Raw genomic sequence first — 57,671 nt, forward strand, 5'->3', positions numbered from 1 at the left:
TCCGCATAGTCAGCACCCCAACCGCCAAAGACCACATCAAAGTCACCAGCATTCGAACGATCTAAACGAACACTAAATGGTACATTCGTCATTGAAGCATCCACACCTTCTAATGTCTCATTCCAAACACCTTGTACATATTCCGCTGCTTTTTTCACAGAATCGGTATCATCAGATAATAGTTCAAAGCTTAATGAATCAATGCCTAATTCTTGTTTTGCTTTTTCCCAATATTCTTTGGCTTTCTCTACATCATATTCCGTATTATTTGTTGTTTCTTCCACGAAATCTTTACCTGTATCTGGATTAAATGACATATTTTGTGGAATTAATCCCGTCGATGCTTCTGAACCATCGCCTAATACTTGTTTGACTAACGCTTCACGATCAATCGCGTATGACAAAGCTTTACGTAAGTTTTCGTTGTTAAATGGTGAATCTTCTTCTCTTTGGTTCATTTCAATGTAGCTTGTACGAGATTCTTTTAATGTCACAAATTCTGGACTATTCGTGTTTTGTTGTGCTAATTCACCTGTTAAAATGACATCATCTAATTGTCCATCTTGGAATAAATTCAGACCCGTTGATGACTCTTTTACAACAGAAACATTAATTGTTTCCAATTTAACATTTTCTGCATCCCAATATTCTGGATTTTTTTCGTAAGACCATTCTGTATCTATCCCTGGACCATCAAATTCACCCAAAGTAAATGGACCATTGTAAACAGCAGTATCACTCTTCTTCGCGTATTCTTCACCAAACTCAGTGACGGTCGCTTCATGTTGTGGGAAGAATGATGGGAAGGCTAATAGATAATCAAAATAAGGTGTCGCTACAGCTAATTTGATTTCTACTTCGTACTCACCTACTGCTTTGATACCTAAATCTGTCGCAGGCTTTTTACCATTAATAATGTCTGTCGCATTTTCGACTACTTCATAAAGATACGCATATTGAGACCCTGTTTTTGGATCAACAGTACGTTGCCAACCATAGACAAAATCCGCAGCTGTTACAGCATCCCCATTCGACCATTTTGCATCTTCTCTTAATTTTAATTTATACGTTAAACCATCTTCACTTACTTCTGCTAATTCAGCAGCTGCTGCTGGTTGTGGTTTATTTTCATTATCTAAGCGATACAATCCTTCATACACGTTGTTCAAGGCTGTAAAACTAATTGTATCTGTGGCAATAGACAAATCTGCAGTCGGCATTTCTTGCAATACAGCTAAATTAAATACTTGTTCTGTTTCACCTGATTTTGCCGTTTCATCCGTTTGAGATGTTCCACCTGTCGTACATGCCCCTAATAAAAAGGTACTAACTAATAATGTTCCCAATATCTTTTGCTTTTTCATAAATTATCCCCCTAATCTATTTTTAACTTAATGTTAATTTTATTAGAATATACTGAAAATTACAACATTTTTTTAATCAAAACCACTATTTTTTAATAATTAAATTAGAAAAACATCGTTATATCAACCATTTCAGCTCATTTTTTTTTACAATTATATTTTAAATAACACGTTTGACAATTAGATTTTCCTCATGTAGAATACAGACAATAGAATAAATTCTCCAGTGATAAGGAAAGTAAACTTCGCATAATTTTAGAGAAACTCTGGTTGGTGAAAAGAGTCAATTAGTACAAGTTGAAAATGGCCTTTGAGGAATTTTTGGTGATAAGTAATCAAAAACGACTTGTCCTTCGTTAACAGGACCTCCGATTTTTTGTCGGGTTGAGAGAGGAATAATTTCCTAATAAAGGTGGTACCGCGTGCATACGCCCTTTTACTAGTTGAACTAGTAAAAGGGCTTTTTTCTTTTCTGACACTAGAATTTTTCTAATAATTTAAGAAATGAGGGAACAAAATGAGCAAAACAATTCCATTTACTGTTGATCATGTTGGGAGTTTTTTACGACCAAACCGCATCAAAGAAGCACGCGTAAACGTTGCAGAAGGTCGTTTATCAAAAGCTGAGTTACGTACTATTGAAGACGAAGAAATTATTCGTTTGGTTGCAGCACAGAAAAAAGTCGGTATCAAAGGTATCACAGATGGTGAATTTCGTCGTGGGTTTTGGCATATTGACTTTTTAGAAAATCTAAACGGCATTGAAGGGTATGTTCCAGAAACAGGTTATAATCAACAATTCAAAGGAAAAAGTGCCCCTGCGTACAATATTCGTGTAACAGATAAGATTTCCTTCAATAAAAATCATCCCTTCTTAGAAGATTTTGCTTTCTTAAATAAAGTCGTTGGCAATGATGGCACTATCGCTAAAGCAACCATTCCTAGTCCAACGATGATTTTACGACAAGAATTACTTGCTAATAATGGTTCATCTAACATTTCAGAAATTTATCCAACGCTCGATACGTTTTATCATGATTTAGGGCAAACCTATCAAGACGCAATTCAAGCTTTTTACGACAAGGGTTGTCGTTACCTGCAATTTGATGATACAAACTGGGCATTCTTAGCAGACGCTACGAAACGTGACACACTTGTCGCAAAAAGCATTGATCCTACTGAAATCGCACAAATTTGTACAAAAATTATTAATCATGCGTTAGAAAATAAACCTGAAGATTTTGTTATCACCACGCATATTTGTCGTGGAAATCATGCGTCGTCTTGGCTATTTTCTGGTGGTTATGAACCCATTGCCAAAGAATTATTTGCAACGAAATATGATGGCTATTTCTTAGAATATGATTCTGATCGTGCAGGCGATTTTGAACCATTGCGTTACTGGTCAGAGACCAACAGTAAAATTGTCTTAGGTTTAGTCACATCTAAATTCCCAGAGCTAGAAAATCCAGAAGAAATTAAAGCGCGCATTCAAGAAGCAACACAGTTTGTTCCTTTAGAAAATTTATCAATTAGTCCTCAATGTGGATTTGCTTCCACTGAAGAAGGCAACAAATTATCAGAAGAAGAACAATGGGCAAAAATCAATTTGTTACAAGAAATTGCTGCGGATATTTGGGAATAATTAAAACAAAAAGAAAGATTGATTATTTTTCAATCTTTCTTTTTTCATCTGACTTGTGAATTTAAAAACTTTACCGATTTTCTTTTTACTTTTTGACAATTTTCGGCTACAATATATAAAGCATGTTCCTCTTCAAACCCCACTATTCATCGTATCTTTTTTTAAAAAGTCTTTTAAAAAACCACAATCAATAGTGTTTTTAAAATTCACAAACACAATATATAGTATTTTTTTCATTTGACTTCTATCTCAGTTCATTATACTATTTATATACATTATTCGAGTGAACTGAAACGAGGAGGAATTATATATGAACATCAAATTATTCTCAAAAAACAACTGCATGCAATGCAAAATGGCAAAACGTTTTTTAGCAGATAACAATATTAGTTTTGAAGAAATCAACATCGACAACGACCCTAGCGCTGTAGATTGGTTAAAAGAAAAAGGATTCCAAAGTGTACCTATTATTACATCGGATGCAACAACAGTTGTAGGTTTCCGTCCAGATCAACTACGTCAATTAGCTAGTTAATTTTTGTTCCCCCAAAATGAGATTTGCCTTGGATTTGTCCGTCACCTGTGACTAACAAGTCCATTTTTTTATGAAGTACTAAAAAATTTAGAGATAAGGTTGTGTATACGAATGAGTTTAAAAACGTTAAAAGACGTCACTTACTTCAAACTAAATAATGAAATCAACCGTCCTGTCAACGGACAGATTCCATTACACAAAGATCAAGAAGCTCTCGAAGCTTTTTTCAAAGAAAATGTTGAACCAAATACGAAAAGATTTGCTTCAGTCACAGAAAAAATTGAGTACCTGATCGCTGATGATTATTTGGAAGAAGCGTTTATCCGCCAGTACACACCTGATTTCATTGAGAAGTTATACGCCTTTTTAGACGAACAAAACTTTCATTTTAAATCTTTTATGGCTGCGTATAAGTTCTATTCTCAATATGCGTTAAAAACAAATGATGGTACGGAATATTTAGAAAGTTATGAAGACCGCGTTGCCTTTAATGCGCTGTATTTTGCAGATGGTAATGAAGAATTAGCACTTTCGTTAGCAGATGAAATGATTCATCAACGTTACCAACCAGCAACGCCTTCTTTTTTAAACGCTGGAAGAAAACGTCGTGGTGAATTAGTGTCTTGTTTCTTAATCCAATTAACTGATGATATGAACTCAATTGGTCGTGGTATTAACTCTGCGCTACAATTATCTCGTATCGGTGGTGGTGTTGGAATTACCCTTTCTAATTTACGTGAAGCAAGTGCGCCAATTAAAGGTTATGAAGGTGCAGCAAGTGGCGTGATGCCTGTAATGAAATTGTTCGAAGATAGTTTTAGTTATTCTAACCAATTAGGTCAACGTCAAGGTGCTGGTGTGGTTTATTTAAATGTTTTCCATCCAGATATCATTAGTTTTTTATCTGCTAAAAAAGAAAATGCCGATGAAAAAATTCGTGTCAAAACGTTATCTCTAGGTGTTTTAGTTCCAGATAAATTTTATGAATTAACCCGTAAAAACGAAGATATGTATTTATTTAGCCCATATAGTGTTGAAAAAGAATATGGTGTTCCTTTCTCATACGTTGATATCACTGAAGAATACGATAATTTAGTGGCAAATCCACGTATCCGTAAAACCAAAATTCGTGCCCGTGATTTAGAAAATGAAATCTCTAAATTACAACAAGAATCAGGCTACCCTTACATCATTAATGTCGATACTGCAAACCGCTCAAATCCAGTTTACGGTAAAATCATTATGAGTAATTTATGTTCTGAAATCTTACAAGTGCAAGAACCATCTGTTTTAAACGGAAAACAAGAGTATGAAGAATTAGGAACAGATATTAGCTGTAACCTAGGTTCAACTAATATTGTTAACTTAATGGATAGTCCTGATTTTGGTAAATCTGTTCGTACCATGACACGTGCGTTAACATACGTGACAGATGCTTCTGATATTGATGTCGTTCCTTCTATTCAAAATGGGAATCGTTTAAACCATACGATTGGTTTAGGTGCCATGGGGTTACACACCTATTTTGCGAAAAACCAAATGGAATACGGTTCACCAGAGTCAATTGAATTTACCGATATTTATTTCATGCTATTAAATTACTGGACGCTAATGGAAAGTCATGCTATTGCCAAAGAACGTGGCGAAGTTTTCCATAACTTTGAAAAATCAGATTATGCTAATGGTCGTTATTTTGAAAGCTACATTCAAGAAGACTATCAACCAAAATCTGAAAAAGTTGCTGCCTTATTTGAAGGAATTGCCATTCCAACAGGTGATGACTGGCAAGCTTTAGCAGATGCTGTTAAAAAAGATGGTTTATACCATCAAAATCGTCTTGCTGTTGCGCCAAATGGTTCTATTTCTTATATTAACGATACTAGTGCGAGTTTACACCCAATTACTCGTTTGATTGAAGAACGTCAAGAAAAGAAAATTGGTAAAATTTATTATCCAGCTGCACATCTATCAAATGATACGATTAGCTATTACAAATCAGCGTATGACATGGATATGCGTAAAGTTATCGATATCTATGCTACTGCACAAAAGCATATCGACCAAGGAATGAGCTTAACATTATTTATGCGTTCTGAAATTCCTGAAGGCTTATACGAATGGAAAGAAAATAGCAAACAAACAACACGTGATTTAAATATTTTACGTCACTACGCATTCCATAAAGGCATTAAATCGATTTATTATATCCGTACATTTACTGACGATGCAGAAGAAATCGGCAGCAACCAATGTGAAAGCTGCGTAATCTAATTCGAAGAGGAGGCCTTGTCATGGCAAACACGTATTATAAAGCAATTAACTGGAACGAAATCGAAGACGTTATCGATAAATCCACTTGGGAAAAATTAACCGAGCAATTTTGGTTAGACACCCGTATTCCTCTATCTAACGATTTAGATGATTGGCGTAGTCTTTCCGAACAAGAAAAAGAAATGGTTGGACATGTTTTCGGTGGTTTAACGTTATTAGATACTATTCAATCTGAAAGCGGCATGGATCAACTAAAAAAAGATGTCCGCACGACACATGAAGAAGCGGTTTTAAATAATATTCAATTCATGGAATCGGTGCATGCTAAAAGTTATTCATCTATTTTCAGTACATTAAACACGAAAAAAGAAATCGAAGAAATTTTTGAATGGACCAATACCAATGAGTTCTTACAAAAGAAAGCAGAAAAAATTAACGAAATTTATAAAAACGGTACAGCTTTAGAGAAAAAAGTTGCCAGTGTTTATTTGGAAACATTCTTATTTTATTCTGGTTTCTACACCCCTCTTTATTATTTAGGAAATAACAAACTACCAAACGTTGCTGAAATTATTAAGCTGATTATTCGTGATGAATCTGTTCACGGCACATACATCGGTTATAAATTCCAATTAGGTTTCAATCAATTACCGGAAGAAGAACAGCAAGTATTAAAAGATTGGATGTATGAATTACTTTTTGAATTATATGAAAACGAAGAAAAATATACTGACCAATTATATGCTGAAATCGGTTGGGCGGAAGAAGTGAAAACATTCCTACGTTATAATGCAAACAAAGCATTAATGAACTTAGGGCAAGACCCACTATTCCCAGATACTGCTAATGATGTCAACCCGATTGTTATGAACGGTATTTCTACAGGTACAAGTAACCATGATTTCTTCTCACAAGTCGGAAATGGCTACCTATTGGGAACTGTTGAAGCAATGAAAGATGATGATTACTTCATCGGAATCGATTAATTTGAAACACTGAGGTCAAATGATCTCAGTGTTTTTTTATCTAACATTTTTGTTCGTTGCTTTTCACTTCTTTCGATGGTGCTCTTCTCTGTAAAACGCTAAACTAGTCCTATGATAACTTACAAAGGAGTGACACCAGATGAAAAAAGGAACAAAATGCTTCATTGCTTGCGCCCTATGTTTAGGGGTCGCTTATTTTGTCTATAACAATGTCCTTCATCCAATCAATACGGACAACGTTCAACAAATTCACGTATATAAGTAAGTACGCATTTTTTAGCAAACTATACAAAAAAGAGACGGTGACTTGTTTTTACGGCCCTATAATTTAATGGACTGATGAATTGAATTCAATTCATCAGTCCATTAAATTATAGGGCCTATTTTTGTTCATTTTTTGATTTCTGCTACAAAATTAGCAATAATTTTTGCGGTTAATCCCCAAATCAATTCTTCTGTTTGATAAAAGAGAATTTGTTGCTGTCCTGCTCCCCAGGGTTCTTGATAACGTTGTGGTAAACCTAATTCTTCCACAGGTAGCAAAATTTCTTTCTCTCCAGTTTGTGGGTCAATCAGATAGGGATGAATTAACACTTGGCAGTGGTACGCTATAGGAGCCGTTTCTAGAAAATAAGCTACAGGTACTGTGAAGACTTTTTCCACTTCATCCGAAGATACTGTCAATTCTTCCAAAGACGTCTTTAATAGACCAACATACGCATAAACCATCATTCCATTTGGCATTATTAAAGTATCTAACGTTCCCAAAATTTCAATGTCTTCTTGTGAACAGCCTAATTCTTCATTCGTTTCGCGAATGGCAGTGACTTGTGGTGAAATATCCGTTGCATCAATTTTACCGCCTGGAAAACAAATCTCACCGCCTTGACGAATCGTTGCTGCACGTTTTTCAAAAACCAAATGGTATTCGCCATCAATTTCGATTAACGGAACCAAGACAGAGGATTGAAAATAATCAATTAAATAACTTTCATTTGTTTGAAATGTTAGTTGCTTTTTTATATGTTCAATCGTTAATTTTTTCATGCTACTTCCCTCACTTTACTTACCCTCTAACTATACCATCGAATGTCTCTTTCAAAAAAGAAAAGAGCGTGCTAAAATACATTCAATATAGATTGGAGGAAATAATAAATGTGGGTCATCTATGCTTTTTTATCCGCTTTTTTTGCCGGAATTATGTCCATTTTAGCTAAAATTGGGATTAATCATGTGGATTCAAATCTGGCAACAGCGATTCGAACCTGTATTGTTGCGCTCCTCTCTTGGGCAATTGTCTTTCTCGTTCATTCACACAATTTACTTTCTACAATTAGTTGGCACAGTATGTGGTTTTTGATTTTGTCGGGAATTGCAACCGGTGCTTCATGGCTTTGTTACTTTAAAGCATTGCAAATCGGAGATGTCAACAAAGTGGTGCCAGTTGATAAAAGTAGCGTCTTATTAACAATGATTTTATCCTTGATTTTCTTAGGTGAATCACTCTCTTTCCTTAAAATTATCGCTATGATTTTAATTGGTTTAGGAACGTATTTTATGATTGAACGGAAGAAAAATACACAACAAGCAACCACAAATCACTGGTTTTTTTATGCTAGTTTATCTGCTATTTTCGCTAGTTTAACAGCTATCTTAAGTAAAATTGGCATTGAAAATGTCGAGTCAACGCTTGGAACTGCTATTCGTACGCTGGTCATCTTAGTCATTTCATGGGGAATCGTGATTGTTCAGAAAAAGCATACGCATCTAAAAACAATCACTCCACGCAATTGGCTTTTTTTAGTTCTTTCAGGTTTAGCAACTGGTTTCTCGTGGTTGTGTTATTACAAGGCATTACAAAGCGGGCCCGCAAGTATCGTGGTCCCTATCGATAAATTAAGTATTGTCGTAACAGTCATTTTTAGTACCGCGATTTTACATGAAACAATGCAGAAAAAAGCAATGATTGGATTGATTTTTCTAGTTGGTGGTACTTTGCTGTTATTGGTCTAACACTTTACAAGTGTTCTTAATTGCTGTCAAAGAAGAATCGTTCTACTATTTGGGCATAGGGATGGTGCTCCCCTATAACCGCCAGAAATGGCTGATGGCGCCTGTTATATACAAGAGTTTATTTATCGTGCAACCTAGTGGGATGTGCGCAAATGAATTCTTGTGTGTAACAGGCTTTTTTGCATTTTAAAGGAGGAGAAAATTATGTCAATTATCATTGCTAGTACTATGACACATGAAAAAAAGTAACTAAATGAATTTGCTATCAATTTGAAACTAGTAAAGCAATTACAGTTTTCATCTTTTCTTTTTTTATACTTGGCTTTTTTTTTAATAAAAAGGTTTAGAGAAGAGAGACTGTCCCTATAAATTATGATACAAATAAAAAAACATGTATTGGTACACACGACTGCAACAAGTAATCAATATCAAACCCAATTACAGCGTAGATGTAGAGTAAGAACAAAAAGCCCGTTCCGATTGAACGGGCTAATTACATAAGGAGTGGATTAGTTAAACAAAGTATTTTGATAACGAGAATAAGATTTTTTAATTTTATCGTATAATTTTGGATAAACTTTGCTAACATTGCATAAAACTTTGACTCCTAAATCAAAATTATTAACTGTACTTATTTTGCTAGTCCTAGAATACGTACACCATTTTTCTCTGATCTTGCATCAAAAAAACCACTACTCCACGTAATTCCACTCCTCACCCTTCATCTTCCCAATACAGCTCATCCAAAATCCTGATCAACTTGCGGACCTCTTGATTCAACATCGCACTCTTTAAATAGGCATATTGAATATAAAAGATTTCCTTATCTTCAGGGACTAGCGGTATTTTCACTAAGCCTTCCATTTCTTGAAATACGGGAAATTCCGTCATCAAGGTAATGCCGATATTGGAACTGACCAACTGACCAATCGTCTGAACGTCTGAAAAATAAAAGGGGACTTCCGGTTTCTTCTTTGATTTCTCACTTAAATTCTGAAAGGCGCGCATGTGGGTATAGCCTTTTTCCAGCAGGATAAAGGGATATTCGGCAGCTTCTTCAAATGAGATTTCCTTTTTTCCTGCCAATGGGTTTTCTTTTGACACAAAGATAAAAAACTCTTGCTGATGCAATAATTTCACCTGCAGATTCGGGTGGACGAGGGGATTGACACTACCCAGCAAGCTAAAATCGATTTTTCCTGATAATAGTTTTGAAAGCAATTCATTGGATCCCCCAGATACCAAGTGAAATTTCGAAATAAAGCGGATGATCTCTTTTTCATCTAAGAGTTTTGAAAAGACTTTGGAACGAATGATCGGCGGCAAACCGATGTGGGTCCGGTTGTTTTTAGCATGGTCGATGGCTCGGTCCAAGGTCACAAATTCATCTAAGATATATTGCGCATGAGCCTTCAAAATTTCCCCTTCAGTGGTCAATGAGATAGAGCGATGCGAGGCTTCTCGCACGATCAAATCACAGCCATAATGCTCTTCCAAGCGTTTGACAGCGTAGCTGACAGTTGGTTGACTGACCGCAAATTTATGCGCCACTTGCGTAAAAGAAAGCATCTCTGCCAAAGCGTTAAAGTATTCTAAATCTCGTATATTCATCGTCTGATTTCTCCTTTAGCCGATTCAAGCTCGCATCGGTTTTGTTATAAACAATTTTTATTATACCACCGAAAGTTGACTATAACTCTGTCCGGGAATTAAAATTGCTAATGGAAATGAACGAGTACTCAAAATACACCTATTGGAGGAACATAATGAAAGCACATGAAATTTTAAACAACCCATTTTTAAACAAAGGAACCGCGTTTACACAAGAAGAACGAAAAGAACTAGGATTGATCGGTTTATTGCCCCCTCACGTGCAAACGATCGAAGAACAAGCAGAACAAGCCTATTTGCAATATATCACCAAAGAATCAGACATAGAAAAACGTCACTTTTTAATGGAAATCTTTAATACCAATCGGACATTGTTCTACTATTTGTTCAACCAACATATCGTTGAATTCAATCCGATCGTCTATGATCCAACGATTGCTGATACCATTGAAAATTACAGCCGCCTATTCGTTGATCCTCAATATGCAGCGTACTTAGATATCAATCATCCAGAGAATATCGAAGAAACGTTGAAAAATGCCGCTGGCGATCGGGACATTCGCTTGATCGTAGCCACAGATGCTGAAGGGATTCTTGGGATTGGTGACTGGGGTGTCCAAGGTGTCGATATTTCTGTCGGTAAATTGATGATTTATACAGCAGCTGCTGGGATCGACCCTGCTTCTGTTTTACCAATCGTGATCGATGCTGGTACCAACCGTAAAGAATTGTTAGAGGATCATTTGTATCTAGGTAATCGGCAAGAACGTGTTTACGGTGATGCCTACTACCAATTCATCGATCAATTTGTTCAAACGGCAGAATCATTGTTCCCTAAACTTTACTTGCATTGGGAAGACTTTGGCCGTTCAAATGCTGCAACGATTTTGGACAAATACAAACAAACAATTCCAACTTTTAACGATGACATCCAAGGAACGGGAATCGTTGTACTTGGCGGTATCTTCGGTGCACTGGATATTACAGGTGAAAAATTAACGGATCAAGTCTACTTATGTTATGGCGGTGGTTCCGCTGGTGCTGGGATTGCCAGTCGAGTCCATGCGGAAATGGTAAGCGAAGGTCTTTCAGAAGAAGAAGCCTACAATCATTTCTTTATAGTTGACAAACAAGGGCTTTTGTTCGATGATATGTCCGATTTGACTCCTGCACAAAAACCATTTGCCAAAAAACGGGCTGACTTTGCCAATGCTGGCGATATGACGCAATTGATCAATGTCATTAAAGTAGCAAAACCAACGATTTTGGTCGGTACCTCAACCAATGCGGGTGCCTTTACCAAAGAAGTTGTGGAAGCAATGTGTGAAAACACTGCTCGTCCAGTGATTTTCCCTATCTCGAATCCAACCAAAAAATTAGAAGCGACGGCTGAACAAGTGATCGAATGGTCTGATGGAAAAGCCTTTGTGGCAACCGGTGTCCCTTCAGGAACGATCCAATACAAAGGAGTCGACTACCAAATCGGCCAAGCAAACAACGCCTTGATTTATCCTGGTCTAGGGTTAGGTATGTTGGCTTCAGAAGCCTCTCTCTTGACCGACGAAATGATTGGTGCCGCTGCTCACTCATTAAGTGGTTTGGTTGATTTGAGCCAACCCGGAGCACCTGTTCTTCCACCATTTGAATACGTTGCGGACGTTTCTATCAAAGTGGCTGAAGCTGTTGCCAATAAAGCCAAAGAACAAGGACTAGCCCAAGTGCAAGAAACCGATATGGCAAAAGCTGTCCAAAATCTTAAATGGTATCCAACATACTAGGAAGGTCTGAAAAATGAATAAATTAAAAACGATGATGATTTCGGGAATTAGTCTTCCCTTGTATCTCTTTTTCATGGTTGTCATATTCAGTGCGATTGCCTTAGACAAATTGCCATTAAACATGGTTGGGATCACCATTTTACTGGTTGCCTTAGGACACCTGCTGTATTTCATTGGGGAAAAACTCCCGATCATGAATTCTTATCTTGGCGGTGGGTCAGTTTTTACCCTGCTTGGTGCCACTCTTTTAGCCTCCTTCCATCTCGTACCCACGAAAGTCATTGACGCGGTCAGTGACTTCATGGGGGGCGGTTTTGGCTTTCTTGATTTCTATATTGCCGCTTTGATTTGCGGCTCGATTTTAGGTATGAACCGCAATTTGTTGGTGAAAGCTTCTACGAAATTCATTCCTGTTGCTTTGATCACCATGGTAATAGGCTTTTTCTCCGTCGGCCTTATCGGTATGCTGCTAGGCAATGGCTTTGCTGATTCGGTGATGTATGTGTCTCTACCAATGATGTCTGGCGGGATGGGTGCGGGAATCACCCCACTTTCACAAATTTATGCCGATGGCTTGGCAAACGGCAATCAAGCCGCTATCTTTTCTCAATTAGCTCCAGCAGTTACTTTCGGAAATATTCTTGCCATTATTGGTGCTTTATTTATCGCAAAGGCCTTTGCTAAAACCAAATACAATGGCCATGGCACCCTGATCAATGCCACGAAAGAAGAATTAGAAAAACCAAAAATAACGCTTGATGCCCAACAAATCGGGGTTGGGATGCTGTTTTCCTTCTCACTGTTGGTCGTTGGTGCAATTTTAAGCGACTTTTTCCCTAAAATTCACGAGTATGCCTTTATGATCGTGATTGTCTTTATTCTGAAAGCCTTGAACATTGTCCCTAAGAAACTCGAAGATTCTGTGGTGATGTTCAACAATGTTGTAATGACGAATTTGACCCACGCGGTCTTGGCGGGGATTGGTTTGGCATTGATTGATCTGTCAACATTGGCCTCTGCCTTTACTTGGCAATTTGTCGTACTTTGCCTAACCAGTGTCGTATCTATGGGGGCTGCCAGCTGGTTCTTCGGGATGGTATTGGGGATGTATCCCGTTGAAACCGCAATTGGCGCCGGTATGATCAACAACTCCATGGGGGGAACAGGTAATATAGCTGTATTGTCTGCCTCTGATAGAATGGAAATGATTGCTTTTGCCCAAATGGCCAACCGTTTATGCGGTGCAATCGTGCTAATTTTAGGTGGAATCTTGATCCGTTTCTTTTATTCTTGATCCGAAACAACATATGAAAAAAAGGTGCTGCTACGCATGAGACATAGCAGCACTTTTGTTGCATTCATCAAACGTATTCACCAAATTAGTCAAACGAAGCGAACAAAGGTTCAGCCATTTACTCATAAAAGAGCCAATAAAATAGCTCATATCCTCTATCTCTACAAAGAGATTCGAGAATCAGAGCTAAAATAAAAAGCTAAAGAGAAACGTAAATAAATAAACCCCAAATTTCAAGAACAAGTTAGCCACTTTTTGAAAAACGTGAAAATCATGTGTTATCTGTAAGTTCCGATGTTGATTTGATAATGAGTTGCGGCATGGTAGTCTGGTTTGACGGGCTGGCTATGCCAGCTTGCCCAGACGATACCCATGGCGTAAGAGGCTCGTTGTCAAATCAACTAACTACTTTATTTAGTTCTTGTTCAAAACAAGACTGGGGTGTCGCATAGTTTAAGATCTTTCTGGGTAGTTGATTCATTTTATTGGCAATTTGCTCGATTTCCTTTCGATGATAGCTGTCCATACTTTCGCCTTTGGGAATATATCTACAAATGATGCCATTGTGATTCTCGTTCGTTCCACGTTCGCAAGAAGTATACGGATGGGTAAAATAAATTTCTGTCAATCCATTTAACGTTTCTGACAACTGAGCGAACTCCGAACCATTATCAGCTGTAATCGAACGAAATACAGCGGAAAAATTGTTCCCATATTCTTTAGCTAATCGGTTGATGGCATAACTGACAGAGTCTGCATCTTTGGCATCAAGCACACGAATGATTTCAAAACGTGTTTTTCGTTCCGTTAAAGTTAAGAGTGCTGTTTCTGAACCATTCCGTTGACCAATGACTGTATCAATTTCAAAGTGACCAAATTCTTCACGTGTTTCAACACTTGTCGGTCGTTCTTCGATACTCTTTCCAAGAACTTTTCGATTTTTTACCTGCTTGGTTTGTGCTGGTTTACGTGTTGTTTTCAACAGTTCGATAAAGTACGCCAAAAAGGTACGGACTTGAAAAAATTTTTCTTTCCGATGGCATCGTTGTCGGTTGTTTCTATACCGATTTTGAGCAAATTCTGCATTATACTTGAAGAAATAATGACATTTCCCATTGCTCTTTTTCACTTGTTTCAATTTCCCACGCTTCAACTCATTGTTAATTGTTTGAGGAACCACATCTAACCTTTTGGCAATTTGCCGATTGGATATTCCTTCGCTATGCCAAGCGGCAATTTTCCACGTTCAATGGCTGTTAGGTGCTGACCTTTTAAACGAGTTGTGGTAGTATTTGAATACGTCATAGTGAAACTCTCCTTATTAGTTGGTGTCGGAACCCTAATAATACATGATTTTTCACTATGATGTTTTTTTATTTTTCAGGTGGCTAACTTGATTATAAAATTCGCGAATCATAATTTGAAAAAAAATATTGCAAGAAAATAAGTTAAACTACATTACGGTTCATGGCTTTCGTCACACCCATTGTAGCTTGTTATTTGAATCTGGTGCTTCCATCAAAGAAGTACAAGTACGTTTGGGTCATACGGACGTTCGAACTACTATGGATATTTACACCCATATCAGCGAACAGAAAAAAGAAGAAACGGCGGATCGTTTCGCCGATTATATGAACAAGTTATACGAGGAAGAGGAAGGGATGGTCAAAAGGATGGTCAAGGACAAAAAAAAGAGAATATCCTCCGACAAGGATACTCTCTAAAGTCTGATAAATCAGTTTTATTATTCCGCAGCGTTTGCGTCTTTGAGACCGTATTTTTTGTTGAAACGGTCCACACGTCCGTCTGCTTGAGTGAATTTTTGACGTCCAGTGTAGAATGGATGTGAGTCAGAAGTAACTTCGACACGGATTACTGGGTAAGTATTTCCGTCTTCCCATTCGATTGTTTCTTGTGAAGATTTAGTTGAACCTGACAAGAATTTAAAACCTGTTGTTGAGTCTAAAAACACTACTGGATGGTAATCTGGATGGATGTTTTCTTTCATTTTGCTTTCTCTCCTTTGCCCTGAATCATTTGCTGAGTCAGAGTTGATTTGTTTACAACGTTACTATCTTAACATGAGTTAAAATCATTTGCAATTATCTTTTCACATTTCTTTTGACTCTTTTTTCATTAAACGTCACATCATGAAATGCTGCAAGAAATTCTTGATTGTTTTTGGTTTTCTTTAAGAATTGAATGAATTGATCTGTATATTCCAAGGAATCTCCGGTCATATGATTGCGCAATCGCCATGTTTCTTCTAGTTGTTCGCTAGACATTAATAATTCTTCTTTGCGTGTACTTGATTTCTTCAAATCAATCGCAGGGAAAATGCGGCGTTCGGCTAGATTACGTGACAATTGTAGTTCCATATTGCCTGTTCCTTTAAACTCTTCGTAAATCACATCGTCCATCCGGCTCCCCGTATCAACTAAAGCAGTCGCTAAAATAGTTAAGCTTCCACCTTCTTCAATGTTACGAGCTGCACCAAAGAATTTTTTTGGTTTGTACAACGCAGCTGGATCAATCCCACCACTTAACGTACGGCCACTTGGCGGAACAACTAAATTATACGCACGTGCTAAACGTGTGATGCTATCCATCAAAATAACCACATCACGTTTGTCTTCTACTAAACGCATCGCGCGTTCTAAGACTAATTCTGCCACACGTGTATGATTACTTGGTTGCAAATCAAAGGTAGAAGAAACAACATCACCTTTCACACTGCGTTCTAAGTCTGTCACTTCTTCTGGACGTTCGTCAATTAAGAGTACAATTAATTCCACATCGGGATAATTTTCAGTAATCCCATTCGCAATTTCTTTTAAAATGCTGGTTTTCCCCGCTTTAGGCGGAGCGACAATGAGTCCGCGTTGCCCAAAACCGACTGGTGAAAACATATCAATCATACGCGTCGATAAACGCCCTTTAGTTGTTTCTAATTTAATTTGTGTTTCTGGGTACAAAGGCGTAAGCGCTGGAAAATGCGGACGTTCTTTGGCTTCTTCAGGATTTTTCCCATTGACGCTTTCTACATGCATCAAACCATAATAACGTTCAGATTCTTTTGGTGGTCTTGCTTTTCCCGCAACTTTGTCCCCATTTCGTAAACCGAAACGACGAATTTGTGAGCTAGAGATATAAATATCTTCGGCACTTGGACCATAGTTAATTGGTCGCAAAAAGCCATAACCTTCTTGACCAACAATATCTAGAATTCCTTCCATGTAGAAAAAGCCTTGCTTCTCCGCTTGCGCACGAATAACCGCTAAGGATAATTCTTTTTTGTTCATTTGACTATAATAAGGAATTTTGAATTCTTTTGCGTACGTATAGATTTCTTTTAATGTTTTATGATCTAACTCCGCCATTGTTAAATAGTCGCTCATACTTACTCCTCTACCATCTCGATCTCGGCACCTAAAGCCGTTAATTTCTCAATAATATTGTCATAACCACGTAAAATGTATTCTACTTTACTAATCTTCGTTGTACCTTCTGCCATCAAACCGGCAATGACCAAACATGCACCTGCACGTAAATCAGAAGCAACCACTTCTGCCCCACGTAATTCACTTGGTCCTTCGACAAACATTATATTCCCTTCGATTGAGGCGGTTGCGCCCATGCGTACCAATTCTGGAATATGGTTCACGCGTTGTTGATAAATCGTATCGGTAACTTCAGATTTCCCTTGAGCTTTTAAGAGTAATGGTGTGATTGGTTGTTGTAAATCTGTCGCAAAACCAGGGTATGGATATGTTTTGACAACAGCTGATTTTAAGTTTTTAGAAGGATGAACATAAATGCTATCTTCGCTGATATCCATCGCTACACCAATTTCTTCTAATTTAGAGATGAAGCTATCTAGATGCTCATAAATCACGTTTTTAACGGTAATTCCATCGCCTGCTGCAGCTGCCAACGATAAATACGTACCAGCTTCAATACGGTCAGGAATAATTGAATGGCGACAACCATGCAATTCTTTTACACCATCGATACGAATTTCATCGGTACCAGCACCACGGATTTTCGCACCCATATTATTTAATAAGGTCGCAACATCAATAATTTCTGGTTCTCTAGCAGCATTTTCAATCACTGTACGTCCTTCTGCTTTGACCGCAGCTAACATAATATTGATTGTTGCGCCAATTGATACCATATCTAAGAAAATACGGTCACCTTGCAATCCTTCTTCTGGTGCACGTAAATACATCGCGCCGTGTTCATTGGTCACTTGCGCGCCTAATGCTTCAAATCCTTTTACATGTAAGTTGATTGGACGAGGTCCTAAATAGCATCCTCCAGGTAGCCCAACGACACCTTCCCCAAATTTACCAAGTAACGCACCCATAAAGTAATACGAAGCACGCAAACTATTAATTTTTCCACTTGGCATTGGAATAGATACAATTCCTGTTGGGTCAATTTCTAATTCATTATTGGCAAATTTTGTTTTAACACCCATAATTTCTAAAATTTCAATTAATGAATGAACATCTTGAATATCTGGTACACCTTCCAAAATAACTGGAGAATCCGCTAAAATTGCTGCAGGAATTAATGCAACCGCACTATTTTTCGCTCCACTAATTGTTACTTCTCCAGACAATGGACGATTACCATGAATGACTATTTTTTTCATATATTTTCACCTATTTATTTTTCAAATTTAGATACACATCATTTTTGATTTTACCATAATTCACAAGAATAAAAAAGGCGCTACCTCTCTTCTTTACCTTAAGCATAGGCAGCGCTTTAAAAATTTGCTAGTATTATATTAAAGGAGTGTTGTTATGACTAGACAAAAAATCACCAAAGAACGCAATGGCGACATCTATTGTTCTTTGAGAGTGGACACTATCAAAGCCTACAAACAATTACGAGCCGAATTGCATCGCCAACAATTTCAGCATTCACAAACTCTTATTATGGCGCCTATTGATGAACAGGTACTAAGACAGCTTGGTCAAAGGATTGTCTTAGAATTTCTGTTAGTGATTATTCATAACTGTCGTCTCTATCAATACGCCATTCATCCAATCTCTGAGGAATTACCGACTACGTATCGTTTTAGTGACCAACATAAAATTTATGTTCATCCCGATTATCTCGAATTGTATCTGCAACCAGATTCCTTACCTCCGTATTCTTCTTTTCAAATTATGGCATAATAAAAACCCCTTAGAACTAATGTTCTAAGAGGTTTTTTGTTTACGTTTAATTAAGCTTTATCAGCTGAACCGAACCATTCAATGTGTTCAATTGCATCTTTAACGATAGCAGCTTTACCTGGTGCTAATAATTTACGAGGGTCAAAACCTTTTCCTTCTAAATCTTTGCCAGCTTCAATGTATTCACGAGTTGCTTTAGCAAATGATAATTGGAATTCAGTATTTACGTTAATTTTAGAAACACCCATTGAGATTGCTTTTTCGATTTGTTCTTGAGGGATACCTGATCCACCGTGTAATACTAATGGTACTTCTTGACCTACAGCATCAGCGATAGCTTGTAAGTGGTCAAATGCTAAACCAGTCCAGTTTTCTGGGTAAGCACCGTGGATGTTACCGATACCGCATGCTAAGAAGTCAATACCAGTGTTAACCATTTGTACACATTCGTCGATGTCAGCTAATTCGCCAGAACCGATGATTCCATCTTCTTCTCCGCCGATTGAACCAACTTCACACTCTACAGAAACACCTTTAGCATGTGCTTTTTCAACAACGTCTTTAGCTAATTTTAGGTTTTCTTCAAATGGTAAGTGAGAACCATCAAACATAACTGAAGTATATCCAGCTTCGATACATTCTAATGCATCATCGTATTCACCATGGTCTAAGTGTAATACTACTGGTACAGTGATGTTCATTGATTCAATTAAATCTTCAACCATGTGTACGACTAATTTGTAACCACCCATGTATTTTGCAGCACCCATAGAAGTTTGGATTAATACTGGAGCGTTTTTCGCTTGAGCAGCTTCAAGAATTGCTTGAGTCCATTCTAAGTTGTTTGTATTGTACGCACCTACAGCATAACCGCCTTGGCGAGCTGCCTTAAAGATTTCAGTACCTGATACTAATGGCATAATAATTTCCTCCTAAGTTTTATAAAAACTTTATTTGTTAAGACTTGCTTAACCAACGCTATCATTTTAGCAAATATTTATAGATTTTTCTACTAAAACTATGCATTTCTCTGGATTTTTCACTTTTTAATTTTTTTAAATAGACAACAAGAGCGAAAATTTTCTGAAAGAATGTGAGTAATACTACAAATTCTTGCTTTTTAAATAACTAAAAAACCCAATCTTTCTCTCATTATTTTTTATTTATTTTCTAATGAAGCATCAACGAAAGCTTGGATTAAACGTTGTGGACGATTTGGGCGAGAAATTAACTCTGGATGGAATTGACATGCCACAAAGAATTTATTTTCCGGAAACTCCACGATTTCTACTAAACGGTTATCTGGTGAAACGCCAGAGAAGACTAACCCTTTTTCTTCAAACTGTTCACGGTAATCATTGTTAAATTCATAACGATGACGATGACGTTCTTGAACCACTGATTCATCGTTGTATGCTGCAGCTGTTTTGGTCCCTGCTTTTAATTGACAAGGATACAACCCTAAACGTAAAGTTCCACCTAAGTTTTCCACATTTTCTTGGTCAGCCATTAAATCGATAATGTTATGCGGTGTGTTTGGATCGGTTTCAGCTGAATGGGCACCGTCTAAACCAACGACATTTCGAGCGAATTCCACACATGCTAATTGCATCCCTAAACAAATCCCTAAGAATGGCACGTCATTTTCACGGGCATAGCGAATCGCTTCAATTTTCCCTTCAATCCCACGATCACCAAAGCCACCCGGTACTAAGATACCATCTGCCTCTTTTAATTGTGCTGCCACGTTCTCAGCTGTAATTTCTGCAGCATTCACCCAATCAATATCAATATCAGCGTCGTCAGCAAAACCAGCATGTTTTAATGCTTCAACGACAGATAAATACGCATCTGGTAATTCCACATATTTACCAACTAAAGCAATACGTACCGATTTTTTCAAGTTCAATACTTTTTCTTCTAATGCTTGCCATTCAGTCATGTCCGCTTCTGGTGCATCGATTTTTAAGTAATCACAGACAATTTGGTCCATTTTTTGTTTTTGTAAGTTCAATGGAATCGAATAAAGAGTATCCACATCCAGCGATTCAATCACCGCTTCTGGTGCTACATCACAAAATTGAGCTAATTTATCTTTTGTTCCTTGAGAAACAGGTTGTTCCGTACGTACCACTAAGATATTTGGTTGAATCCCTAAGCTACGTAATTCTTTTACACTATGTTGGGTTGGTTTAGTTTTCATTTCGCCGGCTGCTTTTAAGTAAGGAATCAATGTGGTATGAATGTACAACACATTATCGCTACCCACATCTGCTTTCATTTGGCGTAAAGCTTCTAAGAACGGTAAAGATTCAATATCGCCCACTGTCCCACCGACTTCAGTAATAATAATATCGGCATCTGTGGTTGTTGCAGCACGCATAATTTTATCTTTAATTTCATTTGTAATATGAGGAATGACTTGCACCGTTGCGCCCAAATATTCCCCTTTACGTTCTTTGCGCAACACTTCAGAATATACTTTCCCTGTTGTCACGTTGGAGTATTGGTTTAAATTAATATCAATAAAGCGCTCGTAATGACCTAAATCCAAATCTGTTTCTGCGCCATCATCCGTTACAAAAACCTCTCCATGTTGGTAAGGACTCATTGTTCCAGGATCGACATTAATGTATGGATCAAATTTTTGAATCGTTACGTTCAAGCCACGGTTTTTTAATAAACGTCCTAAAGATGCTGCGACAATTCCTTTACCAATGGAAGAAACAACACCGCCAGTTACAAAAATATATTTCGTCATAAATAAAACTCCTTCGCGTTATTTTTTAAAGGGTTGCACTAAAAATACAAAAAGCTCCCTATTCAAGTAATAACTCGAATAGGGAGCGTATAAACGAATGAATCGACTCTTCAAAAGAGTGCCCAAACAGTATGATAAACACTTTCAAGCGATTTGTCAATCGTTATATTAATTTTTTCAGGAAAATTTCTGAAAAAGATTAAAAGAAGTCACAAGCGGACTTCTTTTAATCTCCTGTTATTAATAAAGCTCTAAATATTGCTCTCTTTCCCATTCAGAAACAGATTGACGATACGCTGCCCATTCCATACGTTTCGCTTCAACAAAATTGCCGTAAATATGATCGCCCAATGCAGCAACCATTGTCGGGTCTTTACGCAATTGTTTCAATGCATTGTGAAGTGTTGAAGGTAAATCATAGATTTGCGCTGCTTCACGTTCTTCTTCGGTCATTACATAGATATTGCGATCAACGGCTGGTGGTGGTGTTAACCCACGACGAATACCGTCTAAACCAGCTTCTAATAAGACAGCCATTGCTAAATAGGGATTCGCAGATGGGTCAACGGAACGCAATTCTAAACGTGTAGATAACCCACGAGATTCTGGTACACGGATCAATGGTGAACGGTTATGTCCTGACCATGCGACATATACCGGTGCTTCAAATCCTGGAATTAAACGTTTGTAAGAGTTAACAGTTGGGTTACATACTGCTGTATACGCACGTGCATGTTCTACTAAACCAGCTAAAAATTGATACGCTGTTTCACTTAATTGCTTGTCAGCATTTTCATCGAAGAAGACATTTTCTTCGCCTTTAAATAAAGACATGTTACAGTGCATACCTGAACCAGCGATACCAAATAATGGTTTTGGCATAAATGTCGCATGTAATCCATGTTTTCTAGCAATTGTTTTTACAACTAATTTAAATGTTTGAATATTGTCACACGCTTCAATAACCTCAGCGTATTTGAAATCAATTTCATGCTGACCAGGAGCAGTCTCATGGTGAGAAGCTTCTACTTCAAAGCCCATTCTTTCTAATTCTAATACGATATCACGACGACAGTTTTCCCCCATATCGGTTGGAGCAAAGTCAAAGTAACCACCTTTGTCATTTAAATCTGTTGTGATTTCGCCATCTTCATCTAGTTTGAATAAGAAAAATTCTGGTTCTGGGCCTAAGTTAAATGAAGTGAATCCTAAATCATACATATGTTTTAATGAACGTTTTAAGTTTCCACGTGGATCGCCTGCAAATGGAGTACCATCTGGGTTGTAAACATCACAAATTAATCGTGCAACTTTTCCGTGGTCTGTTTCCCAAGGGAAGATCATCCATGTTGTTACGTCTGGATATAAGTACATGTCACTTTCTTCAATACGAACAAATCCTTCAATTGAAGAACCATCAAACATCATTTTATTGTCTAAAACTTTGTCTAATTGGCTAATTGGTACTTCTACATTTTTGATTGTTCCCATAATGTCTGTAAACATTAGGCGTAAAAAGCGTACATTTTCTTCGTTGGCAATCTGTTTAATTTGTTCTGCAGTGTATTCCACTCTTGGCATAATAGTAATCCCGTCCTTTATTTTTGTTTAAGTGTAGCGCTTCAGTAATTATAAGTGTGGACCATTCGAAAAATGTTGCGAATGATTTAATCCACCTTGAGATAAAATTTCATCATAAAAAATACGGCGAACATCTTTATCTGTTAGCGGTTGTTTCTCTCGCGCTGCTTGTTCTTCTGCTTTTTTCATTTCATAAACTCGTTTGATTCCAGCCATATTCAATCCGTCAGAGAGATAATCTTTAATTTCTAACAAAATATCAATATCATTTAACGAATACATCCGGCGATTGCCTTCGCTTCGTTCTGGATGAATTAAATTTTGTTCTTCATAGTAACGAATTTGGCGCGCGGTCAAATCAGTTAACTTCATGACTGTACCAATTGGAAAAACTGACATGGAACGTCGAAGTTCTTTTTCTCGCATAGCGTCTCTCCTCTCTTCTGTTTAATGAATTGCTGGTGAATCTAGAGTAAATATAGCAAGACTTCGCTCTTCTGTCAACCCTCTATGTTACATTTCCTTACATAACGAGTTATTTTTTTAGAATAGTTGTTGAACTAGACCAAAAGAAAAAGCACCCGAAGAAATGTGGCTATTTCTTCGCGTACTTTGATTAATTCATTTGTCGAATGGCATAAGAATCCGGTTGAGCGAACCCTTTTAGCAAGTAGCTTTGTGTCTCTTCTTCATAGTCAGAAGAAAGTAACAAGGTTTCTCGTTTTAAGCGATTTAATATTTTCCCTTCAGTTTGTTGCAAAGAGAAAGAATACGGTTCTAAACTTTCCATAATCGCTAATTTAATTGCTTGAATTAAGCGTTCTTTGCCTTTTGAACTCTTCGCAGAAATCAACACATTTGGAAATAGTGTTGGCACAAATTGATCGACATCCGTTTTGTCGGCTTTATTATAAATCGTCAACATCGGTAGACTACCTAATTCAAGTTGGTTCATCAAGTTTAGGACTGTCTCCTCGTGTTGCTGACGATTTTCAGCACTCGCATCGACGACGTGTAATAACAAGTCCATTCCTTGGCTTTCTTCTAAGGTTGAATGAAAGGCATCAATTAATTGCGTTGGCAAATCTTGAATAAAACCAACTGTATCGGTCACCGTTACTTCAAAACCTTCTGGTAAGCGCCATTTTTTTGTTAATGGATCTAATGTGGCGAATAGTTGATCTTGCTCATACGTCTGTGCACTGGTTAAAATATTTAAAATAGTGGATTTTCCCGCATTAGTATAGCCAATCAAACCAATTTGGAATGTCTGATTGTCTTTACGTTTTTGACGTGTACGCTCACGATGCGCGGCCACTTCTTTTAATTCACGTTTGATAATTGTTATCTTATTTCGAATATGTCGACGATCGGTTTCTAGTTTGGTTTCTCCGGGTCCTCTTGTACCGATTCCTCCACCTAAACGCGACATATTTTTCCCTTGGCCAACCAAACGTGGCAATAGATAATCCAACTGCGCCAATTCTACTTGCAGTTTCCCTTCTTTAGAACGGGCACGCATAGCGAAAATATCTAAAATCAATTGCACACGGTCAATTACAGGAATCCCCACAGCATCTCCAATTAATTGGCTTTGGCGTGGTGTCAACTCATGATTAAAGATAATCAAATCCGCCTCATGTGCATCGGCTAATTGGGCTAATTCTTCCAGTTTCCCTTTTCCAATCAATGTTTGTCGATCCACCTGTGGACGACGTTGTGTGAGAGAAAAAACAACTTCTCCGTTTGCTGTTTTGGTTAAACTTTTTAATTCAATCATCGATTCTTCAAAATTCTTATAGTTCTCTTCGGTTTCAACACCAACTAAAATGACTCGTTCTGTTTCCATTCTTTCGCCTCCAACCATTGCGTGATTGTTTTTTCGAGTTCAACGATTGTTTCGGGATGCTGAACCAAATCCATCCAATACGGATTCAAACGATTGCGAAACCACGTCAATTGACGCTTAGCATACCGACGAGAATGCAGTTTAATTTCTTCTGCAACTTCTTCTAAAGTTGCTTGCCCTTGAAAGTAAGGGAGAAATTCTTTGTACCCAATACCTAAAGCTGCTTGTGTGTCCGGAATAGCTTTGATTTTTTCTGCTTCGTCTAATAAACCGTTGGCCATCATTTGATCCACTCGTTGATTAATACGTTGATACAAGACTTCACGATCCGTTGTCAATCCAATTAAAAAGTAATCATACAAGCGTTGTGGTTCTTCTTTGGGTGCCGTAATACTCTCACCGGTTGTTTCGAATACTTCCAATGCTCGAATGACTTTACGTTGATTATTAAAATGGATTTTTTCGGCAGCTAACGGATCTGTCTCTTTTAGTAATTGCCACAAAGCGGCTTTACCGTGTTCATGAGCAAACGCCTCATATTTCAAACGAAGGGCTGTATCTGCATCTTCTGTTTTGCCACCTAATTGAAAATCATAAAGCAACGCTTGAATATATAAGCCCGTACCGCCAACTATAATCGGCAACTTTCCACGTTGGTGAATGTCCGCAATCCATGCACGTGCTTCTTGTTGAAACTCTGATACCGAGTACGCTTCTTCCTTATCTCGTATATCAATTAAATAATGCGGAATCCCCTCTGTTTCTTCTTCGGTTACTTTAGCCGTTCCAATCGTTAATTCACGATAGACTTGCATGGAATCGCCACTAATAATTTCCCCATTGTATTTTTTTGCTAATTCAATGCTTAAAGCCGTTTTCCCCACAGCTGTCGGCCCAACAATTACTAAAACTTTTTTCATTTTTTCCCTCGATAACTACGCTTGATATCCATTGCCATTTCAGGAAAATCTGTAAAAATTCCTGTTACTTGGCAATCGATGCAACGTTTCACATCTTCTTTTTTATTTACAGTCCAAGGACGTATGGCTAAATCAAAAGCGGCGATTTCTTCTGCATTTGCCCATACCCATTCGATATTCGGATGGATTCCTTGAATTTCGGTTTTTTCAAACACTAATGGAGGGACATCTGCTTTGTCCATAATAAAATCAATTCGCGTCTGCGGTTCAAGCGCATATATTCGCTCCAATGTGTCCATATTAAAACTACTATACCAATAGGTGAACGGCCATTGTTGACTAGTCATTAGTGCAGATACTTTTTCTTCGATTCCCGGATAGGCTTCTTTATCTGTTTTTAGTTCAATGCCTAAAATCCCTCGATAATTGCGCGCAACCAGTAAATCAACTACTTCTTTTAATGTCGGCACTTTGGTGGATGAATAGCGTTCATCAAACCAACTACCTGCATTTAATTTTTTGATTTCTGCTAATGTTTTGTCAATAATTGCACCTTTTCCATCAGTGGTACGATCGACGGTCTCATCGTGCATGACAATCACTTGTTGATCCTTGGTTAATTGCACATCTAGTTCAATACCATCCACGCCGATACGTACGGCTTCAGCAAAAGCTGGCAATGTATTTTCAGGTCGTGTGCCACTGCTTCCACGATGGGCAAAAATTTGCATGATTTCTTCACTCCAATCAGTCATATTGTAACACGAATAAAGAGAGATGCAAAAAAGAAGAGAGGACTTTTGAATAAGTCTTCCCTTCGTTTGAATTACAAGGTATTTGAAAAATAAGTCACTGGTTTATCCGTCATTTTTTGCAATTGTACTTTGCGTTCGTAAACCATTTCTTTTAGTTGATCCGAAAAATTTTCCATCAACACACGTCCACCCTTAAAGGTATAACCGCCTACTTCTACGACTTGTTCAGGTGATAAAACTACTTTGCGGGTCGCAATTTTTTTGAAAAATTCTTCTAAGAAATAATTTGGTAAATAAAAGCTATTTTGAGCTGCGAATGATTGCAAATAAATATAATCATCTACCGTAATATAACAATCGTCAAAAACATCAAAACTCACATATCTGTCCATTGTTCCCATACGTTTTTCTAAAATTTCAATAATTTTTTTATTGAGTAAAATCAAAATCTCAATTTCTTTGACTTTATGTTCTAATTGACGACGACGTTCTTCTTTACGATCATCATAACGGCTTTGCAAGTTAAAGGCAATCGCTGTAATAATGGCACCTACAATTACTCCAGCCATCCCAACGAAAAATACATCCATTTTTGTTCCTCCTTTAATTTATCTAGATGAATCTTACCATATTTTTGATTATTTTACTCAAGTTTTTATATTTGACCTTTATTGACCTTGTATGTATAATATTCAATAGATAAAAGTCTAAGGGTGTCGCAAGGATAACCAACATTTTATCAAATAGCCAGAATTAAGGAGGATTTTTAAATGAATTTAATCCCAACAGTTATTGAACAATCATCTCGTGGAGAAAGAGCGTATGATATTTACTCTCGTTTATTAAAAGATCGTATTATTATGTTGAGTGGTCAAGTGACAGATGATCTTGCAAACTCAATCATCTCTCAATTACTATTCTTGGATGCGCAAGACTCAGAAAAAGATATTTACTTATATATCAATTCACCTGGGGGTAGCGTAACAGCTGGTTTAGCGATTTACGATACAATGAATTTTGTGAAAGCAGACGTTCAAACTATCGTCATGGGAATGGCTGCATCAATGGGAAGTTTCTTATTAACAGCTGGTACAAAAGGCAAACGTTTCGCCTTACCAAACGCTGAAATCATGATTCACCAACCATTAGGTGGCGCACAAGGACAAGCCACTGAAATCGAAATTGCGGCGCGTCACATCTTAAAAACACGTGAACGTTTAAATAAAATTTTATCTGAACGTACTGGACAACCAATCGAAGTAATTGAAAAAGACACCGATCGTGATAACTTTATGTCTGCTGAAGAAGCAAAAGAATATGGTTTAATCGACGCTGTTATGACAAATCGTTAATACTAAAAAGAGCTGGACATTGTATCCAGCTCTTTTTTTAATCGTATTTCGTTAAATCCCAAGTAGCAATTAATTGGTTTAATTTTGTATGGTATTGCGGGTCAGTGGCATATTTGCCAGTTAGTGATTGGGTTGCTTCTTTATAGGTCGCGGCATTTTTACGCCATGCGCCTTGATAGAATGTTGTATTCCAACTCAATCCTTTAGCCAATAATTTGGCATTATCTAATAAAGAATCCGAAACGGTCGCATATTTTCTAAATGTAGCTGGTAAGGTAACGCGCACGCCATTAATAAATTCATCAGAAGGAATGTCATAGCGCTCAAACTTGCCTTCATCGCCACTCGAATATTTAATCCCAAATAAATTATTGGCATCTTTTGACAATTTACTAGCACCAAAACCAGATTCCAAGGCGGCTTGTGCAATCATCACGGATGGATATAAGCCATATTCATCGGCTAATTTTTGTGCTGCGGGTGCAATCGCTTGAATAAAGGAGGCATTGTCTTTCCATGTAATAGTGTCCGCAGTAGCACTTGCTGTCACGCGGCGAGGTTCATCTTTGGTAGTGACATTATTTGCTTGCTTGACTGGTGATGTCAACGCTGGCAAGACACTTGTGCCATTGATAAAATGTTTACTGGTATTTTTTTGTGTCGTATCAATTGCTTCATCCATCGTGCCTTGATCTTCCGCTGGCAAACGCGTGACACTGTCCGTTGTTGCTGTGTCACTTTCTGATGAGGTTGTTGACTCACTGCTCTCAGTTGTTGTTTCTGATGTTTCACTCGTTGAGGTCGCTTCTTTCGTTTCGCTTGTTTCTATTGTTGCCGTTTTCTCAGTAGCTACCGTTTTTTCTTTCGGTTCTGCGACAACGGCTGCATCTTTTTGGAAAGCTTCTTTCGTACTAGAAACTGTCGCACTTTGTTCAACATAGCCGACCCAATTATCTGCCGTATCGTATAACGATAAATACACTTCACCATTTAAATGATGAAACAAACTTTTGACTTTATATGTTTTATTCATCAACGGACTAGTATCACTCGTAGTCGTCCAATCAAAATCTTCGTAGACGGAAGTATTAACAATTACTGCAACATATTGACGCACAATTTTTTCAATGCCTTCGGGGCCGTTCGCTCGTGTTACTTGCGAAGCATCGATATACCCAACAAATTCATTGGCATCGTATAACCCTAAATACGTCATAATTCCTTTCGTTTCACTTTCTTTCACATGAAAGGTTTGATTCTGCGCCACTTTAGCAGTTGGACTAATTGTTTTACCAAAATCACTATAGATGATGACATTGTTGCCAGTGACACTCACGTATTCATACGCAGCTTCCTCAGCAGATACCCAATTGATTGCTGTGAAGGATGGCACCAACAGTTCAGTAAAAAATAACCCCGTACTCATCCCAACAATGACACCCATTTTTAACACACGTCTTTTCACTTTTGTAACCCTTTCTCTTTCCATTCTCTTCCTTACTTTACAGGAAATAAGTTGAAAAAGAAACTCCCTTTCGTGAATTCTTTGCAAACAAAAAGCTTAGTGCACTAGGACACTAAGCTTTTTTGTTATTCGGCTTCTTCTGAAAATTGACTATTGTACAGATTTGCATAAAATCCACCTTTGGCTAATAATGTTTCATGATTTCCTTGTTCAATAATTGAACCTTGGTCCATCACTAAAATCAAATCTGCATCACGAATGGTTGATAAACGGTGGGCAATCACAAAACTTGTCCGCCCCTCCATGACTTTATCCATCGCTTTTTGAATTAACGCTTCTAAACGTGTATCCACCGAACTGGTTGCTTCGTCTAAAATTAAAATTTTCGGATCAGAAATCACTGCGCGAGCAATCGTCATTAATTGTTTTTGACCTAATGAAATATTGTCTCCTTCTGCATTGATGACCATGTCGTAACCTTCTGGCATCGTACGAATAAAGTGATCCACGTTTGCCGTTTTTGCTGCATCGACCACTTCATAATCTGTCGCATCTAATTTCCCAAAACGGATATTATCTGCGATTGTTCCTTCATACAACCAAGCATCTTGCAAGACCATTCCGAATAAAGAACGGACATCGCTCCGAGACATTTTTTTCGTATCAATTCCATCGATTTTAATTGCACCGGCATTCACATCATAAAAACGCATCAAAAGATTAATCAATGTCGTTTTCCCTGCACCTGTTGGCCCAACGACTGCGACTGTTTGTCCGGCTTTAACCGAAAAATTCAAATCTTCAATTAATGGTTTCTTCGGTGTATACGCAAAGCTCACGTGTTCAAAGGTCACGTTCCCTTCAATGGTTTCAGGTAAAGGAATATCGGTAGTATTGATTGGTTCTTCTGGTTCATCTAAAATTTCAAAAACACGCGTTGAAGCAGCAGACGCACTTTGTAACAAGGCTGACAACTGCGTAATGTTCCCCATTGGTTGGCTAATTTGCCAAATATATTGGATAAACGCTTGTAATTGACCCACAACAATGACGCCACCCATTACATAAAAACTTCCTAAGACAGCAATCACAATATAGGCTAAATAGGCAGTTAATTGCACTAAAGGCATCATTAAACCAGAAATAAAGGAAGCTTTAAATCCGTATCTTTTCAATTCATGATTGACTTTTTTGAAACCTTCTAATGTTTCTTTCTCTCGACCATATACTTTTAAAACGCTAAAACCGGTCATATTTTCTTGTACATAGCCGTTCATATTTCCTAATGCATTTTGCATACTATTGAAATAATTTTGCGACTTAGTCACGATATAACGTGAAATCAATAGCGAGGCTGGAATCATGATAATCGCAAGCAATGCCATATACGTATTGATGTAAAACATCATAATCACAGCCATAATGATACTTAAAACGGCATTAACCATCCCGATTAAAGCTTGTTGCATAGCACCACTGACAACATCCACATCATTGGTCACACGAGATAGGACATTTCCTTGTTGGTGCGTATCAAAATAAGAAACGGGCAAACGATTGATTTTTTCATCGATATCACGACGTAAATCTTTCATTGCAGATTGCACGACATTAGTAATTAATAGGCCTGCTAATAATTGAGAAATTGTATAACCTACACCAACTAAAATCAGCCAAATCAATGTCTTCCAAATATAATCAAAATTCAACGATTCGCCATTCGCCACATTTCGCGCAATTTCAGTCATCGGTAAACCAGTTACATAAGGCATCGCTGCATTAAAACCAACTGTCGCAACTGTAAAAAACAAAACAAGAATAAACCCAATTTTATACGGTTTTATATAGTGACCTAAACGTTTCAAGGAAGCAAAAGATTTCATTTGGCTAATTCCTCCTCTGATAGTTGTGAGGCTGCAATATCATAATAAATAGAGCAGTTCTCTAACAACTCTTTATGTGTCCCCATGCCAACAACATCTCCTTCATTTAAGACGATGATTTTATCGGCATGCATAATTGTTCCGACACGTTGCGCAACAATTAATGTCGTTGATTCGGTTGTTTCTTTTCGTAGACGTTCTCGTAATTTCGCATCTGTTGCATAGTCTAACGCTGAAAAACTATCATCAAAAATAAAAATTTCTGGACGACGGATAATCGCACGAGCAATTGCTAACCGTTGCTTTTGTCCACCCGAGAAGTTAGAACCACCTTCTGAAATCGGTGTATCGTATCCTTCTGATAAACGAGAAATAAATTCTGTCGCTTGCGCAATTTCGACTGCACGATCCATGTCTTCAATCGTCGCATCAGCTTTCCCATAACGTAAATTATCGGCAATTGTTCCAGAAAAGAGCAACGCTTTTTGTGGAATAAAACCTACTTTTTGACGTAAAGCTGCTAAATTGTACTCACGAACATCTACACCATCAATTAATACTTGCCCTTGACTCACATCGTAAAAACGTGGAATCAATTGAATTAACGTTGATTTTCCACTACCAGTACTTCCGATAAAAGCTACGGTTTCTCCTGGTTTGGCAGTGAAATTAATGTTACGAATCACAGGTGTCTGTGAAGGTCCTGGATACGCAAATGTCACATTTTTAAATTCGATATAGCCTTTTGTCGGCGTTTCTGTCACGCCATCGGCTTTTTCTTTGATAATCGGTTCAATATCAAAGGCTTCTTGAATACGATTCGCTGAAACAGCGGCACGTGGATACATCATGAAAACTGTCGCAAATAACATAAATGAGAACAATGCATGGAAAATATATTCAATAAATGCAATTAAATCCCCGACTTGCAACTGTCCAGCATCAATTTGTAAACTACCGCTCCAAATAATTAACACCATAACAATGTTAAACAAGAAGAAAAAGGCAGGTTGTGCGACTGCCATTAAACGAAAGAGGCTTTTTGAGCTAGACGTATAGGCATCATTGACTTTGTCAAAACGTTTTTCTTCAAATTTTTCATTTACAAATGCACGAACAACGCGTAACCCTGATAAGTTTTCACGTAAGATACCATTGATACGATCAAGATTTTTTTGTTGTTTGGTGGATAGTGGTTCAGAAATTCGAGCAATCAATACCACGCCAATCAACAGAAACGGCAATGCACCTAACACATACCATCCCAAACTACGGCTTGTACGTAATACCATATACAAACTCATCCCAAACATCATCGGCGTCATAAAGCCAATTCGTAAGATGTTTTGCATAAACAACATGATTTGATAGGCATCATTTGTGACACGTGTAATCAATGAAGATACGCCAATTTGTTCGTATTCATTGTGTGAATACCCTTGAATTTTTTCAAACAAATCATCTCGAATATCCGCCGTCATGTTCGTCGTGATACGTGTCGTAAAATAACCAAGCAAGATATTCATAATAATTCCGACAACGACAATCCCAATCATCGCAAGCCCCATGTTTTTCACATAAGCCGCATCGTTATTGGCAATCCCGACGTCAATCATTCTTGCTAACAGCGTGGGTAACCCTAACTCGATTAAAATAAAGCCAAAAACACAGATGAAATTCAAAATAAGCCATTTTTTATTTTTCATCGTGTAACGAAACATTAACTTCAAAATAATTCCCTCCTTAAATGTACAATTACTTTAAATATAGCACACTCTATTTTTTTAAAAAACTTTGACGACATAACTTTCAGTAAATAGCCAAGTCATTTTCATCGTCCTTTAATTTTCAATGTTTTTCCTATCAAAAACTTACCAAACAATTCATTTTACCATCATTTTCAACTCGCTTACTTTCTATACTTATTCGAATTTGTGTGATAAACTAGGAGAAAAGATCGTACCAACGATAGACTCGGTTGAATTTTTACGTTATACATTCGGAAAGCAAAGACGAGGCTTTCTCTTTTTTTCTCACATTATGTCTGAAAAAAGCATCTAAATCAAAAGAGTTTCTTTTGCGTGCAGGTCTTCAGTTAAGGAGACTGCAAGTTTGTTGCGCGTAAGAATTCAAGCGTCAAAATATTAACAAACTGCGTGAGGCAGATAAAGGAGATAAACACATGATTTATAAAGTTTTTTATCAAGAAACAAAAGAACGCAACCCAAAAAGAGAACAAACACACGTGTTATACATCGAAGCAGACAGTGCGGTTGATGCACGTCAAGTAGTGGAAGAAAATACCCCATATAATATCGAACTTGTCTATGAATTAGACGGAAATCATTTAGAATATGAAAAAGAGAATGCTGATTTCCAACTAACGGAGTTTTAAGATGAAAGTATCTCTTAAAAACAACGAGACCGGCGTTTTCGGTATTGGCGGATTAGGAGAAATCGGAAAAAACTGTTATGGGGTGCAATTTCAAGACGAGATTATCTTGATCGATGCGGGAATCAAATTCCCAGAAGATGAGCTCCTTGGTATTGACTACGTGATTTCTGATTACAGCTATATCGTCCAAAACTTGCAAAAAGTCAAAGGGTTAATCGTCACTCATGGTCATGAAGATCATATTGGTGGTATCCCTTACCTATTAAGACAAGCAAATATTCCTATTTACGCAGGTCCGTTAGCGTTGGCATTAATTACCAACAAGCTAGACGAACATGGTTTACTACGTGATGCTGTTTTACACGAAATTCATGAAGATACGGTCATCCGTTTTAGAAAAACTTCAGTGAGTTTCTTCCGTACAACACATAGTATTCCCGATGCGCTGGGCGTAGTTGTCAAAACACCTTGTGGCAATATCGTTGCGACAGGTGACTTTAAATTTGATTTTACACCTGTTGGCGAACCAGCCAACTTGCATAAAATGGCTAAAATTGGTGAAGAAGGTGTTTTGTGTTTACTATCTGATAGTACCAATGCCGAAATCCCAACGTTTACTAAGTCTGAAAAAACAATTGGTTCTTCTATTATCAAGATTTTTGAAAAAATCGAAGGACGTATTATTTTTGCCAGTTTCGCTTCCAATATCTTCCGTTTGCAACAAGCAGCGGATGCGGCAGTTGCGACAGGTCGAAAGATTGCAGTTTTTGGTCGCAGTATGGAAAATGCGATTGTCAACGGCCAAAAATTAGGTTATATCAATGTACCTAAAGGAACTTTTGTTGATGCAAGTGAAATCAATCGCTTGCCTGCAAACGAAACCATGATTTTATGTACAGGTTCACAAGGCGAACCAATGGCAGCGTTAAGTCGGATCGCCAATGGAACTCACCGTCAAATCCACGTACATCCGGATGATACAGTGATTTTTTCAAGCTCTCCTATTCCAGGAAATACAACTAGCGTCAACCATCTAATCAATTTATTATTAGAAGCTGGTGCAAAAGTTATTCACGGAAAATTAAACAACATCCACACTTCTGGTCACGGTGGTCAAGAAGAGCAAAAATTAATGTTACGTTTAATGAAACCAAAATATTTTATGCCGGTTCATGGTGAATTCCGTATGTTAAAAATCCATACGCAATTAGCCCAAGATACTGGTGTACCAAAAGAAAATTGTTTTATCATGGAAAATGGGGATATGTTAGCTTTAACACCAGACACTGCCCGTCTTGCCGGTCACTTTAATGCGGGTGACGTTTATGTTGATGGTAGTGGGATTGGTGATATTGGCAATGTGGTCTTACGCGATCGCCGTATCCTTTCAGAAGAAGGTTTGGTTTTAGCTGTTGCTACTGTTGATATTGAGAAAAAAGAAATTTTAGCAGGTCCAGATATTTTATCTCGCGGTTTTGTCTATATGCGTGAATCCGGCGAAATGATTAGCGAAGGGCAAACTATTTTATTCCATGCCTTGCGTGAAGCTTTAAGCCAACCAGATTGCAACGAATACAAATTGCGTGAAGCGATGTCTGTAGCCTTACAACCTTTCTTATTTGAAAAAACAGAACGTCATCCAATGATTTTATCGATGATTATGACATTAGACGAAGAATAAAAGAAGCACTCCTTTGCGTATTTATCAATGATAGTAGGCAAAGGAGTTTTTTTTATGGAAAAACAAATAACAGTTCCCAAAAGCTCACGTCCACGCGAGCGCTTGTTGGAATTTGGTGAAAAAGCATTATCGGATCAAGAATTACTAGCTATTTTGTTACGGACGGGATCTAAACCGTATAATGTCTTAGAATTAGCGGGCTTAATTTTAGCTGCGTTCCCTAATCTGTATGAATTAAAATCAGCAAGTCTGAATGAATTACAACAAATTCGTGGTGTGGGACAGATTCGCGCGATTGAATTAAAAGCAATGATGGAATTGGGTAGTCGTATCCATCAGACAAGACAACCGAAATATGGTAAGGTCCAATCGAGTTATGGCTTAGCACAACAATTAATTGACGAATTTAAAGATTATCATCAAGAACATCTAGTGTGTTTGTATTTGAATACGAAAAATGAAATAACACATCGAAAAACATTATTTATTGGTTCGTTGAATCAAAGTATTGCTCATCCACGAGAAATTTACCGTGAAGCAGTCCGTTGTAGTGCAGCAAGAATTATCTGCGCGCATAATCATCCCAGCGGAGCGCCACAACCCTCTGTCAACGATCGACTCTTTACAAAACGACTCAAACAATGCGGCGAATTGATGGGCATCGAATTACTCGATCATCTCATTATCGGAAACGAAAGTTATGTCAGTTTGCGTGAAGATGGTTTTTGGGATGAAAATTAAAGAACAACGCTTGCAAAAAAATAACTGCAAGTGTAGAATAAATTTGTAATCTTGTTTGGGAATAGAAGTTGAAACAAATTGTTACACCTCTATCGTACACGAGCAATGTTACAATTATTTATTTAAGAGTGCTTATGCACGAGGAGGTTACTAGAAATGGAACAAGGAACAGTAAAATGGTTTAACGCAGAAAAAGGGTTTGGTTTTATCACTCGTGAAGACGGAAGTGACGTATTCGTACACTTTTCAGCAATTCAAGGTGACGGCTTCAAGACTTTAGAAGAAGGTCAAGCTGTAACTTTTGATGTAGAAGAATCAGATCGTGGCCCACAAGCTACTAACGTTGTTAAAGCATAAACAAGCAAAGAAGCGAGGCAAATTGCCTCGCTTCTTTTTATTTTATTGCTTTAATCATAAAAATCTTAGAAAATTCTAAATTGATTTTCTGTGTGTCACTTATTGGTTGTTTTATAATAATCTTTGACTGCTAATTCTTCCGTCATTCTCCGTGCCTCTTCATAACGTTGACGTATTTTTTTATTTCTCCAAAAATCCCGGAACGTCCGCAAGTGTAGGTAACACTGCAAGTGACTTATCAATTAAATCAGACGTCGGTTCTAATAAATCTGGAATCATAATCACGTCAATTCCAGCATCGTGAGCAGCTAAAATTCCGTTTTTTGAATCTTCTAAAATGAGTAAATTTTCTTTAGGTACATCAAAGAATTGATGGGCTTTCTCAAAAATTTCTGGATCGGGTTTGGCACGCGCCACATCTTCAAAAGACACAATATGAGCAAACGTCTCTTGTAGCTCATTTTTTTCCAACAAGATATCGATAATTCGACGTTGGTTACTGGAAGCTATAATGCGTGGAATTTGCTTTTCGTCCAAATAAGCTAATATTTCAGCTAACCCCGGTTTTAAATCTGCCACGCCGGCTTCAAATAATTCAATGGTGCGATTAAACGAACGCTCAATAAAGTCGGCAATTACTTCTTCTCCATGTAAGTCATCATACATTTCGTGATAAGCCGCCCATACTTCATCATCGCCCACGCCAATATAGCGTTTATAAATGTCCATATCGTAAGCAATCGCAAATTCGTCAGCAATTTCTTTGGTTGCTCGATAATACAACTTCTCGGTATCGAAAATCAGTCCGTCCATATCAAAAATAACACCTTGTAAATTACGCATTTTTTCCTCCTTGAATTTCTTGTAGTAGTTGACGTACTTGCGAAACAAAATAAAGGGAACCAGTAACTAAAACTAAGGAATCACTGTCCGCTTTTTCTAAAATGTCTGCTAGCCCAAATTGCCATAACGACGCTACTTGCAGACGTTTTTCATCGATTCGTTGGTAATTTTTTTCTAAGCGCAATGCTTTCGGATAATCAAAGGTTGTAATGTAGATATCTGCATTAGGCAACGCCAATAATTGATGCAGCATGTCTTTAATTTCTTTCGTTTCTAACGCTGAAAACAACACATGGATTTTATAGTCGCTAAATTCTTGTTGCATATTTTCAATTAAACGCTTCATCGCATGTTCATTATGTGCCCCATCTAAAATGACGAGCGGTTGTTCACTAATGCGCTCCATTCGCGCTGGCCAAAAAGTCTTTTTCAACCCTTCACGAATATATTTTTCTTTGATTGGCAAGTTGATTTGTTGGCAATACAAATAAAATAGTTCAATCGCTAAACTCGCATTTTCTATTTGGTGTTTCCCTAACAATGGGGTTTTCAATTCTGTTAATTTCCCCTGTTCGTTGTAAAAATCAAACACTTCACCCCATTGTGAATCCGGATGACGATATTCGACTTGATATTCTTGTTTAAAATGGTAGACTTGTGCTTGTTTTTCAGAAGCAATTTTTTCGATAACCGCAAGTGCTTCTGGTTGAATATTTCCTGTAACAACAGGAATCCCGGTTTTAATAATCCCGGCTTTTTGTGTCGCTATTTCGGACAAAGTTTCTCCTAAAATATCGGTATGATCCATGCCAATCGTTGTAATAGCAGTTAACATTGGCGACACGACATTGGTACTATCCAATAAACCACCTAAACCGACTTCAATAATCGCAATGTCCACCTCTTGTTGCACATAATACTCAAACGCCATTACTGTTAAGACTTCAAATTCTGTAATACCTGATACAGCTTCTACTTGATCTAATTGCTCCACCAGTGGTTTAATTTTTGCGACCAGTGCAATCAATTCATCATCTGGAATTGCTACACCATTTTTAGCGATGCGTTCATTAAAACTTTCAATATAAGGGGACGTAAACGACCCAACTGTTAGCCCTGTTTCTTGAATCATAGCACGCAAATAACTAACTGTGGAGCCTTTGCCATTGGTTCCAGCGACATGGATGACGGGAACTTTCTTTTCTGGATGATCTAATAATGCTAGAAGTGCTTCCACGCGATCTAACCCTGGTCGTGAACCAAATGGTAATCGACTATGAATCCACTCAATTGCTTCTTCTACTGTTCTCACACTGCTTCACCTCTATGCGTATTATAACAAATAACTCCCTTATTCTGCCAATTTCTTTAAGTTCTCACCCGTTACACGATAGGTCGTCCAATCGCTCATTGGTTCAGCAGATAACGATAAATAAAAATCAATGCTCGTTTGATTCCAATCCAAGCACCACCATTCCAACCGTCCACAATCACGTTCTACAGCAATTTGTGCTAATTTTTTCAACAGTTGCTTCCCAATCCCTTGTCCACGAACATCAGGTGTAACGTACAAATCTTCTAAATATAATCCTGCTTTCCCTAAAAAAGTCGAGTAATTATGAAAAAACAAAGCAAATCCGACTTCTTTACCATCGACTACCGCAAACAATACTTCTGCCCTTTTTTGATCGAATAGTGACTTTTCTAAATCAGCTTCGGTGGCAACCACCTCTGCTAATAAATTTTCATAAGCTGCCAATTCCTTGATAAAATGTAAAACCAATCCAACATCTTTTCTTTCTGCAAAGCGAAACTCCATCAAACCACTCCTTATTATAAAAGTGCCTGTGACATACGTAAAAACTAGACAAAAATAGCCGAACGATAGTGCTTCTCGTGCATTTACGACGAGGACCTACTGGATCGCAGGAGCAATTTCTTATCGTTCGGCTATTTTCTTAAACGTTTATATCACAGTAGCTTTTTACTTACACTGTACGCAATTGAGCAATACGCTCTTCCACTGCTTTTTGTTTTTCTAAATAATCAGCTTCTTTTTCACGTTCTTGCACGACTACTTCTTCTGGTGCATTCGCGACAAAACGTTCATTCGCTAATTTTCCTTGTACACGTTTGACTTCTTTGTTCCATTTGTCCAATTCTTTTTCTAAACGAGCAATTTCTTCGTCGATGTTAATTAATCCAGCCAATGGCAAGTAAATCGTTGCTCCCGTTAAGACTGCTGACATCGCCAATTCGGGTGCTTCTAAATCACTCGCAATCGTCAATTCTTCTGGATTACAGAAACGATCAATATAATTTTGATTGGCTTTTAAGAAAGTGTCCACCGCTTCATCACTTGTTTGAATGAGCAACGTGATTGGTTTCGATAATGGTGTATTCACTTCTGAACGGATGTTACGGACAGAACGAATCAATTCTTTTAGCACTTCCATCCCTTTCGCTGCTGTATCATCGGTTAATTCTGGACGAACAACTGGATATGCGGCAACGACTAATGAATCACCCTCATGTGGTATTTGATTCCAAATTTCTTCTGTTACAAATGGCATAATTGGATGTAACAAGCGTAAGATTTGGTCTAATGTATACACTAAGACACTCTTATTCACTTGTTTCGCTGCTTCATTGTCACTGTACAACGTCTCTTTACTCATTTCGATATACCAGTCACAGAAATCATCCCAAATAAAGTTGTATAATTGACGACCGGCTTCACCAAATTCAAAACGATCAAATAAATCAGTAACTTTTTCAATGGTTTCATTTAAGCGTGTTAAAATCCAACGATCCGCTACTGATTTTTCACCAGAGAAGTCAATATCTTTTACGGTCATGCCTTCCACGTTCATTAACACAAAACGTGACGCATTCCAAATCTTATTAATGAAGTTCCATGCTGCATCCATTTTCTCATAACTAAAACGCATGTCTTGCCCTGGTGCAGAACCATTTGATAAGAACCAACGCAATGCATCTGCTCCGTATTGGTCAATCACTTCCATCGGGTCAATCCCGTTTCCTAGTGACTTACTCATTTTACGACCATCTTCTGCACGAATTAATCCATGAATCAAAACATTGCTGAATGGACGACGATCTGTAAATTCTAAACTTTGGAAAATCATACGACTAACCCAGAAGAAAATAATATCGTAACCAGTCACTAACGTATTGGTTGGGAAATAACGCTTGAAGTCGGCTGCGTCTTCATTTGGCCAGCCCATTGTTGAAAACGGCCATAACGCAGAACTAAACCATGTATCTAAGACATCTTCATCTTGTGTCCAGTTTTCAGTATCTGCTGGTGCATCCATACCAACATACATTTCGCCTGTTTCTTTATGATACCACGCTGGAATTTGATGTCCCCACCATAATTGGCGAGAAATAACCCAATCGTGGACATTGTCCATCCAACGTAAAAATGTTTGATTGAAACGTGGTGGGTAAAATTCAACCGCATCTTCGGTCGTTTGATTCTTGATCGCTTCTTCTGCTAATGGTTGCATTTTAACAAACCATTGCGTTGATAAGCGTGGTTCAACCACCACACCTGTCCGTTCAGAATGTCCTACGCTGTGCACCATTTTTTCGATTTTTACTAGGCGACCTAATTCTTCTAAGTCTTTTACGATTTGTTTACGGGCAGCAAAACGATCCATGCCAGCATATTTACCAGCAAGTTCATTCATTGAACCATCCTCATTCATCACATTTACACGTGGTAAATCGTGACGATTACCGACCTCAAAGTCATTAGGATCGTGCGCCGGCGTAATTTTTACCACGCCTGTTCCAAATTCCATTTCAACATACTCATCTGCAATAATTGGAATTTCTTTATCTATTAATGGCAAAATCACGGTTTTCCCAATCAATGCTTGGTAACGTTCGTCTTCTGGATGAACCGCAACAGCTGTATCGCCTAACATTGTTTCTGGACGAGTTGTTGCAATTTCAACCACACCCGAACCATCTGCTAGTGGGTATGACATGTGATAAAAAGCGCCTTCGACATCTTTATGAATCACTTCAATATCTGATAAAGCAGTCCGTGCTTGTGGATCCCAGTTAATAATGTACTCGCCGCGATAGATTAATTCTTTTTCATAAAGTGTTACGAAAACTTTACGAACAGCATCGGATAATCCGCTATCTAAGGTAAAACGTTCACGGCTATAATCTAGTGACAAGCCTAATTTTGCCCATTGTTCGCGAATATGTCCGGCGTATTCTTCTTTCCAATCCCAGACTTGTTCAACAAATTTTTCACGACCTAAGTCATAACGAGAAATACCTTGTTCACGTAGTTTTTCTTCTACTTTTGCTTGTGTCGCAATTCCGGCATGGTCCATCCCTGGTAACCATAACGTATCAAATCCTTGCATCCGTTTTTGACGAATAATCATGTCTTGTAAAGTAGTATCCCAGGCATGACCTAAATGTAATTTTCCTGTTACGTTTGGTGGTGGAATAACAATTGAGTAAGGTTTAGCGGTTTTATCACCGCTGGGTTTAAATAAATCTTTTTCTAACCATTCTTCATAACGACCCGCTTCAACTTCTTGTGGTTGATACTTTGTCGATAAGTTTTTTTCTGACATGGATGTTCCTCCTAGTTTTCTAGATATTTTCGTAAGACACGTCCCATTTTTTCAAGGCCAATGTCAATTTTATCTTCGGGCATATTTGAAAAATTCAAGCGGAAGGTGTTGCGTTTTTGGCTAGTTGGATAAAATGTTTCGCCACTAACAAAAGCCACTTTTTCTGCTAAACAATCTTGCAAGATAGGTGTCACGTCCACGTGTTCAGGTAACGTCACCCAAACAAACAGTCCACCTTCTGGACGAGTAAATTGCACTTCTTTTGGAAACACGTCATCTAATTTTTGTAGCATTGTATCCCGACGGTGTCGGTATAATTCACGAATTTTAGTAATATGTTCATCAATATCATACTGTGCCAAATAGGTGGCAATTTCACGTTGCGCTTTGGTGTTACTATGCAAATCCGTCCCTTGTTTCATAATCGTATAATGCTGCAGGATACCTTCTTCACCTGCTAACCACCCAATTCGATAACCTGGACAGAAGATTTTTGAAAACGTTCCGGTACAGATAACATTGCCAACTTTATCAAAATGCTTAATAGACGGTAATGTTTCACCTTCAAAACGTAGTTCACCATACGGATTATCTTCTAAGACCGGTAGTTGGTATTCCGCCGATAATTTTGCTAATTGTTGTCGGCGTTCAAGTCCCCAACTTAACCCCGTTGGATTTTGAAATTCAGGAATCACATAAATCAATTTAGCTTGCGGGTATTGCTTGATTTTCGCCTCTAAATCTTCCAGCACCATTCCTTGTTCATCGGTTGCGACTTCAACAAATTCACATCCATACGCACGAAAAGCATTTAATGCTGCCAAATACGTTGGACTTTCACAGAATACGACATCTCCTTCATCCAAGAAAATTTTTCCGGTTAAATCAATCGCTTGTTGCGAGCCACTTGTAATTAAAATATTGTCTTTCGTAAAATTGGTTTGTAGTCGTTGATTCATCCGATTGGCAATCCATTCACGAAGAGGTTCAAAGCCTTCTGTCGTACTATATTGTAAAGCAGCTTGCCCTTCTGTTTCTAACAATAATTCGTTGACGCGTTTGATTTCAGCTACAGGAAATAATTCGGGTGCTGGTAACCCACCAGCAAATGAAATAAAATCGGGTTGTTCCGTTAATTTTAATAGTTCACGGACTTCTGAAGATTTGATATCCGCCACTCGCTTCGCAAATTTCAATGCCATAGTATTCACTCTCTTTTCTGTGGATTGGGTAAGTCAACTATTTCCAAAATAAAAACGCCCTAAGATGTCAAACATCTTAGGACGTAAAATTACGCGGTACCACCTAAATTGTAGAATTTTTCTACCTCTCAAAAGTGAAATAACGGTCACTACTCGTTTGATTCTACTTTGCATTCAAATCAAAAACTCCCAAGCTACCTTCACTAGGTACTGCTGAAAATCTTACACCCAATGATTTTCTCTCTAAAAACAGTTTGCTAGTTACTCCTCTTGTTCTTCGTCTGGACTCATTCTACAATGAAGTTTTTTGAAAGTCAACTTACACTAATGCTTTTGCTGCAGCAAGTGCTTTTTCGTAATCTGGTTCTTGTGCCATTTCAGGAACGATTTCTTCATAACGAATCACGCCTGCTTCATCAAGAACATAAATAACACGTGCGTAACGGTTTAATTCTGGAATTAAGATACTGTAGCTTTCACCAAACGTATTTTCAGGATCATGTAACATCACCATGTCCACGCCTTCTTGCCCACACCAGCTAGCTTGTTCTGCTTTTGTATTGTTTGAAATCGTTACAAAGTTAATCTCTTCCACTTGACTTGCTTCGATGTTAAAACGTTTCGTTTGAATCGCACAAACACGTGTATCAATATCTGGAACAACCGATAAAATTGTTGGTTTACCAGCAAAGTTTTCCAATGTATATGTGTTGTCATTTAAATCATTTAAAGAAAAATCTGCTGCTTTGTCTCCAGTTTTTAATTGTGTGCCTGGTACTTCTAGTACTTCACCTTTACGCGTAATGTTCATTTCTTCCACTCCTTTAATAGCTTTCTAGTTCAGTATAAAGGAGTGCCGAATTTTTACAAAAATATCTGCCTATGAAGTCGCCACTAATGGCCGATTTTGATAATGACTATCAAAGAAAATTAACGTTAACAATTCAGTCGTTAAATCAATATAACGCATGTTGACATGTTTAGGAACATTCACTCGGTCAGGCGCAAAATTTAAGATGGCGGTAATGCCAGCTTCCACAATGGTATCAATCGCTTCTTGTGCGTACTGGCTTGGCACGGTTGAAATAGCCACTGTCACGCCATTTTTTTCTGTCACAGCTTTAAATTCATCCATGCCATAAATATGGAAACCATCAATCGTTTGACCAATTAGCTCAGGATTGTTATCAAATACACATGTTATTTCAAGATTATCGTTCCGACGAAAGTTATTATTTGCTAATGCTTTTCCTAGATTTCCAAAACCAACTAAAGCAATTCGTTTCTCATCATCGGCTGCCAAAATTTCACTAAACACGTCGATCAAATACGACACATCATACCCGTAACCACTACGACCTAATTCTCCTAAATAAGAAAAATCACGGCGAATCGTTGCTGCTGGAACTTGCGTAATCGTTGAAAAATCTTTTGACTTGATGCGCGTAACTCCAGTTGTCTCAAGTATTTTTAGGTTGCGTAAATACAAGGGAAGACGTTTTGCTGTGGCGCGCGGTAGCTTTTTATTTTTGTACTCTTTCACTATGCCAACTCCTTTTTTGTTAATATATTCACATAAAAAGTTTACCATGCAACGTACTGTTGTGCAAGCATTAGTCGGAGTCATATCCAAAAAAACAAGAGACTTCGTGAAAAGCCTCTTGTGGTTATTTTATAAGAAATCAGCAAATTCATCCGCTTGTTGATCAGATTCAGGTGTAATTTCGTCCATCTTCAAACCAGCCAAAGCACGTTCCATCATCCCTTCGATATCCAAACGTTCTTCATAATGATGAACTTTATCTAAGCGCGGACGCGTTTTTGGTTGTGGTGGTGCAAAAATTGTACAACAGTCTTCAAATGGTTGAATCGCTAATTCAAACGTATCAATTTGTTGAGCGACTTCAATAATTTCTAATTTATCCATCGTTGCTACTGGGCGAATAATTGGTGTGTTCGATACTTCATTAATAGCAACCATACTTTGTAACGTTTGAGAAGCCACTTGTCCCAGTGATTCCCCATTTAAAATGATTAGGCCTTTACGCAACTCACGAATCGCATCGGTCAAACGCAACATCATTCGACGAGTGATTGTCATCCAATACCCTTGTGGCACACATCGCTTAATTTCTTCTTGAATTTCTGTAAATGGCACTTCGATAAATTGAATACTACCGACGTAAGGTGCTAATTTAGCGGTTAAATCTTTGGCTTTTTGTAACGCTTGTTCACTAGTATATGGTGGACTAGCAAAGTGAACGGCTTCGATTTCTACCCCACGCTTCATCGCAAAATAGCCCGCAACTGGCGAATCGATTCCACCAGATAGCATTAACATCCCTTTTCCACCGGTTCCAACGGGTAGACCGCCAGCTCCTTGAATCGTTTCATGTGATAAATACGCACCGTCACGACGAATTTCAACACGTAAATTAATATCAGGTTGTTTCATTTGTGCTTTAATATCTGGAAAAATATCAATTATTGCATTTCCTAATGTCAAATTCAATTCGCCACTTGTTTGTACAAAATCATGGTCACTACGTTTGGCAGTAATTTTGAATGTCTCTTTGCCAGTATACACTTCACGCATCATTTCTTGTGCCATTGCTTTAATGATTTCTACATCTTTTTCAACACGAATACTTGGTGAAAAATTTTGAATCCCAAATACTTTTTGTAATTTCGGAATGATAATATCACTATCTTCTCCATTCAAAATCAAGTGCATGCGGTCGCGATACGCATGGACACGCACATGGGGAAAGTCAATCAATGCTTTTTTTACATTTGATGCCAAGCGTGTGATAAAGACATTTCGATTTTTTCCTTTAGTTGAAAGTTCGCCATAACGAACCATAATTTCTGTATATTTCACGTCAAAACTCCTTAATTAATTTTCGAAAATTTTTGATACAGTTGATGAAAGACAATTAAAAATTGTTCTACTTCCGCCATCGTGTTACTTTCGTCTAAGCTAACACGAATCGCTGAAGTTGCTAATGAACTAGGAACATTCATTGCATGTAAAGTACTTGAAGCCATCTGTTTTTTACTTGAACAAGCACTAGTTGTTGAGGTATAAATCTGTTTTTCTTCTAAGGCATGCACTAACACTTCGCCACGAATATCTTTTAATGCAAAACACACAATATGCGGGGCAAACTCTTCTTCTTTAGAGAAGAGGGTCACTTTATCATATGAATGTAGTGCTTCTAACAAATAATTTTTTAAACGTGCCACATGCGTTGGTTTTTCCGCCTTTTTCTCAAATGCTAAACGCAACGCTCGTGCCATCGCCACAATTGCTGGCACATTTTCCGTGCCACTGCGGTGATTGCTTTCTTGTCCACCACCGTTCATTAACGGTGCTAGTTTCCGTCCAGCGCGCCAAAAAATAAACCCAACACCACGTGGGCCATGAAATTTATGCGCAGAAAAAGTCGCAAAATCCACGCGTGGTGTGAGCCACTGACTTTGCTCTACTTTGGTAATTGCTTGGACAGCATCAACATGAAAATGAATCTTAGGATGTTTTTCTAAAACAGCACTGATTTCTTGAATTGGTTGAATGGAACCAATTTCGTTATTCACCGCCATCACCGATACTAAAATTGTTTCTTTACGGATTAACTTTTCTAAAGCTGTCACATCTACAAAGCCTTCGTGAGTGACCGGCGCAACACTGACATCAAACCCTAATTCTTGTAATTGTGCGGCTGTTTCACTGACTGCAGGATGTTCAATACTTGAAATAATCAGATGATTGCCAAACGCTTTTTTTTCAATCGCTGTTCCTTTTAAAATCCAGTTATCCCCTTCTGTGCCTCCACTAGTAAAAAAGATTTCTTTGGGTGACACAGCTAATTGGTCCGCAATTTGTTTGCGTGCTTGTTGTAACAGACGGTTGGCTTGGTTCCCTAAGTCATGGAGACTTGACGGATTGCCGATAATTCGCTGACTTGTTTTTAAATATGTATCCAGTGCTTGAGGAAAAATCGGAGTTGTTGCACTATTATCAAAATAAATCATGTTCAATATGATCCTCTCTATTTGAAATTCCTTCCTATTATAACGGCTACTATCTTTGCTTTCAAGTTGGAAAGTTTAGAAACGAAAAACAGCATCTGATTTTCATCAAATGCTGTTTTTGATTAAACTAAATCTCGATGGTTGAAATAAAAGTCTTCGATACGTTTGAAAGCACCTGGTTCAACACGCTCTAAAGCTGTGCCGATTTCATCCAAGGCATCTTGGTAACGGTATTCGTTCGTAAATAATTCTAACGTACGATCGATAGACGCTTTTACTTCAGGATGTGAATGACGGTAACGATTTGCGTATTGCATCATTTGTTCCGTTAATGCTGCGGCATCGACTAAGTCATGCGTGCGTTGATCAAGCAATTCTAAGTCCTCTTCACAGATAGCAACCAATTTGTTGACTTCTTCCATATCCACACGAATTTTGTTCAACGCTTTTGATAATTCTTCAATACGATCCGTTGCCATGAAGAAGAATTCTAAGTATTCTCCTGGTAACCCTGGCAAGCGTTGTTTTTCAACAAAACGTTTTAAATTGCGCAATTTGAATTCGAAGGTATCAATTTTATCTTGTGCAATTTTCTCGCCTTTACGTAATTCACGAAGAGCATCATCAATTTCAACTTGTTGACCTTCAACGTCATCTAAGATCTTAAACGCGTCTTTGTAGAAGTGTTGTAGTTCTGAATAAGGAATCTCGTTTTTGTCCAATTCTGGCGCAATATTTTCGTTGCGTCGAGCAATTTCCTCGATTTCTGTTTGGAAACCACGAACGCGACCTAATTCATTATGGTTTAGCGCATAGCTTTGAGAAGTATGATCTAATTCGATCAACAATTGACGATTGTTGCGTGTCGCATGTTCGATATATTCTGTCAGAACTTTGGCGTTCTTCATCACATATCTTCTTGCTTCAATCTCACGTTCTAATACATCGTATAGTCCGTCGATTTCTTCTGCTGTTGTACGATTGGCAACTTCAACAGCTTCTACTTCAACTTTGGCTAAATCTTCTAATGAATTTTCCACTCTTCTCGCTACACGTTGGATGTCTGCTTGGAAGTTTTCTTCTGGGAAAACGTAGTGGTCGTTAATCATTTTCTTGTAGCTGTCTTCAATTTCCTTCAATTGAGAAGGGAATGTTTTATCCAACTCTTCAAAAACGACTGGTACGCGATTCATTAAATCTTCTACTTCATACGTGTGTTTTTCAGCATCCGCTAGTACTTTGCGGGCCTCAACAGGATCTCCTGACGTATTTAATGTCACAAATTGCGTGAACTCATTTTCGATGCTTTTGATTTGTTTTTGAATTTCTGGGTAAGCAGGTCCAAATCCTTCGCCGTTCTCACGAAGTTTTTGTTTTAATTCTTCATACACATCTAAGGCTTTTTGAACTTGTAAAGAGTTTCGTTCTTCACTCTCACGTAGTTCTTTCAAACCATCGCGGATGCGTTTGACTTCCTGCTCCATGATGTTCATGGTTGCTTCTGCTTCTGACACGGCCGCTTGCGCTTTAAAAAATCGGAAGGTTTCGTTTAAGTTCTCTACTTCAAAGATTTGACCCTCTAATTCTGAGAATGAACGTGTTGAAATATCCGCCCATTTTTGGTTCCAATCTCTAAAAGTATTTTGACTTTGGCCGACTAAATGCATTTTTTTGATTTCATCAATTTCTTCAATAATCGGTAAATCGAACAAGGACTCTTTACGTTTTTCTAACTGATCGAGCTTTTCTTGATTCTTTTTCCGCATGTAGAAACCGACTCCATACAAACCTGCTGCGACAACGATGATGGCAATGACGATTCCAATGATTAAATTACTTCCCATTTAAGGTTCCTCCAATTTCCCAAGTTCCACTTTTGCCAATTCGTGATGACTCACAAAATTTATAAACTATATTAAGAACCACCCATTTTCTTTTGCCAAAAGACATCTAAGTTGAATTATAGCATAAAGACAAACAGCAATCACTAAGAACTCTTAAAAAAATCACAACTTTTTTTTAAGAACAAAAAAGCTTGATTTCTTTTCTTTGAAACTGTAATCTATATAAAACATGAATTTAGGAGTAATGCCATGAAAGTAGCAAAATTTGGGGGAAGTTCCCTCGCATCATCTGAACAATTAAAAAAGGTTATTAATATCATTAAAGCAGATTCTGGACGTCGGTTTATCGTCGTTTCAGCACCGGGTAAACGTTATTCGGAAGACATTAAAGTCACTGACTTGTTGGTTGAGTTATATCAAAAACGTCTTGCAGACGAAAATACAGATGCAGTTATTCAAGCCATTTTTGAACGTTATCAAGAAATTGGTACTGCTTTTGATATTAATGAAGAAACATTAAAACAAATCCGCAAAGATTTAGAAAGTTTAGTGGATATGCCTGTTGAAAACAATCCACATTTTTACGATACAGTCTTAGCCAGTGGTGAAGACAATAACGCCAAATTAATTGCCGGCATTTTACGTGCAGAAGGGTTAGCTGCACGTTACGTCAATCCCAAAGAATTAGGTATGATTGTGTCTGATGAACCGCAAAATGCCCGCATTTTGACAAAATCTTACACAGCAATCTACCAATGGCGTAATAGCGAAGAAATTCTGGTTATCCCTGGTTTCTTTGGTTATACAGAACATGGAGATGTTTGTACCTTCTCTCGTGGAGGTTCTGATGTTTCAGGGGCAATTGTTGCCGCTGGGTTAAAAGTTGATTTATATGAAAACTTTACTGATGTTGATGGTATTTTTGCCGCACATCCAGGATACATCCATCAACCAGAATCAATCACACAATTAACGTATCGCGAAATGCGCGAATTGGCGTATGCTGGTTTTAGCGTTTTCCATGAAGAAGCTTTAATGCCTTCTTATCGTGCGAAAATTCCGGTCGTGATTAAAAATACCAATAATCCTGCCCATCCTGGAACATTGATTACCAATGAACGGTCTGATTTAGATAATCCGGTTGTCGGGATTGCAAGCGATGAAGGATTTAGCATGATTTATATCAGTAAATACTTAATGAACCGTGAAGTTGGTTTCACATTACGTGTCTTACAAATCTTCAAAGAATTTGGCTTAAATTATGAACACATGCCTTCAGGAATCGATGACATTTCGATTATCTTACGTGCCAATCAATTAAATTCTCAATTGGAAGAAGAATTGCTACGTAAAATTGCTTATGAAATCGATCCAGATGAACTACGCATTACCCATGATTTATCAATGGTCGTCGTCGTTGGTGAAGGAATGAAACATCGTGTCGGAACAATGGCTGAAAGTGCCGCTGCCCTAGCTAGAAAGAAAATTAGTATCGACATGATTAACCAAGGTTCTTCTGAAGTAAGCATTATGTTCGGCATTCATAAAGATCGCGAGCAAGATGCAATTCGTACGTTGTATTACACATTCTTTGAATAAACAAAAAATCAGCGCCTGCTTATTGAGGGCGCTGATTTTCTTTTTGTGCTAATTGTCGGTTTATTTCGGCTTTAATTTTGGCTTCGGGCGCATAGTCCGCTTCCCAATGCTCAGGTTTCAAGACTTTATTCGTCACTGGATCATAATGAGGCTGCCCATCTGGAAAGAGTTTTCCCATGTTCGCTTGATGCACAATCTCCATGATTGGTTCTGGATCAACACCTAATAGAGAAAAAGAACCATACGTAAAATATAAAACATCAATTAATGCATCCACTTGATCAACTAAAGGCTCCACTTGTTTGTCTTTTTTTAAGACTTTTGCTTTCGCCTGATCGACAGCTTGATGCAAACCATCTACTAATGTCGCAAATGTTTGTGGATGATTGTCACTTGCTGCATATAAAAATTCAACCAACTCTTCTGCTTTGAATCCCGCACGATGTAAAGCATCTTCTGTACTAAAAGCAGTCGGTACGTCTGGTTGTCTAGCATCAAATGTACGATGAAATTCTTCTGTCATTTCAAATGGTTTCATATTGTCCTCCTAAATCAACTGAAAATGGCGTAACGCTTTTTCAATCCCATCTTCGTTATTACTTGCGGTCACAAAATCAGCCGCTTGCTTGGTTTCTTCCATCCCATTTCCCATGGAAACACCGATTCCGACACCTTTAATCATTTCAATATCATTCCAATGATCGCCAAATACCATCGCTTCTGATAAGTCAATTCCTTTATGTGCTAAGAAAAATTGGATACCACGTAGTTTCGAACCACCTTTGGGCACAATATCCACCGTATACGGATTGGAACGTTGTAAATCACAATGAGGAAAGGCCTGTTGAAATTTTTCGGCTTCATATTCTCCGCTCAACATCACACATTGATAAATCGGTTCGCTCAAAATAGCTAAGTTGGAATAGCGATTCGAGCGACGATTCGGACTATAACGCTGTAACGCTAATTTCATTCCGCGAATGGGAAACCAACGCGGAACAAAACGAATCATCCGCCGAACAAAACCCGACTGACCGATACGCATTGTCAAACTGCCTTCCATATGGTGACGACCACCAAGCATCATTTGACGCGAATTTTTATTGGCATAAAGAATAATCTCATTCAATACCGCTTTTTCAAACGGACGAGCATAAATCGTTTGTTCTTTTGTATAAACCAGTTGACCATTATACGTTACAAACATATCTAAATTCAGGTCACGAACGATTCGTTCCACGCTTTCTGGTCCACGTCCTGTCGAAATCCCACAAAGAATTCCTTTTTTTTGCGCTTGCGCAATGGCGCGCTTGGTACTAGCTAAAATTTTTCCATTCGTAGAAATTAAGGTACCATCAATATCAAAAAATATCGCTTTAATCATCTATTCACCTACCTATTCTTAAAATAATTCTAATTGGCTAGGATTTAATTCTTCATAATCTAAGCCTAAGCGACGTTTAAATTGGGTCGCATTTTCTGCTGCATCGCCACCAGCATTGTTGTTAAATATTACAGCAATTTCTTTGGTTTTACTCTTTGCGGACTCCACCGCTCGTTGTAATTCAGTCAATTCTTCTTCGTTGTACCGATAATTGGTTCGCACTTTTTGCGCGTCTGGCCCCGTTGCTGTCCAGCCCATATCATTGCGTCCATGGAAACGGAAAAAGGTAAAGTCTTCATTAGTCACATAGGCATCTAATGGCACAGTGGTTGACAATTTTTTCGGCTCATCCACAACGACCAATGAGAAACGGTGGTTTTTCATAAAATTACGCGTCCCTTCAAGGTACTTTTCTTCGTACCAACTGCGATCGCGAAATTCAATAGCGAGAGGAATATCTTGAAATAATTGACGCAAGATGCGCAAATAATCGACATTTTCTCTCGTACATTTAAACGTAGCTGGAAATTGTGCCAATAAACAAAATAACCGTCCAGATTCAATCATTGGTGCCATATTGTTTTTTAATTGTTCTGCTAATTCTGTCAACGTTTGTCCTTCTTCTAATTCTTGATGCTTCGTAAATACTTTTTGGACTTTAACAATAAAACGAAATTGTTCTGGCACTTGTTTCAACCAAGTTTCAATATTGGCACGTGATGGAATAAAGTAAAACCCCGTATCCATTTCAACTAAAGGAAAATATCCTGCATATTCATAAAGTGTCGTTTCTTTTTTACCAGTTAAATATGTATGTTCTTTAAAACTAGTACAACCGATGCGAATCATCGTCTCACCTACTTTTTGAGAGTTAAAATAATTATAAAGAGTATTCGTGTATTTCGCAAGATTCGGCGCTTTTCTTCGATGATTTTAATTTCTTTTTTTTGGGGTTTGCGATACACTGATTTTGCATGTCAGAAAAGCGAGGTTTTTAGATGAAAAAAATACTTGTTCTCCATACAGGTGGCACGATTGCCATGAAAGAAGATGCTGTGACAGGTGGTGTCAGTCCAGATGTAGCCAATCCTTTAATGGACGCAACGATTAGCATTCCAACTGATGTCAAATTAGTAGTTGAAGATATCTTCAATCTTCCTAGTCCGCATATCACGCCACGTCATATGCTAAAAATAAAAGAACGCATCCAATTTGCAAAATCAGCAGGTATCGATAGTATTGTGATTACACATGGTACTGATACCTTAGAAGAAACGGCCTTCTTTTTAGACACAACAATTGGCAACCAACTCCCCATTGTCATCACAGGGGCGATGCGCTCAAGCAATGAACTTGGGAGCGATGGACTGTATAATTTTGAAAGTGCCATTCGTGTTGCTGCATGTCCAGAAGCGCAAGATAAAGGTGTTTTAGTCGTGATGAATGATGAAATCCACTCAGCTCGTTACGTCACTAAAACCCATACAACCAATGTTGCCACTTTCCGTACGCCAACTTTAGGTCCTATCGGCTTAGTTAGCAAGCATCGAATTTTATTTATGCAACAGCTTGTGGAGACCCCTCATTGGGACGTGTCTACTGTCGATGGATTAATCCCGATTGTGAAAGCATATGCGGGCATGCATGGCGATTTATTTGAAGCATTGGTTCAAACAGAAATTGATGGTTTGGTCATTGAAGCGCTCGGTGCGGGAAATTTACCACCAGAAACATTGGCTCCCCTCCAAAAAATGCTAGACAAACAAATCCCGGTGGTTTTAGTGTCTCGTTGTTTTAACGGTATTGCTGAGCCAGTTTATGACTATCAAGGTGGCGGTAGCGAGTTACAAAAGATGGGGGTTATCTTTTGTAACAGTATTAATAGTCAAAAAGCACGCATCAAATTACTAATTGCGAAAAATTGTCCGCTTTCGCCAGAAGAGCTCAGCTATTTCATGGAAAACTAAAAATAACCGATAGAGAGTGAATGAACACTTTCTCTATCGGTTATTTTGCTATTCTTAAAGCGAATCACTGCTTCTTTTTACTTTTTCTCTTGCCATTCAATGAGGGCTTCACAATAAGTCTGTTCGCCAATCCGAATTTCATGGCGTGTTTGCAATGTTTCTGCTTGAATTATTTCATAATGACTGTCGATTTCATTGCCATATTCGACTTCTTTATCAAAACGAATATTCATATATGCGGGTACATGCTTGGTTAGAAAATCATACCCTAATACATCCATCATCCAGTTAAAATAAATGGAATTATTGACATGTTGATTGCCATCAATATCATAGAAACGGACACGGAACGGAAGACTCGTTCCATTTTTGACTTTTTCAATTTTAGGATACCGTTTAATTTTGGTAATTTTCTCACTTTCATAAGGTGCAATAATTTCATTTGGCACGCTACTCATTTTTCTAGTTTCTACATTCATTAATGCAAAAATGGTTTCAATGCGCACCAATTCTTCCCCGGCTTGCGTGGTTATCCAGAAATGACGGTAACAAAAATATTTATTGTATTCTTGTGCTTGTGTTGTCACGTAAACAGTTTCGCCTGCTTTGGGCAATCGCTGCATAAATAATTGATAATTGGTGACAATCCAAGTTAAACCAAATTGTTGGACGAAATCGGCCCCTCTGTTTAATTGATTGCTTTGTTCTTCTGACACTTGAATGGCGACTGCAATCATTGTCGCTAGTTTCATTGTACCATTCACATCGCATTCATATGCTGTCACTTCATGCGGTGTCGTATATTTTGTTGCCAAATAAATTCCCCCTTGATCTATCTCAAGTATAACAAAAAAAAAAGAAGAGCACACGCACTCTTCTTTTATTCGTTTCCGCTAATTACAGCGCTCGGATCGTTTAATACCTCACGATTTAATTCATTAATTCGAGAACTTGTCACGACACCAGCGACCATACTATCACTTACATTCACTAGCGTACGTGCCATGTCAATTAATGGTTCCACAGAGATTACCAAACCAACAATGGCAACTGGTAAGTTCATTGAACCTAACACGATTAATGAGGCAAATGTTGCACCACCACCAACACCAGCAACGCCAAATGAGCTAATAGTCACAATAGCAATTAACATAACAATAAATTGCCAGTCGAAAATATTAATACCAACAGTTGGCGCCACCATTGTCGCAAGCATTGCCGGGTAAACACCCGCACAACCATTTTGCCCAATCGAAATCCCAAAACTTCCCGCAAAATTGGCAGTTGCATCATCGACACCTAATGCACGACGTTGTGTTTCAATATTCATTGGCAAAGTACCGGCACTTGAACGCGAAGTAAACGCAAAACTCAAGGCAGGAAAGGCTTTTTTAAAGTAGGTTAGTGGATTCACTTTCACACCTGCTAAAATCAATGCATGCACAACTAACACTAAAATTAACGCTGCATACGAAGCAATAATAAATACCCCTAAGTTGACGATTGCTTTAAAATCACTTGTTGCTAAAACATTAGTCATCAATGCAAAAACCCCATATGGTGTTAAGCGTAGCACTAATGTCACGATACGCATCACAATTTTATATAAGCTTTCCATCAAGTTAAAGAAAAATTCGGCTTCTTTTGGTGCTTTGCGTTTAATTCCAAGATACGCCACTCCGACAAAAGCAGAGAAAATAACTACACCAATCGTACTTGTAGCACGTGTTCCTGCTAAGTCTGCGAAGACATTACGAGGAATGAACGATAAAATTTGTTGAGGAATCGATAAATTTTGAACCTCAGCTTGACGTTGCGTAATTTCTGCAATACGTGCTGTTTCGGCAGCACCTTCTGTGAATGTCGCTCCATCTAATTGGAAAACCATGACCATCACGATTCCAATTAAAGCCGAAATAGCTGTTGTTCCTAATAACGTTGCTAATACCGTAAAGCTAATTTTACCAATCTTGCCGCTTTCTTTCATGCGTGTAAACGCACTAACAATTGAAACAAAAACTAATGGCATAATTAACATTTGTAATAAAGCAACATATCCATTACCAACTAATTTAATCCAATCCAATGATTGTGTGACTACTGGGCTTTCCGTTCCCCAGATTAATTGTAACGCACCACCAAAAATAATTCCGGCAAATAAACCAGTGAATACTCGAGTTGAGAATTTAACATATTTCTTTTGCATTCGATAAAAAACATACAAAATAGCAGCAAAAATAAGAATAATTAATACTGTGAGCAGATTTGTCATTTGTGTTCCTCCTTTGTTTTTTCACGCGAAAATGACAAGTCCGTCAACGGAAGTAAAGGTTCCTAGTGACCATTCTCCAACAGTTCACTCTAATGAAAATACGTGTGAAAGAATCATTAGTGACGTTATTATTATATCGAAGCAAGAAACGATTGTCTAATACATGAACTTGTATTCATATCTTTTCTAGGTTTCAGCGAAAATAAATCCTTCTACACAAAAAACAGCCGTTCACACGACTGCTTTTCGTTTATGCTAAAGCACCCATTGGATCCCATGGTGCCAAAACTGTTGGTTCAGCTTCAAAAGCGGCTAACTGTTCAGCAGTTAAGAACTCTTTACGTACCACAATTTGATACGTATATTCATCCATCCACGCATCGCTTGCAACAAAGAAGCCTTTATCACCGACTTTCTCACCCCAACTGTTTTCGACTTTCCATTTAGTTGATTGACCATCAACTAAATCAACTCCGGTTAAAACCATTGCATGGGTCATTAAGCTTTCCCCATAGTCTAATCTTTCAGCTTTGGTCATATCAAAATTGATATCAAATAAATCATTGACATCATACGCATCCAAAGACATAATCCCGGTATCACGTGTTGATGATTGCCCCACATCACAACCAAACCACACAGATTCCCCTTGCTCTAATTGGGCGATAGCCAATTTTTTAAAGGTATCCATAGCAACATTTAAGTATTTCACTTCTTTACCACCAACTACATTTCCTAACATTTCAACTGTATACGACTGATTGTAGGGTTTATCTGCTGTTGGCGCATTGATGATGCTGACATAGTCATCTAAATCAACACCGATATATTTATCGTAGAAGGTTTGTGGTGTTAAACCACGCTCTAAATGATACGCTTGTTCTTCATCACGATATTCAAAATCAAAGGTTTCCGGAGGCGTACCAAGAGAAATCGCTAAGAAATTATACACTTCTTGTAACAATTCCGCTTTAACCGTTTGAATTTCTGCGGGTGTTTTTCCTTCTGCCACCAAGCGACGCAAAACAGTCGCATCTTTGCGTAGTTTTTTATTTAAATAGGTGTTTAATTCACGTGAATTAGACGAATTACTGCTTTCTGGCATAGCTGTTTTGGGTACAACGCCATATTTTTGGAAAATGGAAACAATCATATCCCATTGCCCACCGTCTTGTTGAGGTGTTTGCAATAGAAACGCCACTTTACGACTCGTTAATTCTTGATTCGCTGTTGCTAAAATATTTTCATAAAAATAATTGGCTTTCTCATATTTATCCCAGAAAAACGTATAATTTTGAGATAATTCAAAGTCTTTCAACTGAAATTGATTCAACATTTTATGACGAAACGTATTTAATGCCGCAAACATCCAGCAACGACCAGATTGTTTTTGATTGGCAACTTTCCCAGTTTTCACATCAACAGAAAATACAGGCACATTATTCACTTGTGCACTGACGTTTTCAGC

The 57,671-nt window shown here is 38.0% G+C and carries 48 protein-coding genes, 3 pseudogenes, 1 riboswitch and 2 other annotated features (2 of these 54 only partly in view); of the genes and pseudogenes, 17 read left to right on the forward strand and 34 right to left on the reverse strand.

All coding sequences use genetic code 11. From position 1 onward, the window contains the following. Window positions 1-1,364, reverse strand: partial view of a peptide ABC transporter substrate-binding protein gene (locus PYW32_RS10135; RefSeq protein WP_016174410.1) — the 5' portion only. 292 nt of this gene lie to the left of the window's left edge; the window shows 1,364 of its 1,656 coding nt (coding positions 1-1,364); its start codon is at window positions 1,362-1,364; the stop codon falls past the left edge of the window. 217 nt (window positions 1,365-1,581) lie between these two features. Beyond that, window positions 1,582-1,803, forward strand: a binding site (T-box leader). A gap of 78 nt (window positions 1,804-1,881) precedes the next feature. On the opposite strand from PYW32_RS10135, the gene PYW32_RS10140 reads away from it, so the two are divergent. The 4 genes from PYW32_RS10140 (at window position 1,882) to nrdF (ending at window position 6,801) form a co-directional block, all read left to right on the forward strand. Beyond that, window positions 1,882-3,009 carry a 5-methyltetrahydropteroyltriglutamate--homocysteine S-methyltransferase gene (locus PYW32_RS10140; protein ID WP_016174409.1) on the forward strand — a complete coding sequence of 376 codons (1,128 nt, stop codon included), beginning with the start codon at window positions 1,882-1,884 and terminating at the stop codon, window positions 3,007-3,009. Between the two features lie 310 nt (window positions 3,010-3,319). Next, window positions 3,320-3,544 (forward strand): glutaredoxin-like protein NrdH, encoded by a 225-nt coding sequence (nrdH, locus tag PYW32_RS10145; protein WP_016174408.1) that lies wholly within the window; start codon window positions 3,320-3,322, stop codon window positions 3,542-3,544. A gap of 111 nt (window positions 3,545-3,655) precedes the next feature. Further along, the gene (nrdE, locus tag PYW32_RS10150) at window positions 3,656-5,815 is read left to right on the forward strand and encodes a class 1b ribonucleoside-diphosphate reductase subunit alpha (protein WP_016174407.1); all 2,160 of its coding nucleotides are present in this window, start codon (window positions 3,656-3,658) and stop codon (window positions 5,813-5,815) included. Window positions 5,816-5,835: 20 nt separating this feature from the next. Then, window positions 5,836-6,801 carry a class 1b ribonucleoside-diphosphate reductase subunit beta gene (gene nrdF, locus PYW32_RS10155; protein WP_016174406.1) on the forward strand — a complete coding sequence of 322 codons (966 nt, stop codon included), beginning with the start codon at window positions 5,836-5,838 and terminating at the stop codon, window positions 6,799-6,801. Between the two features lie 390 nt (window positions 6,802-7,191). Here the strand turns inward: nrdF and PYW32_RS10160 are convergent, their stop codons facing one another. Then, window positions 7,192-7,848: an NUDIX hydrolase gene (locus tag PYW32_RS10160; protein ID WP_016174404.1), complete on the reverse strand. Its 657-nt coding sequence runs from the start codon at window positions 7,846-7,848 to the stop codon at window positions 7,192-7,194. Between the two features lie 108 nt (window positions 7,849-7,956). Here PYW32_RS10160 and PYW32_RS10165 point away from each other — a divergent pair. Beyond that, a pseudogene (locus PYW32_RS10165) lies at window positions 7,957-8,367 on the forward strand (EamA family transporter); the annotation flags it as partial. Further along, on the forward strand, window positions 8,359-8,814 hold the full coding sequence (locus PYW32_RS10170; protein ID WP_245558567.1) for an EamA family transporter: 456 nt from the start codon (window positions 8,359-8,361) through the stop codon (window positions 8,812-8,814). The pseudogene PYW32_RS10165 and the gene PYW32_RS10170, both read left to right, overlap by 9 nt. Window positions 8,815-8,862: 48 nt before the next feature. Continuing rightward, a riboswitch (Fluoride riboswitch) is annotated at window positions 8,863-8,925 on the forward strand. Between the two features lie 603 nt (window positions 8,926-9,528). On the opposite strand, the gene PYW32_RS10175 is transcribed toward PYW32_RS10170, so the two are convergent. After that, window positions 9,529-10,425, reverse strand: a complete 897-nt coding sequence (locus PYW32_RS10175) for a LysR family transcriptional regulator (RefSeq protein ID WP_016174402.1) — start codon at window positions 10,423-10,425, stop codon at window positions 9,529-9,531. 116 nt (window positions 10,426-10,541) lie between these two features. Between PYW32_RS10175 and PYW32_RS10180 the strand changes: the two genes are divergently transcribed. Beyond that, on the forward strand, window positions 10,542-12,203 hold the full coding sequence (locus PYW32_RS10180) for a malolactic enzyme (RefSeq protein ID WP_281169693.1): 1,662 nt from the start codon (window positions 10,542-10,544) through the stop codon (window positions 12,201-12,203). A gap of 13 nt (window positions 12,204-12,216) precedes the next feature. Next, the gene (locus PYW32_RS10185; RefSeq protein ID WP_016174400.1) at window positions 12,217-13,497 is read left to right on the forward strand and encodes a 2-hydroxycarboxylate transporter family protein; all 1,281 of its coding nucleotides are present in this window, start codon (window positions 12,217-12,219) and stop codon (window positions 13,495-13,497) included. A gap of 397 nt (window positions 13,498-13,894) precedes the next feature. Here the strand turns inward: PYW32_RS10185 and PYW32_RS10190 are convergent. Next, window positions 13,895-14,802, reverse strand: a pseudogene (locus tag PYW32_RS10190) (IS30 family transposase). A gap of 119 nt (window positions 14,803-14,921) precedes the next feature. On the opposite strand from PYW32_RS10190, the pseudogene PYW32_RS10195 reads away from it, so the two are divergent. After that, window positions 14,922-15,221 (forward strand): annotated as a pseudogene (locus PYW32_RS10195) (tyrosine-type recombinase/integrase); the annotation flags it as partial. Between the two features lie 20 nt (window positions 15,222-15,241). Here the strand turns inward: PYW32_RS10195 and PYW32_RS10200 are convergent. The 3 genes from PYW32_RS10200 to PYW32_RS10210 form a co-directional block, all read right to left on the reverse strand. After that, window positions 15,242-15,505, reverse strand: coding sequence for a type B 50S ribosomal protein L31 (locus tag PYW32_RS10200; RefSeq protein ID WP_016174397.1), 264 nt, complete (start codon window positions 15,503-15,505; stop codon window positions 15,242-15,244). 94 nt (window positions 15,506-15,599) lie between these two features. Beyond that, window positions 15,600-16,895, reverse strand: coding sequence for a transcription termination factor Rho (rho, locus tag PYW32_RS10205; protein ID WP_016174396.1), 1,296 nt, complete (start codon window positions 16,893-16,895; stop codon window positions 15,600-15,602). A 2-nt stretch (window positions 16,896-16,897) separates the two neighbouring features. Then, complete coding sequence (locus tag PYW32_RS10210; RefSeq protein ID WP_016174395.1) at window positions 16,898-18,157, reverse strand: UDP-N-acetylglucosamine 1-carboxyvinyltransferase; 1,260 nt, start codon at window positions 18,155-18,157, stop codon at window positions 16,898-16,900. A gap of 154 nt (window positions 18,158-18,311) precedes the next feature. On the opposite strand from PYW32_RS10210, the gene PYW32_RS10215 reads away from it, so the two are divergent. Further along, a complete protein-coding gene (locus tag PYW32_RS10215; protein ID WP_016174394.1) occupies window positions 18,312-18,689 on the forward strand; it encodes a hypothetical protein in 378 nt (125 codons plus the stop codon). Window positions 18,690-18,739: 50 nt separating this feature from the next. Here the strand turns inward: PYW32_RS10215 and PYW32_RS10220 are convergent, their stop codons facing one another. The 8 genes from PYW32_RS10220 to PYW32_RS10255 all read right to left on the reverse strand — a co-directional run bounded on the left by PYW32_RS10220 (window position 18,740) and on the right by PYW32_RS10255 (window position 27,145). After that, window positions 18,740-19,609, reverse strand: coding sequence for a class II fructose-bisphosphate aldolase (locus PYW32_RS10220; RefSeq protein ID WP_016174393.1), 870 nt, complete (start codon window positions 19,607-19,609; stop codon window positions 18,740-18,742). A 239-nt stretch (window positions 19,610-19,848) separates the two neighbouring features. Next, the gene (locus PYW32_RS10225; protein ID WP_016174392.1) at window positions 19,849-21,450 is read right to left on the reverse strand and encodes a CTP synthase; all 1,602 of its coding nucleotides are present in this window, start codon (window positions 21,448-21,450) and stop codon (window positions 19,849-19,851) included. Window positions 21,451-21,690: 240 nt separating this feature from the next. Continuing rightward, window positions 21,691-23,031, reverse strand: coding sequence for a type I glutamate--ammonia ligase (gene glnA, locus PYW32_RS10230; RefSeq protein ID WP_016174391.1), 1,341 nt, complete (start codon window positions 23,029-23,031; stop codon window positions 21,691-21,693). A 48-nt stretch (window positions 23,032-23,079) separates the two neighbouring features. Continuing rightward, a complete protein-coding gene (locus PYW32_RS10235) occupies window positions 23,080-23,457 on the reverse strand; it encodes a MerR family transcriptional regulator (protein WP_016174390.1) in 378 nt (125 codons plus the stop codon). A 190-nt stretch (window positions 23,458-23,647) separates the two neighbouring features. Beyond that, window positions 23,648-24,880, reverse strand: a complete 1,233-nt coding sequence (hflX, locus tag PYW32_RS10240; protein ID WP_016174389.1) for a GTPase HflX — start codon at window positions 24,878-24,880, stop codon at window positions 23,648-23,650. Further along, complete coding sequence (miaA, locus tag PYW32_RS10245; RefSeq protein ID WP_016174388.1) at window positions 24,856-25,800, reverse strand: tRNA (adenosine(37)-N6)-dimethylallyltransferase MiaA; 945 nt, start codon at window positions 25,798-25,800, stop codon at window positions 24,856-24,858. Before miaA ends, hflX begins: the two co-directional genes overlap by 25 nt. Then, window positions 25,797-26,531 carry a glycerophosphodiester phosphodiesterase gene (locus PYW32_RS10250; protein ID WP_016174387.1) on the reverse strand — a complete coding sequence of 245 codons (735 nt, stop codon included), beginning with the start codon at window positions 26,529-26,531 and terminating at the stop codon, window positions 25,797-25,799. The genes miaA and PYW32_RS10250 overlap by 4 nt, the downstream gene beginning before the upstream one ends. Before the next feature lie 95 nt (window positions 26,532-26,626). Next, on the reverse strand, window positions 26,627-27,145 hold the full coding sequence (locus PYW32_RS10255) for a hypothetical protein (protein ID WP_016174386.1): 519 nt from the start codon (window positions 27,143-27,145) through the stop codon (window positions 26,627-26,629). Between the two features lie 180 nt (window positions 27,146-27,325). Between PYW32_RS10255 and clpP the strand changes: the two genes are divergently transcribed. Next, window positions 27,326-27,907 (forward strand): ATP-dependent Clp endopeptidase proteolytic subunit ClpP, encoded by a 582-nt coding sequence (clpP, locus tag PYW32_RS10260; RefSeq protein ID WP_016174385.1) that lies wholly within the window; start codon window positions 27,326-27,328, stop codon window positions 27,905-27,907. Between the two features lie 37 nt (window positions 27,908-27,944). Here clpP and PYW32_RS10265 read toward each other — a convergent pair whose 3' ends face one another. The 3 genes from PYW32_RS10265 to PYW32_RS10275 all read right to left on the reverse strand — a co-directional run bounded on the left by PYW32_RS10265 (window position 27,945) and on the right by PYW32_RS10275 (window position 32,985). Then, on the reverse strand, window positions 27,945-29,372 hold the full coding sequence (locus tag PYW32_RS10265; RefSeq protein WP_245558513.1) for a glycoside hydrolase family 73 protein: 1,428 nt from the start codon (window positions 29,370-29,372) through the stop codon (window positions 27,945-27,947). A 125-nt stretch (window positions 29,373-29,497) separates the two neighbouring features. Further along, window positions 29,498-31,255, reverse strand: coding sequence for an ABC transporter ATP-binding protein (locus tag PYW32_RS10270; RefSeq protein ID WP_016174383.1), 1,758 nt, complete (start codon window positions 31,253-31,255; stop codon window positions 29,498-29,500). After that, window positions 31,252-32,985 carry an ABC transporter ATP-binding protein gene (locus tag PYW32_RS10275; protein WP_016174382.1) on the reverse strand — a complete coding sequence of 578 codons (1,734 nt, stop codon included), beginning with the start codon at window positions 32,983-32,985 and terminating at the stop codon, window positions 31,252-31,254. Before PYW32_RS10275 ends, PYW32_RS10270 begins: the two co-directional genes overlap by 4 nt. Window positions 32,986-33,437: 452 nt before the next feature. Between PYW32_RS10275 and PYW32_RS10280 the strand changes: the two genes are divergently transcribed. From PYW32_RS10280 to PYW32_RS10295, 4 genes are all read left to right on the forward strand, one after another. Next, a complete protein-coding gene (locus PYW32_RS10280; protein WP_016174381.1) occupies window positions 33,438-33,650 on the forward strand; it encodes a DNA-directed RNA polymerase subunit epsilon in 213 nt (70 codons plus the stop codon). A gap of 1 nt (window position 33,651) precedes the next feature. Further along, the gene (gene rnjA, locus PYW32_RS10285) at window positions 33,652-35,331 is read left to right on the forward strand and encodes a ribonuclease J1 (protein ID WP_016174380.1); all 1,680 of its coding nucleotides are present in this window, start codon (window positions 33,652-33,654) and stop codon (window positions 35,329-35,331) included. A gap of 54 nt (window positions 35,332-35,385) precedes the next feature. Then, a complete protein-coding gene (gene radC / locus PYW32_RS10290; protein WP_016174379.1) occupies window positions 35,386-36,072 on the forward strand; it encodes a RadC family protein in 687 nt (228 codons plus the stop codon). A gap of 156 nt (window positions 36,073-36,228) precedes the next feature. Then, the gene (locus PYW32_RS10295) at window positions 36,229-36,429 is read left to right on the forward strand and encodes a cold-shock protein (protein WP_016174378.1); all 201 of its coding nucleotides are present in this window, start codon (window positions 36,229-36,231) and stop codon (window positions 36,427-36,429) included. 180 nt (window positions 36,430-36,609) lie between these two features. Here PYW32_RS10295 and PYW32_RS10300 read toward each other — a convergent pair whose 3' ends face one another. From PYW32_RS10300 to PYW32_RS10345, 10 genes are all read right to left on the reverse strand, one after another. Further along, window positions 36,610-37,272, reverse strand: coding sequence for an HAD family hydrolase (locus tag PYW32_RS10300; protein WP_016174377.1), 663 nt, complete (start codon window positions 37,270-37,272; stop codon window positions 36,610-36,612). Continuing rightward, complete coding sequence (locus tag PYW32_RS10305) at window positions 37,265-38,584, reverse strand: bifunctional folylpolyglutamate synthase/dihydrofolate synthase (protein ID WP_016174376.1); 1,320 nt, start codon at window positions 38,582-38,584, stop codon at window positions 37,265-37,267. Before PYW32_RS10305 ends, PYW32_RS10300 begins: the two co-directional genes overlap by 8 nt. 39 nt (window positions 38,585-38,623) lie before the next feature. Beyond that, on the reverse strand, window positions 38,624-39,091 hold the full coding sequence (locus PYW32_RS10310) for a GNAT family N-acetyltransferase (protein ID WP_016174375.1): 468 nt from the start codon (window positions 39,089-39,091) through the stop codon (window positions 38,624-38,626). Window positions 39,092-39,260: 169 nt separating this feature from the next. Further along, window positions 39,261-41,900: a valine--tRNA ligase gene (locus PYW32_RS10315; RefSeq protein WP_016174374.1), complete on the reverse strand. Its 2,640-nt coding sequence runs from the start codon at window positions 41,898-41,900 to the stop codon at window positions 39,261-39,263. A gap of 11 nt (window positions 41,901-41,911) precedes the next feature. Continuing rightward, window positions 41,912-43,102 carry an aminotransferase-like domain-containing protein gene (locus PYW32_RS10320; RefSeq protein WP_016174373.1) on the reverse strand — a complete coding sequence of 397 codons (1,191 nt, stop codon included), beginning with the start codon at window positions 43,100-43,102 and terminating at the stop codon, window positions 41,912-41,914. Window positions 43,103-43,176: 74 nt separating this feature from the next. Further along, window positions 43,177-43,389: a binding site (T-box leader), on the reverse strand. 32 nt (window positions 43,390-43,421) lie between these two features. After that, window positions 43,422-43,913 (reverse strand): thiol peroxidase, encoded by a 492-nt coding sequence (tpx, locus tag PYW32_RS10325; RefSeq protein WP_016174372.1) that lies wholly within the window; start codon window positions 43,911-43,913, stop codon window positions 43,422-43,424. Window positions 43,914-43,982: 69 nt separating this feature from the next. Beyond that, window positions 43,983-44,693 carry a redox-sensing transcriptional repressor Rex gene (locus tag PYW32_RS10330; RefSeq protein ID WP_420828457.1) on the reverse strand — a complete coding sequence of 237 codons (711 nt, stop codon included), beginning with the start codon at window positions 44,691-44,693 and terminating at the stop codon, window positions 43,983-43,985. Window positions 44,694-44,774: 81 nt separating this feature from the next. Next, entirely contained in the window at window positions 44,775-45,983 is a 1,209-nt protein-coding gene (gene thiI, locus PYW32_RS10335; protein ID WP_016174370.1) for a tRNA uracil 4-sulfurtransferase ThiI, read from the reverse strand. A gap of 11 nt (window positions 45,984-45,994) precedes the next feature. Beyond that, window positions 45,995-47,137, reverse strand: coding sequence for a cysteine desulfurase family protein (locus tag PYW32_RS10340; protein WP_016174369.1), 1,143 nt, complete (start codon window positions 47,135-47,137; stop codon window positions 45,995-45,997). Window positions 47,138-47,259: 122 nt separating this feature from the next. Further along, the gene (locus PYW32_RS10345) at window positions 47,260-48,981 is read right to left on the reverse strand and encodes a septation ring formation regulator EzrA (protein ID WP_016174368.1); all 1,722 of its coding nucleotides are present in this window, start codon (window positions 48,979-48,981) and stop codon (window positions 47,260-47,262) included. 249 nt (window positions 48,982-49,230) lie between these two features. Between PYW32_RS10345 and PYW32_RS10350 the strand changes: the two genes are divergently transcribed. Further along, window positions 49,231-50,580, forward strand: coding sequence for an aspartate kinase (locus tag PYW32_RS10350; protein WP_016174367.1), 1,350 nt, complete (start codon window positions 49,231-49,233; stop codon window positions 50,578-50,580). A gap of 19 nt (window positions 50,581-50,599) precedes the next feature. On the opposite strand, the gene PYW32_RS10355 is transcribed toward PYW32_RS10350, so the two are convergent. Genes PYW32_RS10355 through PYW32_RS10365 form a run of 3 tightly spaced genes read right to left on the reverse strand, consistent with a single transcriptional unit; the run spans window position 50,600 to window position 52,813 of the window. Further along, window positions 50,600-51,118 carry a pyrophosphohydrolase domain-containing protein gene (locus PYW32_RS10355; protein ID WP_016174366.1) on the reverse strand — a complete coding sequence of 173 codons (519 nt, stop codon included), beginning with the start codon at window positions 51,116-51,118 and terminating at the stop codon, window positions 50,600-50,602. Window positions 51,119-51,127: 9 nt separating this feature from the next. Continuing rightward, a complete protein-coding gene (locus PYW32_RS10360) occupies window positions 51,128-51,964 on the reverse strand; it encodes an HAD-IIB family hydrolase (protein ID WP_016174365.1) in 837 nt (278 codons plus the stop codon). 18 nt (window positions 51,965-51,982) lie between these two features. Then, on the reverse strand, window positions 51,983-52,813 hold the full coding sequence (locus PYW32_RS10365) for a DUF72 domain-containing protein (RefSeq protein ID WP_016174364.1): 831 nt from the start codon (window positions 52,811-52,813) through the stop codon (window positions 51,983-51,985). A 149-nt stretch (window positions 52,814-52,962) separates the two neighbouring features. Between PYW32_RS10365 and PYW32_RS10370 the strand changes: the two genes are divergently transcribed. Next, on the forward strand, window positions 52,963-53,931 hold the full coding sequence (locus PYW32_RS10370) for an asparaginase (RefSeq protein ID WP_016174363.1): 969 nt from the start codon (window positions 52,963-52,965) through the stop codon (window positions 53,929-53,931). A 77-nt stretch (window positions 53,932-54,008) separates the two neighbouring features. Here PYW32_RS10370 and PYW32_RS10375 read toward each other — a convergent pair whose 3' ends face one another. The 3 genes from PYW32_RS10375 to PYW32_RS10385 all read right to left on the reverse strand — a co-directional run. Further along, window positions 54,009-54,746, reverse strand: coding sequence for an acyl-ACP thioesterase domain-containing protein (locus PYW32_RS10375; protein ID WP_016174362.1), 738 nt, complete (start codon window positions 54,744-54,746; stop codon window positions 54,009-54,011). A 65-nt stretch (window positions 54,747-54,811) separates the two neighbouring features. Then, a complete protein-coding gene (locus tag PYW32_RS10380) occupies window positions 54,812-56,203 on the reverse strand; it encodes an L-cystine transporter (RefSeq protein WP_016174361.1) in 1,392 nt (463 codons plus the stop codon). A gap of 250 nt (window positions 56,204-56,453) precedes the next feature. Next, window positions 56,454-57,671, reverse strand: the 3' portion of a protein-coding gene (locus tag PYW32_RS10385; protein WP_016174360.1) for a C1 family peptidase. Its footprint extends 111 nt past the window's final position; 1,218 of the gene's 1,329 nt are visible here — the last part of the coding sequence; the start codon falls outside the window, past its right edge; it ends in the stop codon at window positions 56,454-56,456.

Origin of the sequence: Enterococcus saccharolyticus subsp. saccharolyticus (assembly GCF_029023825.1) — a bacterium.
Lineage (GTDB): Bacteria > Bacillota > Bacilli > Lactobacillales > Enterococcaceae > Enterococcus_F > Enterococcus_F saccharolyticus.

What these genes read in the sequence shown, in the direction of transcription:
- PYW32_RS10140 (WP_016174409.1), top strand. Translation starts at nt 1,882, where the DNA reads ATGAGCAAAACAATTCCATTTACTGTTGATCATGTTGGGAGTTTTTTA.
- nrdH (WP_016174408.1), top strand. Translation starts at nt 3,320, where the DNA reads ATGAACATCAAATTATTCTCAAAAAACAACTGCATGCAATGCAAAATG.
- nrdE (WP_016174407.1), top strand. Translation starts at nt 3,656, where the DNA reads ATGAGTTTAAAAACGTTAAAAGACGTCACTTACTTCAAACTAAATAAT.
- nrdF (WP_016174406.1), top strand. Translation starts at nt 5,836, where the DNA reads ATGGCAAACACGTATTATAAAGCAATTAACTGGAACGAAATCGAAGAC.
- PYW32_RS10160 (WP_016174404.1), bottom strand. Translation starts at nt 7,848, where the DNA reads ATGAAAAAATTAACGATTGAACATATAAAAAAGCAACTAACATTTCAA.
- PYW32_RS10170 (WP_245558567.1), top strand. Translation starts at nt 8,359, where the DNA reads ATGATTGAACGGAAGAAAAATACACAACAAGCAACCACAAATCACTGG.
- PYW32_RS10175 (WP_016174402.1), bottom strand. Translation starts at nt 10,425, where the DNA reads ATGAATATACGAGATTTAGAATACTTTAACGCTTTGGCAGAGATGCTT.
- PYW32_RS10180 (WP_281169693.1), top strand. Translation starts at nt 10,542, where the DNA reads ATGAACGAGTACTCAAAATACACCTATTGGAGGAACATAATGAAAGCA.
- PYW32_RS10185 (WP_016174400.1), top strand. Translation starts at nt 12,217, where the DNA reads ATGAATAAATTAAAAACGATGATGATTTCGGGAATTAGTCTTCCCTTG.
- PYW32_RS10200 (WP_016174397.1), bottom strand. Translation starts at nt 15,505, where the DNA reads ATGAAAGAAAACATCCATCCAGATTACCATCCAGTAGTGTTTTTAGAC.
- rho (WP_016174396.1), bottom strand. Translation starts at nt 16,895, where the DNA reads ATGAGCGACTATTTAACAATGGCGGAGTTAGATCATAAAACATTAAAA.
- PYW32_RS10210 (WP_016174395.1), bottom strand. Translation starts at nt 18,157, where the DNA reads ATGAAAAAAATAGTCATTCATGGTAATCGTCCATTGTCTGGAGAAGTA.
- PYW32_RS10215 (WP_016174394.1), top strand. Translation starts at nt 18,312, where the DNA reads ATGACTAGACAAAAAATCACCAAAGAACGCAATGGCGACATCTATTGT.
- PYW32_RS10220 (WP_016174393.1), bottom strand. Translation starts at nt 19,609, where the DNA reads ATGCCATTAGTATCAGGTACTGAAATCTTTAAGGCAGCTCGCCAAGGC.
- PYW32_RS10225 (WP_016174392.1), bottom strand. Translation starts at nt 21,450, where the DNA reads ATGACGAAATATATTTTTGTAACTGGCGGTGTTGTTTCTTCCATTGGT.
- glnA (WP_016174391.1), bottom strand. Translation starts at nt 23,031, where the DNA reads ATGCCAAGAGTGGAATACACTGCAGAACAAATTAAACAGATTGCCAAC.
- PYW32_RS10235 (WP_016174390.1), bottom strand. Translation starts at nt 23,457, where the DNA reads ATGCGAGAAAAAGAACTTCGACGTTCCATGTCAGTTTTTCCAATTGGT.
- hflX (WP_016174389.1), bottom strand. Translation starts at nt 24,880, where the DNA reads ATGGAAACAGAACGAGTCATTTTAGTTGGTGTTGAAACCGAAGAGAAC.
- miaA (WP_016174388.1), bottom strand. Translation starts at nt 25,800, where the DNA reads ATGAAAAAAGTTTTAGTAATTGTTGGGCCGACAGCTGTGGGGAAAACG.
- PYW32_RS10250 (WP_016174387.1), bottom strand. Translation starts at nt 26,531, where the DNA reads ATGCAAATTTTTGCCCATCGTGGAAGCAGTGGCACACGACCTGAAAAT.
- PYW32_RS10255 (WP_016174386.1), bottom strand. Translation starts at nt 27,145, where the DNA reads ATGGATGTATTTTTCGTTGGGATGGCTGGAGTAATTGTAGGTGCCATT.
- clpP (WP_016174385.1), top strand. Translation starts at nt 27,326, where the DNA reads ATGAATTTAATCCCAACAGTTATTGAACAATCATCTCGTGGAGAAAGA.
- PYW32_RS10270 (WP_016174383.1), bottom strand. Translation starts at nt 31,255, where the DNA reads ATGAAATCTTTTGCTTCCTTGAAACGTTTAGGTCACTATATAAAACCG.
- PYW32_RS10280 (WP_016174381.1), top strand. Translation starts at nt 33,438, where the DNA reads ATGATTTATAAAGTTTTTTATCAAGAAACAAAAGAACGCAACCCAAAA.
- rnjA (WP_016174380.1), top strand. Translation starts at nt 33,652, where the DNA reads ATGAAAGTATCTCTTAAAAACAACGAGACCGGCGTTTTCGGTATTGGC.
- radC (WP_016174379.1), top strand. Translation starts at nt 35,386, where the DNA reads ATGGAAAAACAAATAACAGTTCCCAAAAGCTCACGTCCACGCGAGCGC.
- PYW32_RS10295 (WP_016174378.1), top strand. Translation starts at nt 36,229, where the DNA reads ATGGAACAAGGAACAGTAAAATGGTTTAACGCAGAAAAAGGGTTTGGT.
- PYW32_RS10300 (WP_016174377.1), bottom strand. Translation starts at nt 37,272, where the DNA reads ATGCGTAATTTACAAGGTGTTATTTTTGATATGGACGGACTGATTTTC.
- PYW32_RS10310 (WP_016174375.1), bottom strand. Translation starts at nt 39,091, where the DNA reads ATGGAGTTTCGCTTTGCAGAAAGAAAAGATGTTGGATTGGTTTTACAT.
- PYW32_RS10315 (WP_016174374.1), bottom strand. Translation starts at nt 41,900, where the DNA reads ATGTCAGAAAAAAACTTATCGACAAAGTATCAACCACAAGAAGTTGAA.
- PYW32_RS10320 (WP_016174373.1), bottom strand. Translation starts at nt 43,102, where the DNA reads ATGGCATTGAAATTTGCGAAGCGAGTGGCGGATATCAAATCTTCAGAA.
- tpx (WP_016174372.1), bottom strand. Translation starts at nt 43,913, where the DNA reads ATGAACATTACGCGTAAAGGTGAAGTACTAGAAGTACCAGGCACACAA.
- PYW32_RS10330 (WP_420828457.1), bottom strand. Translation starts at nt 44,693, where the DNA reads ATGGTAAACTTTTTATGTGAATATATTAACAAAAAAGGAGTTGGCATA.
- PYW32_RS10340 (WP_016174369.1), bottom strand. Translation starts at nt 47,137, where the DNA reads ATGATTTATTTTGATAATAGTGCAACAACTCCGATTTTTCCTCAAGCA.
- PYW32_RS10345 (WP_016174368.1), bottom strand. Translation starts at nt 48,981, where the DNA reads ATGGGAAGTAATTTAATCATTGGAATCGTCATTGCCATCATCGTTGTC.
- PYW32_RS10350 (WP_016174367.1), top strand. Translation starts at nt 49,231, where the DNA reads ATGAAAGTAGCAAAATTTGGGGGAAGTTCCCTCGCATCATCTGAACAA.
- PYW32_RS10355 (WP_016174366.1), bottom strand. Translation starts at nt 51,118, where the DNA reads ATGAAACCATTTGAAATGACAGAAGAATTTCATCGTACATTTGATGCT.
- PYW32_RS10360 (WP_016174365.1), bottom strand. Translation starts at nt 51,964, where the DNA reads ATGATTAAAGCGATATTTTTTGATATTGATGGTACCTTAATTTCTACG.
- PYW32_RS10365 (WP_016174364.1), bottom strand. Translation starts at nt 52,813, where the DNA reads ATGATTCGCATCGGTTGTACTAGTTTTAAAGAACATACATATTTAACT.
- PYW32_RS10370 (WP_016174363.1), top strand. Translation starts at nt 52,963, where the DNA reads ATGAAAAAAATACTTGTTCTCCATACAGGTGGCACGATTGCCATGAAA.
- PYW32_RS10380 (WP_016174361.1), bottom strand. Translation starts at nt 56,203, where the DNA reads ATGACAAATCTGCTCACAGTATTAATTATTCTTATTTTTGCTGCTATT.